Consider the following 52,631-nt stretch of genomic DNA (forward strand, 5'->3'; position numbering starts at 1 on the left):
CCCCGCCGCACCCACCACCCCGCCGGACACCGCCGGCGCGGCACCGACCGAGCGGATCGCCCCTGCGCCGGCGCGACGGTCCGGCCCGCCCCCGCGCCCGCCGCTGTCGGCCGAGACCCCCGCCCCGGTGCGCCGGGAGGTCCCGCCCCCGCGCGCAATCCTCACCAGCCGGACCCTGTGGCTGCTCAGCTTCGTCGCCGGCCTGGTGGCCGCCGGCTTCGCCTGGCTGGACCGCACCGCCGGCCAGCAGCGGCTGACCGAGATGGTGACCGAGCTCGACCCCACCCGGGACCCAGCGTCCCTGGCGTCCCTCGGGCGGCTGATCTTCTGGGGCTCCTTCGCCGCCGTGCTGCTGGTCATCGTGGTCGAGGCGCTGCTGCTGCGCACGATGATGGGCCGGCGCGCCTGGGCGCGCATCGCCCTGCTGGTCATGCTGATCGTCCACGCCGCGGTCATGGTCCTCGCCGACGCCTACCTCGCCGCGGCGGGGGCGGAGGGTGCCGGGGTCCGCTGGCCGCTGGTCGCCCAGCTGCTGCTGGCCGCGGCGGCCTGGATCGTCAGCCTCGCGCCGTCGGCGACGCGCTGGTTCCGCGCGGAGCCGTCGTCCCCGGCGTGACCGGCTCGCGGCCCGCGCCCGCGATACGCGGGGCGGCGGGATCCTCGGAGGACGGCGCCCGCAGCACCAGCCGCTGACGCCCGCCCCCGCCGGCCGCGGCCACCAGCGCCTCGCAGCTGCGCACCACCACCTCGCAGACGGCGGCCGTGGCCCGGTCCGTCAGCGGGTTCGCGGCCAGCGCCCGCCAGCGGCGCAGCGCGGCGAGCGCCTGCTCGCGCACCTCTCCCGGCGCGGCGTCGTCCCCCAGCCCCAGCCGGCGGGCCGCGCCGACCCCGGCCCCGCCCACGAGCCGCTCGGCCTCGGCGGCCAGCGCGGCGGGCACCGGCAGCCCGGAGGTGCGGGCCGTGGCGAGCAGCCGCAGCTCGCGGAACTCGTGCGCCCCGGCCTGCACCCGCTCGACCTCGGCGGCCAGCCGCTCGGTGCCGGGCCGGGGCCGCTCGCGGAGCAGGGCCTCCAGGCCCACGAGCGTCGTGCGTGCCTTGAGCTGGCCGGCGCGGGCCTGGAACTGCCCGTCGAGCAGGCGCTGGAGCTCCCCGAGACCGCTGCGGCGGGCCATGTCGTGGGCGAGCTCGGTGGGGTCGTCGATGCCGCTGCGGATGAGCACCATGGCCAGGCGCAGCCCGAACATCCCGAACCGCTCGAGCAGGGCCGCGCGCACCTCGGGGTCCACCGGGGTGCCGGCGGCGTGGGCGAACCGGTCGGCCGACAGGAGCAGCCGCTCGCGCTCCTCCCGCTCCAGCCCGGCCAGCGCGCGCAGCGCGGCGAACTCGGCCTGGCGCAGCGTCCGCGCGCTCTGGGCGAGCAGCCCGGCGACCGGCACCACCGCGAGCGCCAGCTGACGCAGCACCGGGTCCTCCCGGTAGCGGGCGGCGACGTCCCGGGCGGAGACCATCGTGTCGAGCCGCCCGGCGCCCACCTCGTCGGCCCGGGAGAGCACCGCCAGGGCGTTGACCGTGCCGGAGCGGCCCGCCGCCGCGTCGCGGAAGGACTCGAGGAAGTGGATGTCCGAGCCGTGCAGGTGCCGCAGGAGGTAGACGACGGCGTCGGCCTCCGACGGGGCGTCGTCGGGGGTGAGGAAGGCCGTCGCCCGGGCCGACACGTCGGTGGACAGCGAGGCGATGCCCGGGGTGTCGATGAGGGTCAGCTCGCGCAGGCTCGCCGTCGGCCAGTCCACGACCAACCGGGCCACCGCCTCCGCCGGCAGGCCCGCGAGGTCCAGCCGGAGGCGCCCGTCCACCCGGCGCACCGGCAGCTGGCGCGGCTCGCCGTCGACCGGGTGGAGGGTGACGCGCGGGACGGGCCCGTAGCGGTACCAGGTCACCACCCGGGTGCACTCGCCGGTGTCGGTGGGGGCCAGCTCCTCGCCGAGGATGGCGTTGAGGAGGGTGGACTTGCCCGCCTTGACCATGCCGGCGACGGCGACGCGCAGCGGCCCGTCGAGCCGGGCGGCGTAGCCGCGCAGCAGCGCGGCGGCCTGCGGGTCGTCGCCGTAGACCTCGAGGGCGTCGCGCAGCAGGCGGCGGACGGCGCCGTCGGTGCTCACGGCACCACCGCGCCGGCCCCGGCGGCCGGTGCCGCGCCCGCGCTCGCACCGGAAGCCGGCGCCCCGCCCGACCGCGGCGCCGTGGCCTCCTTGCCCAGGGCCTCGGCGCGCCGGCGCAGCGCCTCGACTCTGGCCAGCTCCGCCTGCAGCGTCTTGATCCGCTGCTCGCGCTCGGCGGTGAACACGGTGGCGGCGCGCTGGGCGACGAGGACGGAGTCGGTCAGGGAGCGGTGGTGCTCCTCGGCGATCTCGGTGAAGTGGTCGCGGATGGCCCGCTGGACCACCCGCAGCCGGTCCCGCAGCTGCTTGCCGACCTGGAACGTCACGTCGTCGACCTGGCGGCGCACGATGCTCTTGGCCTCGGCCTGGCGCCGCTTGAGCCGGTTCTCCTTGTCGTCGCGGTAGACCTTCCCGCCCAGCAGCACCCCGGCCCCCACCGAGATGGGGTTGATGAGGGACAGCCCGGCGATCCCGGTGAGCAGGCCGAACATCAGCACCCCGCCGTAGGAGCCGCGCATGCCGATGAGGACCTTCTGCACCGCCGAGACGTGGCCCGGGTCGAGGTCGGGCACGGGGGCGACGGGGTCGAGGACGTCGTCGGTGTCCTCCACGTGCAGCAGCGGCAGGCTGACGTCGTCCTCCGCGAACAGGTCGCCGACCTGCTCGGCGAGCCACTGCGACCGCTCGGCGGTCCACACGAACGTCTCGGAGACCGCCGAGGCCACCCGCTGCTCGAGCCAGTCCGCGAACTGGTCCCACACCGGGCCGGGGTCGCCGGCGTCGATGGCCTGCTCGGCCTCGCGCTGGACGGCGCGCAGCCGGTCGCGCAGGTCGTAGTCCATGTCGGCGATGAGGTCGGCCATGCCGTCGTTGAGCGTCACCTGCCAGCGGGCCGAGCGCTTGCGCTGCTCGTCGGCGCGGTCCTTGGCCACCTCGAGCTCGGCGAGCAGCTGCGGGGTGCGCTCGGGGTCCTGCAGGGCGGAGAGCTCGGAGCTCAGGGCCAGGCGCAGGTGCTCGGCCGTGGAGAGCAGGTCGTGCGCCACCGAGCGGCGCTGGAGCCGCTCGGCCTGCCCGACGATCTCCCGGCGCAGGTAGGCCACCAGCGCGGGGAAGCCCGACTCGGCGTTGAGCTCCTGGTCGCCCACCTGGCCGGCGTGCAGGCGCAGCACCGAGGAGACCGGGAACAGGGGGATGTCGGCCGCGACCCGGGCGAGGTGGCCGCGGTCGAGGTCGGCCACGCGCCGCCACTGCGGGTACAGGTCGGTCTTCGACAGCACCGCGGCGACGTTCGGGCACACCCGCATCGCCTGGCGCAGGAAGTGCATCTCCGGCTCGGTGTACTCCTGGGAGGCGTCGGAGACGACCAGCACGGCGTCCGCGGCGGGCAGCGCGGTCAGGGTGGCCAGGGCGTGGGCGGAGTCCAGGCCGCCCACGCCCGGGGAGTCGACGACGGCGAGCCCGCCGGCGAGGACCGCGCGCGGCAGCGTGACCTCGGCCCCGACCAGGCGCTTGGTGTTGCCGGGGTTGCCGGCCTCGGTGACGAAGCGGGGAAGGTCCTCCAGCGGGACCGGGCGGCGCTCGGGGGCGGCGTCCTCTCCCCCGCCGGCGAGCAGGACGGCGGCGGTGGGCTGCTCGCCGTGGCGGACCACCGTGGGCACCGCCGTCGCGACGTCGTCGTCCACCGGGCACACCGGCGCCCCGACGAGGGCGTTGATGAGCATGCTCTTGCCCTGCTTGAACTCCCCGACGACGAAGACGCGGATGGCGGGGTCGAGCAGCCGGCGCCGGGTCTGCTCCAGGCGGCGGCGCAGGTCCGCGCGCTCGCCGTCGCGCACCAGCGTGATGGACTGATCGACCAGCGTGACCAGATCTGCCACGGTCCCTCCCTCGGGCGTGAGGATCTATCGCACCACAGGGCCGGCCCGCCGGGGGACGGAATCCCCGAGGGCCGGCCCGGCGGTCGGTGCGGCTCAGCTCGGCACGTCGCCCAGGCCGTCCGGGCCGACGTCGGTGCCGGTGAAGCTGTCGGAGAAGGTCTCGTCGAAGGAGTCGTGCACGACGAGGGCGTCCTCGGTGCTCCCGGCCTCGTCGGCCGCGACGACGGCGCTGCCCGGGACGTCGGCGGTGCCGATCTCGTCGTCGGTAATCGCCGCCGGGGCGTCGTGGGTGGAGCCATCCGAGGCGTCAACCTCGAGGTCGGCGTCCGTGAGGCCGGCGCCGGCCACGTCGTCCAGGTCGGCGTCGTCGACGTCCGTGCCGACGTCGTCCGGCGTGAAGGAGTCCTCGAGGTCGACGTCGACGTCGGGCGACGGGCCGTCGAAGGCGTCCGTCAGGTCGAGGTCGACGTCGGTGGGGCGGTCGGAGCCGTCGTCGAACGCGTCCTCCGTGAGGTGCCCCGAGTGCTCGGAGCCGTCGGTGACGTGGTCGTCGTCGAAGGAGTCCTCGACGTCGAGGTCGGTGGTGCCGATCTCGACGGCGGCGTCGTGAGCCTCGAGGTTCGTCGAGCCGTCGGTGGCGGCGTCGACGTGCACGTCGCCGCCGGCTGCGATCGCGCCGTCGCCCGTGGCGACGATCGCGTCGTTGTCGAACCACTGCAGGACGTCGCCGTCGGCCCACACGTTCTGGTGCACCGCCTGGTCCGTGACGGTGTCCCGGTCGTCCACGCTGGAGGTGTATGCGTAGCTGTTGACGATGTGGGTCAGCTGCGTCACGGCGTGACCGTGGTCGTCGTCGCCGTGGCCGCCCCAGCCGTCGTCGTCACCGCGTTCGGTGTGCTCCGGGCCCCGTCCGCCGTCCTGGTGCCGGTCCCCGCGGCCGGGCCCGCCCCAGGAGGTGCCGCCGCCCGCGTGCCCGGCGCCTTGGAAGGACGTGTCGACCCGCATCGGCGCGTAGTCGAGGACCACCGGCAGCACGGCGTCGACGTCGTCGGTGTGGACGTCGTCCAGGCCGGCCCGGTGCAGCTCCCCGTGGGGATCCTCGCGGAACCGCTCCGCCGCGTCGGGGTCCCTGAGCATCTGCATCAAGAACTCCAGCAACGCGTTGGCGATGGTGGTCATCGAGTCTCCTCGTCGTCATCGCCCGGGGGCGAGCGGCGTGCGCTGCGTCGAACGTAAGCGCCGCCGACCCGGACGGCATCGGGGTCCTGCCCGTACCTGCGCCCGTCCGCGTTAGGGGGTGCCGGCCCCTGAGGCTAGGGGCCTGCCGGCCCCGCCCGGCCAGGGCAGGGCGAGGCCGGTGGCCGGCCCGAGGGGGGGTCGGGCCGGCCACCGGGGCGGGGTCACGCGACGCCGTCGACCTCGAGCTCGTTGTCGGAGAAGTTGTCCGAGAAGTTGTCGTCGAAGGAGTCCTCCACGACGACGTTGTCCTCGATCTCGGTGTTCCCGACCTCGTTGTCGGCGATGACGACGTTGTCCGACACGTTGGTGTTGCCCACCTCGTTGTCGGAGATCGTCGTGGAGTGGTCGTGGGTGGAGTTGTCCGAGGCGTCGACGTCGATGTCCGCGTCCTTGGCGTCGATCCCGTCGTTGTCGGTGTTGCCGACGTTGTCCAGGTCGACGTTCTCGACGTCGATCCCATCGTTGTCGGAGTTGCCCACGTTGTCCCAGTCGACGTTCTCGACGTCGATCCCGTCGTTGTCCTGGGTGAAGGAGTCGTCGATGTCGACGTCGACGTTGGTGGACTCGTCGTTGAACGAGTCGGTGGCGTCGAAGTCGACGTTGGTGGAGTTGTCGGAGTGGTCCGAGTTGTCCTCGGAGTGGTCGTCGTTGAAGGAGTCGTCGATGTCGACGTCGGTGTTGCCGACCTCGACGGTGGAGTCGTGCGCCTCGACGTTGGTGGAGTTGTCGGTGGAGTTGTCGACGTGCGCGTCGTCGCCGGCGGCGACGGAGTCGTCGCCCGAGGCGATGATCGCGTCGTTGTCGAACCACTGCTTGACGTCGCCGCCGTCGGTCCAGATGTTCTGGTTCACGGACTGGTCGACGTTGGTGTCCCGGTCGTCGATGTTCTTGGTGTACTCGAAGTTGTTGACGATGTGGGTCAGCTGGGTCACCGCGTGGTCGTGGTCGTGGTCCCGGCCGTGGTCGTGGTCGCGGTCGTGGTCCCGGCCGTGGTCGTGGTCACGGTCGTGGTCCCGCCCGTGGTCACGGTCGCTGCGCGAGACGGCCTCCGCCCGGGCGTAGGCCTCCGCCCGCGCCGACGCCTCGGCGCGGGCCTCGCCGCCGACCTCCCGCCTGACGGCGTGCTCGAGCACGACCGGTGCGACGGCCTCGACGTCGGCGCTGCAGATGTTGGCGAGCCCGGAGCTGGCGAGGTAGCCCTCGGGGTCGGCGTTGAACTCGGCAGCGGCCTGCGGGTCGCGCATGAGGTTCATCAGGAACTCGAGCAACTGGCTGGCGATGGTGGCCATCGGTGATCTCCTCGTCCTTGAAGCGTCAGGGCCGGGCGGGTTCCGCCCGACTGAGGCGAACGTAGGACCGGACAGGTGTCGACCACATCGGGGGTGCCGCCGATGCTTGCGGGCTCGGGATGGGGTCTCGGCCCGGGCACCCGCGTTCCGGGGTCTGGGCTCTGGTAGGGGGTGGGGCTCAGGGGTGAGGGGGACGGGTGATCGGTGGATGAAAGCCGGCAGGCTGCGGCCTGGCGTGCCCGGGCACACGACGCGTCGGGGGGCGTCGCGCGACGTCCTCAGCGCTCAGTCCCGGACGTCCGAGGTGCTGGACCGGACGGGGCCGGAGCGCTCCGGCTACGCGCTCCACTCCTCGCCGAGGGCGATGCGCAGCCGGGCGAGCAGCTCCGAGCGCGAGGCCGCGCCGAGCCGGCGCCGGATCCGTGCGACGTGGTGCTCCACGGTGCGCGGTGAGATGTAGATCGTGTCGCCGATCTCGCGGTAGGTCTTGCCCGCCAGCACCAGCCCGGCGATCTCCCGCTCGCGGGGGCTGAGCCCGCTGTCGTCGACGAGGGGGCGGCTCGCCGCGGGTGCGGGCTCCTGCGGCAGGCCGGGCTTGGTGCCGGGATGCAGGTCGCGGGCCCGGGCGAGCAGGCGCGCCATGTCCTTGCGCTCCTCCGTGCGGGCGGCGGCGTGCCCGGCCAGGCGGGAACCGTCCCAGGTCAGCCCGACGGACGCCAGCCCGCGGGCGGCGTTCTCCACCGTCGCCACGTCGACGTTCCCGGCGAGCACCGACACCCAGGCCCGGCCGGCGGAGGCGAGGACGGCGGCGTAGTGGCTCTTCCCGGCCGCGCGGACGAGCGCCGCGGCGTGCGGGCCGAGGTCGGCGGGCCGCTCGGCCAGGATGGCGGCGTGCACGTGGGCCCAGTGAAGCGGCACCGCCCACAGCGGCGGGTCGCCCAGCCGGCTCAGCAGCGCCCACGCCTCCGCGACGTGTCCCTCGACCCGGGCGGTGTCCCGCAGCCGGGCCGCGGCGATGAGCAGCTCGCCGAGCGGGAGCAGGGTGAACAGGTCGACCGGGAAGTGCAGGATCGTCTCCCGGGCCCGGCCCCACGCCTGCACGAGCGCCGGGGCGTCGTCGGTCCGCCGGGCCAGCCCCACCTCGAGCGCGCGCAGGAAGAGCTCCTCCCGCGGGGAGGCGGGGTGCCCGCCGGCGGCCGCCTCGGCGAGGGCGCTCTGGGCGAGGTCGGGGCGGTCGCGGAGCATCGCCGTCCACGCCCGGAACAGCAGCAGGCCCGGGCGGGCGGCGGCACTGCCCTGCCCGCCGGCCAGGGCGCCCTCGACGACCGACTCGGCCACGGAGAGCTCTCCGACGTGCAGGGCAACCAGCGCCCCGAGCGCCGCCGGGGAGATCGGCAGGGGGATGGCGCAGCCGCTGGCGGTGAGCATGTCCGAGGCGCGCACGAGCGAGGCCATGGCGGCGGTGGCGGAGCCGTCGAGGGTCGCCCGCAGCCCCTCGGACATCAGGCCGGGCACCGCCGCGAGCACGGTGGGCGGCGCGGCCGCCGGCGCGGCGTCGAGCATCTCCTCGGCGCCCTCGCGGTCCCCCGCCCCGAGCAGGGCCACGACGGCGAGCGGCGCGGACGCGCCCACACGCCCCGCCCCGAGCCAGCGGTACACCTGGGCGCTGCGCGCCAGCATCCCGCGCCGGGACCAGACCTCGGCGGCGACGTCGACGGCGCGGCCCAGGTCGGGCGGGCCGGGCTGGGTGAGCAGGTCGTCGACGATGCGGCCGGCCTCGTCGAGGTCGCCGGACAGCGCGGCGGCCTGGGCGCGCCGGGCGGCGAGCGCGCCGGCGTCGGCCCCGGCGGCGACGGCCTGGGCGTACAGCGCCCGGGCGGCGACGGGGTCCCGCGCCAGGGCGGCGTCGGCCTGACCGGTGAGCGCGGCGGCCACGCGCGGGTCGGCCAGGCCCGTCCGGGCGAGCTGGCGGGCGACGTCGTCCAGGGGGCGGCCGAGGGTGTCGACCGCCGCGAGCAGGGCGCGTTGGCGCGCCCGGACCCGGTGGGCCGGCGTCGCCGCGAGCAGGGCCTCGCCGACGAGGGGGACGATCGCGCCGGCGGACGTGAGCAGCCCGGCGGCCTCGCCGTGGGCGACGAGGTCCTCCACGCCGTCCAAGTCCCGCTCGAGGGCCGGCGGCGGGGTGTCGCCGGAGAGGTCGAAGCCGACCGCGAGGTCGAGCAGCAGCTCGCGCAGCCGGTCGTCGAGGTGCTCGAGCTCGCGGCCGAGCTGGGCGAGCACGGCGGGCGGGGCCACCTGGACGCCGTCGCGCGGCCAGGTGGTCACGACCCGCTGGACGAGCCACGGCATCCCCGCGGTCACCCGGGCCAGCGCGTCCACGACCGCGCCGGGGACCGGCTGCCCGCGCCGGTGCGCTGCGACGACGGCGATGTCGTCCCGGGCCATCGGACCGAGCGCGACGGGCGGGCGGTGCAGGTCGAGCGTGGCGAGCAGGGCGCGCAGGGCGCTGCTGCGGGGCCAGGGTCGGTGGGCGACGACGAGATGGCTCTCCCCCGTCTGGGCCAGCTCGCGCAGCCGCCCGAGAGTGACGTCGTCGAGGTCGTGGGCGTCGTCGACGAGGACGGCGGTGTACGCCGTCGCGTCCCGGCTCGCCAGGTCCGGGGTGGGGCCGTGCCGGGTCTCGAAACCGGCCGCCCGGTAGACGCTGGCCAGCTCGCCGAGGAGGGCCGACTTGCCGGTGCCGGCGGGGCCGGTGACGCCCACGAGCAGGCGGCGCTGCGGGTCGGCGGCGACCTCGTCGAGCAGCGCGGCCGCGGGACCGCGCAGGCTGCGCACGGGGAAGGCGGTGGTTGCGCGGGTGTCCACGGTCACCCTCCCGTCCCTCCGGTGCCGGCCGGGGCCTCGACGAGCTGGGTGTCCCCCTGGACGGTCGACGGGCTCTCCGCCGGGCTCGTCGGCTCGGTCGGGGCCGGCGGCGTTGTGGTCGGGTCCTCCTGCCCGGTGGTGCCGCCGCTGGGCGGCTCGGTCGCCGGGGCCGGGGTCGTCGGTGCCGGCGTCGGCGAGGGTGACGGGGCCGGGCTGGTGGACGGCGGCGGCGCCTGGGTCGCCGGGGTGGAGGGGGTGCCGGTCGCGCCCGGCGTGCTGGTACCGGTGGTGCTCGGGGTGCCCGTCCCGGCCGGGCGCGGTGCCGACGGGCCGGCCGCCGGGGTGCTCGGCTGGGCGGCGGTCGACGACGGCGCCCCGGGGGTCGGGGTGGCCTCCGGGGTGGGACCGGCCGTCGTGCGCCGGGCCGCCGGCCTGGCCGTGCCGGAGGTCGGGCCGGCCGCGCCCTTCCCGGGCGTCGTGGCGTCGCCGGTGCCGGTCGCGGAGGCCCCGGGCGTCGTGCCGGTCGCGGCACCATTCGGCGTGCCCGCCTGGGCCTCGTTCAGGGTCGGGGGGAGCAGGCTGTGCACGACCTCGGGGGTCTGGCCCGCGACGGCGGTGAGCATCGTGATGCCGACGACCCCGGCGAGCACGGCCGCCACCTTGGCCCCGCGGCGGGTGCCGACCAGCCACGGTCCGCCACCGGCCGCGCCGACCGGGGCGGGGAGCCGGGCGTCGAGCGGCAGGGTCGGAGCGTCGTAGGCGGCCCCGCCCGTGCCGGGTGCGGCCGCGCCGACGGCCCGGTCCTCGTCCGGCACCGGGGCGCCGGCCGCCGCGTCGGAGGACGGGGCGGCGTCGTCGACCGTCACCGTGGCGCCCTCCGCCGCGCCGGGAAAGGCGGCCGCCAGGGCGGCACCGAGGCAGATGCTGGCCTTGGGGTCGGCGTCGACGGCGACGGGCCGCCCCAGCTCGGCCGAGACGAGCTCGGCGACCAGCGGCACCCGGGAGGAGCCGCCCACGAGCAGGACGGCCGACAGCTCGCCCGGGTCGACCTCGGCGACGCTGAGCGCGTGCCGGAGGGTCTCGACGCTCTCGCGCACTGGGCCCTCGATGAGCCCCTCGAACTCGGCGCGGACGAGCCGGACCTGGGTGTGCACCCCGGGCAGCAGGACCGGCACGGTGGTCTCGGAGTCGCCCGAGAGCGCCTCCTTGGCCTCGGTGCACTCGCGGCGCAGGCGGGAGCAGGCCAGCAGGACGGCCGGGTCGGCGGTGTCCAGCGCCGCGAGGGCGCCGTCGAGGCTGGTGGTGACGTGACGGAAGACGGCCTCGTCGAAGTCGGCCCCGCCGAGGCGCTCGAGGCCCTCGGGGGTGCCGAGGACGTCGAAGGTGTCGGCGGCGGCCTTGCGCAGGACGGCGACGTCGAACGTCCCGCCGCCGAGGTCGTAGACCGCGATGGTGCTGCCGACGTCGACCCGTTCGAAGCCGGCGTAGTGCAGCGCGGCGGCCTCGGGCTCGCTGATGAGCGCGGCGTCGCCGAGCCCGACGCCCGCGAGCGCCTCGCGGAGCAGGCCGGTCTTGTAGCCGCCCCACCCGGCGGGGTGCGCGACGACGACCCGCTCGGGGGCCTCCCCCTCCTGCTCGGTCGCGCGGTCCACCACCCAGCGCGCGAGGGCGGCGAAGACGTCCTGCGGCGCCACGAGCTGGTCCCCGACGACCAGCGGGACGGGATCGCCGACCCGGCGCTTGGACTCGCGCACGACCCGGTGCGGGTCGGTGAGCCCGCGGCGCTCGGCCGCCTCGCCGACCAGCAGCTGGCCGTCCTCGCCGAGATAGATCACCGACGGCGCGGCGGTGGAGCGCGTGCCCAGGTGCAGCAGCTGCGGCGCCTCGTGACCGGCGCCGCCGAGCCGGGTGATGGCGGCTGCGACAAAGCTCGTGCCGATGTCGATGCCGACCACGTACGCCATGAACCCCCCTAGCCGCTTCATGCGGAGCCTCCGACGGCCCCGGCGATCGACGATGAGGGCCGAGGTCGACGGTGACTCGCACCACAGGCTAACCCGACAGGTGTCGTCCTTCCAGGGGGTGGGAGCCGACGGGATGACCTCACCCTCCCGGACAGCATTAAGAGGAAATTGCTTCTTTTATTTCTCCGCAGGTGGCGGCGATCACAGCGGTGTAACAGGCCGGTCACGGGGCGATCACGGCGGGCGAATTTTTCAGGTGATGATCACCCCCGTGCACGTCCCCTACCCTGACCGGCGTGACGTCACTCCTCCTCGCCTCCGCCTCCCCCGCCCGCCTGAGCACCCTGCGCGCCGCGGGCATCGACCCGCTGGTGGAGGTGTCGGGCGTGGACGAGGACGCCGTGCTGGCCGGTGCCGCCGCCGCGGCCGCCCGCGCCGGCACCGCGCCGGTCCCGGCCGCCGACCAGGTGCTCCTGCTGGCCCGGGCCAAGGCGCGCGACGTCCACGGCCGCTCCCCCGCCGTTGACCTCGTGCTCGGGTGCGACTCCATGCTCGAGCTCGACGGTGAGGTCCTGGGCAAGCCGGCCGACGCACCCGACGCCGTCGCCCGCTGGCGGCGCATGCGCGGGCGCAGCGGGGTGCTGCACACCGGGCACTGGCTCATCGCCGGGCCGGCCGAGGTGGGAGCGACCTCCTCCACCGTGGTGCGGTTCGCCGAGCTCACCGACGCCGAGATCGACGCCTACGTCGCCACCGGCGAGCCGCTGGTGGTGGCCGGGGCGTTCACCGTCGACGGCCTCGGCGGCCCCTTCGTCACCGCGATCGAGGGCGACTACCACGGCGTCGTCGGGCTCAGCCTGCCGCTGCTGCGCGACCTGCTGGGCGAGGTCGGCGTGGCGATCACCGACCTGTGGGCCAGGTCCACGGGCGCGACGGCGGCCGGCTAAAGCGTGTCGCCCAACTCCCTGAGTTGTGAGGCACCGCCCTTCTCGGGCGTCCGAGTCTCAGGCCGGGTGGCCGGTCTGAGTTTCGGTTCCCACGTCGTCCGGGCTGGTTTCGTCCGCGCTGGTGCGCGGGCCAGAGCCGTCCCGTCGGTGGGCGTTGGTGACGGGGCCGTCTGCTTGACGGTCCCCGGCCTCCTGGGCGGTGTGGCGGGTGGCCCAGGTGGCGAGGTTGGCGGCGGCGTTGAGGTCGCGGTCGATGATCAGCCCGCACGCCGCGCACCGGTAGGTCCGCTCCTTGAGGCTCAGCGTCTCCTTGCGGTGTCCGCATCCGGAGCAGGTCTTGGAGGAGGCGAACCACCGGTCCGCCAGGAGCACCTGTCCGCCGCGCCAGGTCTGCTTGTAGCCGATCTGGCGGGCGAGCTCAACCCAGGCCGCGTCCGAGATCGCGGCGGCCAAGCGGTGGTTGGCGAGCATGCCGGCCACGTGCAGGTTCTCCAGGACGAGCCGGTCGTGGGTCTTGACCAGCCGTGCGGAGACCTGGTGCAGCAGGTGCCGCCGGCGCCCGCGCAGGTGGGCGTGGTGGCGGGCCAGCCGGGCGGCGGCCCTCCTGCGGTTGCGGGATCCTTTCTGCTTACGGGCCAGCGACCTCGCCAGCCGCCGGGTGCGGGCCGCTGCCGACCGCTTTGACCGCGGGGCGCGTTCGACACGGAGGGCCTCTTCGCCGTCGGCTGTGGCCGCCACGACCAGGGCCGCCAGGCCCCGGTCGACCCCGACCCAGCCCGCGGCGTCGCCGGCCAGGCGGGGCGGGTGCCTGGCCTTGCGGGTGCAGGTCCGCCGCCTCCACGGTCAGGGCGATCGACCAGCGGCCCGCCGCGTTGCGGGAGACGGTGGCGAACAGGACGCGGGCGCGGCCCGTGGCGATCATCCGGCGCAGGCGCCGGGTGTCCTCCCGCACCCGCAGGGTGCCGATCTTGGGCAGGGTGACCGACCGGGGACGGGTGCCTTCCGCGCCGACCCGGATCGTCGGATGCCCGCCACGGAGCCTGTTCCGGACGCGGAACGACCCGTCGGTGGACTTCTTCTTGAACCGGGGATGGCCCACCCGCCGTCGCCCCGCTGCCCGCGCCATCGTCCACGCGCTCAACGCCCGGCCCAGGTCGACGGCGGCCTCCTCGAACACCTGGGCCAGCACCTCCCCGCGCCATGACAGCCCCGTGACCTCCACTTCGGCCACGCCGCCGGGATCGACCAGATACCGGCGCCCCGCGGCTTCGGAGCGCTTCCAGGCGTTGAACGCGTTGATCAGATCGAACCCGGACCACGGCACCCACCCCGTATCATCGCCTCCGGCGTCGTGGCCGCGCCCGTGACGCTCCCGCGCCCGCAGGTGCAGGCGCAGGCACTGGTTGAACGCGAACCGCGCCGCCCCCACGTGCCGGGCCAGCACCCGCTCCTGCTCGACCGTGGGGTCGAGACAGAAACGAAACGTCGTGTGCCGGCTCACACCCCGAACGCTGCCAGCCCCCACCCACATTGAGAGACGCACCCTTTGGGAGACGCGCCCTAGGAGAGTGCTGAACAAGGGGCGTGTTCTGGCTCGGCGCTCGTGAGGCGTGGGCGGGCAGGTCGCCTCAAGGCCGTCTGGCGGCGGTCACAGCACCTGGCTGGACACGAGGTCGGGCCTGCCCGCGGTCCCATTGTGTGCCCGGCGACCGGTGTTGGACCAGGCACCGCGGGCCCTTTCACGCAGTGGCCATCACCCAGGTCCCGCCGGTGCGGTGCAGGCCCAGGGCGAGGAGTCGCTTGAGGTTGATGGCGGCGGCGCGGCGGTGGAGCCAGTGATCGTTCTTGGTGATCCCGCGGTAGCGGACCTTGCGGTTGCCGCGGGTGAGCCAGGCGATGGAGCGTTCGACCATCGGCCGCAGGCTGCGGTAGGTCTGCTGGAACCCGGGCTGCTGGGCCCGGGCGCGGTGGGCGCGCTGGAGCCCGTCGTGAGGATGGAGATCGAGCTTGCGGCCGCGGGCCGAGGTCGTGCAGCGATCCCACAGCGGGCAACCGCGGCAGCCCGCCCCGAAGGTGACCTTGCGCTTGGGACTGATGGTGCGGGTCAGCCCGTTCGGGCAGGTCACCGTGCCGGCGGTCTCATCGACGGTGAAGTCTTCGACGGTGAACCCGCCCGGCACGGCCGGGCGCAGGGGCCAGGGCTTGATGATCGCGGTGTGCCCAGCCGCCTGAAGTGCGGCGAGGGCCTCGCCGGTGCCGTAAGCGGAGTCGGCGAGGACCTCGACCGGGACCTGCCGGGTCGGGACCTTCTCCCCAGTTGCGGCCGTCGGGGCATCCTCCGCCTCTGCGGCGCCCGCCGCGCCGCCCGCGTGCTCGGGGTGCTCGGTGGGCGCTGGCATCAGCGTGGTGTCGGTGGCCAGCAGGTCCGTCCCGACGGTCCCGTCGGCGGACTCCGGCCCGGCGGCCTTGGTCAGCTTCGTGGCGGTGACCAGCCCCGTGGTCGGCTCGACCACGACGTGAGCCTTGAACCCGTTGCGCCGCTGGGCCACGGTCTTGTGGGCGTGACGGGTCTCCGGGCCGACGGTGGAGATGACCCGGTCGTAGGCGACTTGCCGCGCGATGCGCCAGCGCCCGTCGGTGCCGTCCGAGCCCTCGGCAGGCTCGACGTCCTGCCCGGCGACCACCGCCAGCAGGGCCACGACCTGGGCCTCGTCCCCCTCCAGAGCGTCGGCGTTCAGGTGATCCAGCAGCGCCAGGGCGTCGGTGACCAGCGCCGAGACGAGCTCGTCGCGGGCCGCCGGGTCATCCCAGGCGATCCGCGGCTTGCCCGGCGAGCTGTAGTCATGCCGGGTGCAGTGCTCGGCGACGGCCTCCTTGCCGCCGGTGACCTCGCGGGCGACCCGGCGGATCGCCGCGATCAGCTGGGTGACGGTGTCCTGGGTGGCGACCGCGTCCTCCAGGACCGTGGAGTCCAGCGCCCGCCGGTTCTTCCCACGCAGCACCCCGGTCTCCATCACGACCGCGGTGATCGCCTCGAAGATCCGGTTCGGCCGCTCGCTCTTGGCCAGGCGGCGGCGCCAGTACGTCAATGTCGTCGGGTGGAACGCCGGCGCCTGGACACCCAGCCCGCAGGCCGCCTTCCACCGCAGGTCGAACGTGACCGCCTCGGTGGCCTCCCGGTCGGAGAACCCGTGCAGGGCCTGGAGCACCAGCACCGCGGCGATCACGTCCGCCGGCACCGACGGGCGGCCCCTCACCGAGCGGAACAGGTCCGCGAACACCCCCTCCGGGAACAGAGCCAGCCGGTGCTCGGCCAGGAACGCGAACACGCTGCCCGGTTCGAGCAACTCCCCGGCCATCGACTCCGCGTCGAACAGATCCCGCTGATCCCGCGACCGCCCCTGCATGACCCCAGGGTTACTGACCCCGACCCACCCGCCGGCCAGGGACACGCATTGTTAAGCGGTCTCCTAGGTCGGCACCCGCCGGCGGCGGCAGGCGGGTCGCGCATTCGTCCGGTTCGCCGCCTCACGGACGGAATCGCCAGGCGCCCCCGGCCGCGGTTACCGTCGCCGGAGAAGGGCCGCGCGCCCCCTCGGCCCGGTGCCGCGGGAGCCCGGCGCGCACGAGCCGCCGCCTCGCCGAGTCGGCGCCCCAGGGAAACGGAGACGTGGACGACATGGCAGCACGGCTGAGGATCGGGATCGCCGGGTACGGGAACCTCGGGCGCGGCGTGGCGGCCGCCGTCGAGCGCTGCCCGGACATGGAGCTGGTGGGCATCTTCACCCGCCGCGACCCCGGCTCGATCGCCCCGCCCCGTCCCGACGTGCCGGTGCTGCCCTGGGACGAGCTCCTCGCCCACCGCGAGGCCGTGGACGTGCTGATCCTGTGCGGCGGGTCGAAGGCGGACCTTCCCGAGCACGGCCCCGCCCTGGCCGCCCACTTCACCACCGTGGACAGCTTCGACACCCACGCCAAGATCCCCGAGTACTACGCCGCGGTCGACGACGCCGCCCGCGCGGGCGGCCACACCGCCATCGTCTCGGTCGGCTGGGACCCGGGGATGTTCTCCCTCAACCGGCTCCTGGGCGAGGCCCTGCTGCCCGACGGGGAGACGTACACCTTCTGGGGCAAGGGCCTGAGCCAGGGGCACTCCGACGCCGTGCGCCGGGTGCCCGGCGTGGCCGGCGGGGTGCAGTACACCGTGCCCTCGGAGGAGGCCATCGAGGCGGTGCGCAGCGGCCGGCGCCCGGAGCTGACGACCCGGCAGAAGCACCGCCGCGAGTGCTACGTGGTCCTCGCGGAGGGGGCCGACGCCGCCGAGGTGGAGCGGGCGATCGTCACGATGCCGCACTACTTCGCCGACTACGACACCACCGTGCGCTTCATCAGCGCCGAGGAGCTGGCCCGCGACCACGCCGCGATGCCTCACGGCGGGTTCGTCATCCGCAGCGGCAGCACCGGGGCGGGCAGCGCGCAGGTGGTGGAGTACCGGCTCGAGCTGGGCAGCAACCCCGAGTTCACGGCCAGCGTGCTGGTGGCCTACGCCCGTGCGGCCGCCCGCCTCCACGCCGCCGGGCAGGTCGGCGCCAAGACGGTCTTCGACGTCCCGCCGGGGTTGCTCTCACCCAAGTCCGCCGAGCAGCTGCGGGCCGAGCTGCTCTAAGCGCGCCCCGGAAGCAGCGGCCCACCTGTCGCGCGGTCAGAGCCGGGCGAGCACGGCGTCGAGCATCTCCTCGGTGAGCTTGCCGGTGAAGGTGTTCTGCTGGCTCACGTGGTAGCTGCCGACCAGCCGGACCTCGTGCCCGGCCGGGGTGACAAGCACCGTCTCGGCGCCGTGGCCGAACCGCGGCTTGGGCCGGGGCACCGCCCAGCCCAGCCGCCGGGCGCTGGCCAGGGCGGCGTCCCAGCCGATCGCGCCCAGGGCGAGCATGGAGCGCAGCCCGGGCGCGACGAGCTCGAGGTCGCGGTCCAGCCAGTGCCCGCACGTGGCGCGTTCCTCCGGGGTGGGCTTGTTGCCCGGCGGGGCGCAGCGCACGGCGGCCACGATGCGCGCCCCGCGCAGCTCGAGGCCGTCGGCCGCGGAGGTGCTGGTGGGCTGGGTGGCGTAGCCGGCGCGGTAGAGGGCGGCGTAGATCCAGTCGCCGCTGCGGTCGCCGGTGAACATCCGGCCGGTGCGGTTCGTGCCGTTCGCCGCGGGCGCCAGGCCCACGACGAGCACCCGGGGCCGCGGGTCGCCGAAGCCGGGCCCGGGGCGCCCCCAGTAGGGCTGGTCGGCGAAGGAGGCCCGGCGTCCGGTCGTGGCGACCGCCTCGCGCCAGGCCACCAGGCGCGGGCAGGCCCGGCAGACGGAGACTCGCGCGTCGAGCTCGGCGACGTCGTCCGCCCCGCGGGCGAGGCGCTCGGCCTCGGCGGCGGAGCGGGCCACCGGGGTGGCGGGGCCCGCCGGGTCGCCGGGCCAGCCGGTGCCCGGGGGCACCGGGGAGGGGAAGAGCTGGCCGGTGAAGGGATGGGGACGCAGGTCGTCGGGCACGCTCGCCATCCTGCCGCCGTCGCCGGCTTTTGTGCACCTGCTACCAAGACGCCCGGGTCCGGCCGCCGCCTGGCCCCCACGAGTTGTAGACACGCGACAACCCCGGCCGCCACGGCTTGGCCACATGGACAATCTTGACGGCCAGGCCCATGCCGAAATAGGAGGGCCGCGCCGCCCCCGGCTAACGTAGCCCGAGCACGGTCCCACCGGGGCGCACCCCGCCCCGCTGCCACCGCTGCCCGGCGGCCCCCGGCCGCCCCCCTAACGATCATCACCGGCGCCCGGATCCGGGCCAGAACAGGAGTTGTCCATGACGAGCACCTCGAGCCAGCCGAGCCAGCGCCGCCGGCTCACGAAGGTGCTCATCGCCAACCGCGGCGAGATCGCCGTGCGGGTGGCCCGGGCCTGCGCCGACGCCGGCATCGCCACCGTGGCGGTGTACGCCGACTCCGACCGCAACGCCCTGCACGTCAAGCTCAGCGACGAGGCCTACGCCCTGCACGGCCAGCGGGCGGCCGAGACCTACCTCGACGCCGGCAAGCTGCTCGACGTCGCCCGCCGCTCCGGCGCCGACGCGGTCCACCCCGGCTACGGCTTCCTGTCCGAGAACGCCGAGTTCGCCCAGGCCGTCCTCGACGCCGGGCTCGTGTGGATCGGGCCGCCGCCGGCCGCCATCGCCGCCCTGGGCGACAAGGTCACCGCCCGGCACATCGCCCAGAAGGTCGGCGCGCCCCTGGTGCCCGGCACCGCCGACCCGGTCTCCGGGGCCGAGGAGGTGCTCGCCTTCGCCGACGCGCATGGCCTGCCGGTGGCCATCAAGGCCGCGTTCGGCGGCGGCGGGCGCGGCCTCAAGGTCGCCCGCACCCGCGAGGAGATCCCCCAGCTGTACGAGTCGGCCGTGCGCGAGGCGCTGGCCGCGTTCGGGCGCGGCGAGTGCTTCGTCGAGCGCTTCCTCGACCGCCCCCGCCACGTGGAGACCCAGTGCCTGGCCGACGCCGCCGGCAACGTCGTCGTCGTCTCCACCCGCGACTGCTCGCTGCAGCGGCGCCACCAGAAGCTCGTCGAGGAGGCGCCCGCGCCCTTCCTCAGCGCCGAGCAGGAGGCCACGCTCGTGCGTGCCTCGCAGGCGATCCTGCGCGAGGCCGGGTACGTGGGCGCCGGCACCTGCGAGTTCCTCGTGGGCCAGGACGGCACCATCTCCTTCCTCGAGGTCAACACCCGCCTGCAGGTGGAGCACCCGGTCAGCGAAGAGGTCGCCGGGCTGGACCTGGTGCGCGAGCAGCTGCGCGTGGCCGCCGGCGAGGAGCTCGGCTACACCGAGGTCGCCACCCGCGGGCACTCCATCGAGCTGCGCATCAACGGCGAAGACCCCGCCTCGAACTTCATGCCCGCCCCCGGTGCCATCGCCTCCCTGACCTGGCCGTCAGGACCGGGCGTGCGGGTCGACGCCGGCGTGGTGGCCGGGGACGTCGTCTCCGGCGCCTTCGACTCCCTGCTCGCCAAGCTGATCTTCACCGGCGCCACCCGCGCCGAGGCGCTCGAGCGGGCCCGTCGGGCGCTGCGCGAGACCGAGATCGTCGGCCTGCCCACCGTGCTGCCGTTCCACCGCAGCGTGCTGACCGAGCCGGACTTCACCGCCGAGCGGGCGGAGGACTTCCGGGTGCACACCACCTGGATCGAGACCGACTACGCCGAGAAGCTGCGCGAGCTGCCCAAGGCCGCCCCGGCGACGCCGGCCCCGGCCGAGGAGGAGGGCGCGGCGGAGGCCACCGAGCGCGTCGTCGTCGAGGTGGGCGGCAAGCGGCTCGAGGTGGTCATCCCCGCCGGCCTGGGGATCTCCGCCGGGCCGCGCGGCGCCGCCCGCCGGCCGGCCCGCCGCGCCGCGCGCTCGGGCGGGTCCGCCGCCAACGGCGGCAACGGCGCCTCGCTGACCTCGCCCATGCAGGGCACGATCGTCAAGGTCGCGGTGGCCGACGGCGAGCTGGTCGCCGAGGGCGACCTCGTCGTCGTCCTCGAGGCGATGAAGATGGAGCAGCCCCTGGTGGCCCACCGCGCCGGGCGCGTGCACGGCATGGCGGCCGCCGTCGGGCAGAACGTCGCCACCGGCGCCGTGATCTGCCAGATCGACCCGCTGGACGACGCCTCCTCGGCGAACTGACGCCGTACCGGCACTCGGCACGCCACCGACGACGAACCGCCCGGAGCCCCAGCGGGGCGTCCGGGCGGTTCGCGTCGCGGCCGGCGATCAGGCGGTCGCGGCGACCTCGACCGGCCCGGCCGCGCGGGCGGCCTTGACCATCTCGGCGCACTTCTCGCCGATCATCATCACGGTGATGTTGGGGTTGACCGTGGTGTGCTCGGGCATGATCGAGGCGTCGGCGACGCGCAGGCCGCTGACGCCCTTGACCCGCAGCTCGGGGTCGAGCGGGGACATCGGGTCCTCTGGCGCCCCCATGCGCACCGTGCCGACCGGGTGGTAGACGGTGTTGTGGGTGCGGCGGATGTAGTCCGCGAGCTGCTCGTCGGTCTGGACGTCTGTGCCGGGGTAGAGCTCCTCCCCCGCCCACTCGGCCATCGCCGGCTGGGCGACGATCTCGCGGGCCTTGCGGATGCCGGCGATCATCACCCGCATGTCGTGCGGGTCGGTGAAGTACCGAGGGTCGACCATCGGCTTGTCGCGGAAGTCCTTGCTGCGCAGACGCACCGTGCCGCGCGAACGGGCGTGGGTGACGTTGGGGGTCAGGCAGAAGCCGTTCTCCGTCGTCGGGTAGCCCTGGCGCAGGGTGTGCATGTCGAACGGCACGGACCCGTAGTGCATCATCAGGTCCGGACGGTCCAGGCCCTCCTCGGTGGGCGTGAAGATGCCGATCTCCCACCACTGGGTCGAGGAGGTCGGCATGGGCTTCTTGGCCGCCCACTGGATGACGCCCTCGGGGTGGTCCTGCAGGTTCGCCCCGACGCCGGGAGCGTCCACGACGACGTCGATCCCGACCTCGCGCAGGTGCTCGGCGGGGCCGATGCCCGAGAGCATGAGCAGCTTGGGGGTGTCGATGGCGCCGGTGGAGACGATCACCTCGCGGCGGGCGTTGATGACCTTGGTGCGGCCGAAGGCATTGTCGGTCACCTCTACGCCGGTGCAGCGGTTGTCCGCGTCGAGCACGAGCTTCTTGGCCCAGGTGCCGGTGAGGACGTGCAGGTTCTCCCGGTCCAGGATCGGGTGGAGGTAGGACACCGAGGAGGAGGACCGGGTGCCGTCCGGGCGGCGGTTGATCTGGAAGAAGTTCGCGCCGTTGACCACGGTCTCGCCGGTGTTGAACGTCGCCCGCGGGATGCCCGCCTGCTCGCAGGCGTCCAGCAACGCCACGCCGCACGGGTCCGTGGGCGGGACGTTCATCAGGCGCACCGGGCCGTCCTTGCCGTGGAGCGGGCCGTCGTCCTCGTTCGTCTCGAGCTTGGTGACCAGCGGGAGGGTGTGCTCGGCGCCCCAGCCGGCGGCGCCGTGCTTGGCCTCCCACTCGTCCAGGTCCTCCCGCGGGGGCCAGAAGGCGATGCAGGAGTTGTGCGAGGAGCACCCGCCCAGCACCTTGGCGCGGGCGTGGCGCATGAAGGAGTTGCCGTTCTCCTGCGGCTCGATCGGGTAGTCCCAGTCGTACCCGGACTCGAGCAGCTCCATCCACCGGTCGAGCTGGAGGACGACATCGAGTCCGACGTCGGTGGGGCCGGCCTCGAGGAGGGCCACCTGGACGTCGGGGTCCTCGCTCAGCCGGGCGGCGACGACGGCGCCGGCCGACCCGCCGCCGACCACCACGTAGTCGTAGGTGCTCTCGTTCACGCTCTGCTCCTTCACTTGCGGTCCTCGAACCACCCGGTGACCTGCGGCCGGGTGTTGTGGTAGACGTGCTTGGCCTCCTGGTACTCCGCCAGGCCGGTGGGGCCGAGCTCGCGACCCACCCCCGACTGGCCGAAGCCGCCCCACTCGGCCTGGGGCAGGTACGGGTGGAAGTCGTTGATCCACACCGTCCCGTGGCGCAGCCGCCCGGCGACGCGCTGGGCGCGGCCGGCGTCCTGGGTCCACACCGCGCCCGCCAGCCCGTAGTGCGTGTCGTTGGCCGTGGCGACGGCCTCGTCCTCGTCGGAGAAGGTCTCCACGGTCACCACCGGGCCGAAGGCCTCGTCGCGCACGGCGGACATGCCCCGGCGGACGTTGTCGAGCACGGTGGGCAGGTAGTAGTAGCCCTTGGCCAGCTCGCCCTCGCCCCAGGCGCCGCCGCAGCGCACCCGGGCGCCCTCGGCGACGGCCTGCTCGACGTAGGCGGTGACCTTGTCGCGGTGGGCGGCGGAGATGAGCGGGCCGGTCTCGGCGGCCTCGTCGAACGGCCCGCCGAGCCGGATGCCCTGGGCGCGGCGGACGAGCTCGTCGACGAAGCGCTCGGCGATGGTGTCCTGGACGATGATCCGGGCGCCGGCGGAGCAGACCTGGCCGGAGTGGACGAAGGCGCCGTTGAGGGCGTTGTCCACGGCGGCGTCGAAGTCGGCGTCGGCGAAGATGACATTGGGGTTCTTCCCGCCGAGCTCGAGGGCCACCTTCTTCACGGTGCCGGCCGCGGCCGCGGCGATCACCTTGCCCGTCTCCAGGCCGCCCGTGAAGGAGACCATGTCGACGTCGGGGTGGGACGACAGGGGCGCCCCGGCGGTGGCACCGGCGCCCAGGACGAGGTTGGCCACGCCGGCGGGCAGCCCGAGCTCGTCGAGCACCTGCATCATGAGGATCGCGGTGTGCGGGGTGAGCTCGGAGGGCTTGAGGACGAAGGCGTTGCCCGCGGCCAGGGCCGGGGCGATCTTCCACGCCGCCTGCAGCAGCGGGTAGTTCCACGGCGTGATGAGGCCGCAGACGCCGATCGGCTCGTAGACGATGCGGGAGACGACGTCGGCGTCCCCGGCGTCGACCAGGCGGCCGGCCTCGAGCCCGGCGAGCTTGCCGAAGTAGGCGAAGCAGGCGGCGATGTCGTCCATGTCGATCTCGCTCTCGACCAGCCGCTTGCCGGTGTCGAGGGACTCGGCGCGGGCGAACTCCGCCTTGCGCTCGCGCAGCCGGTCGGCGACCTTGAGCAGGAAGTCGCCGCGCTCGGGGGCCGGGACGGCGCGCCAGGCGCCGCCGTCGAAGGCGGCGCGGGCGGCGGCGATCGCCGCCTCGGTGTCCTCGGCGCCGGCCTCGGCCACGACCCCGACGAGCTCGCCGTCGGCGGGGTTGCGGATCTCGCGGGTCTCGCCGCTTGCGGCCGGGACCCACCGTCCGTCGATGAACAGGGTGTTCGTCATCAGTTCTTGCTCTCCTCCATCGCGAAGTCGGCGTTCCAGTCCTCCGGCGCGTCGGCCTGGTCGGCCATGGCCGACCCGGTGAAGTCGCGCTGGAGGTGGAGGAACTCGAGGTGTCGCTCGTACTGGTCCAGGACGTCGGTGATGACCTGGTCCTTGGTGTAACCCATGAGGTCGTAGCCGTGGCTGCCGGTCATCGAGAAGACCTCGAGCCGGTAGTACGTCTGGTTCCGGCCCTGGGCCCGTGGGGCGTAGGTCGGCGTGACGTGCTCGACGGGGTAGATCTGGTAGCGGAAGTCGGGGTCGTCGGCCAGGACGACCGTGAGGGTGACCTGGCTGCAGCCCGCGCCCTCGACCGTGCCGTTGGTGAGCTCGACGACGGCGCCCTGGGTGCGCAGCTCGGCGGCGACCTCCTGCACGGCGGGCAGCGCGACGAGGTTCATGTAGCGCTGGGCCTGGGCGGGTCCGGGGTAGCTCATCGACCGCGCCAGGCGCTGCCGCCAGCTGCGCTGCGGCCCGGCGACGGCCCGTCCCGAGAGCGCGCCGGGCAGGGACGTGTGGAGGCTCTCGGCCAGCGCCGCCTCGATCCGCAACGACTTGTACAGGCCGGCCATGATCAGGTACATCACCACCGAGAACGGCAGCCCCATGATGATGGTCGCCGACTGCAGGGTGGCGACGCCGCCGACCATGAGCATCCCCAGGGTCAGGACGCCGGTCGCGACGGACCAGAAGATCCGCAGCCAGTTCGGCCCGTCCTTGCCCGGGTCCTTGATCCGCGACGTGAAGGTCGACATCACGAGCGAGCCGGAGTCGGCGCTGGTGACGTAGAAGAGCAGGCCGGTGAAGGTGGCGACCCCGATGAGCAGCGGGGCGCCCGGGTACTGCTCGAGCAGGGAGTAGAAGGCCCGCTCCGGCTGGTTCATCGCCACCTGCCCGAACGCGTCGTTGCCGGCCAGCACCACGTCCAGGGCGCTGTTCCCGAACACGGACAGCCACACGAGGATGAACAGGAACGGCACGGTCAGGGTGGCGACGACGAACTGCCGGATGGTGCGGCCGCGCGAGATGCGGGCCAGGAACAGCCCGACGAAGGGCGCCCAGGCGATCCACCAGGCCCAGAAGAACAGCGTCCAGCCGTTCATCCACTCGTCCGGGCGGTCGAAGGCGAAGGTGTTCAGCGTCATGTCGGCGAAGCCGCCGAGGTAGTCGCCGATGTTCAGCACCAGCGCGTCGAGCAGGAACGCGGTCTTGCCGGTGACGGTGATGTAGAGCATCAGGCCGATGGCGAGGAAGACGTTGAGCTCCGACAGCCGCCGGATGCCCTTGTCGATGCCCACCACGGCGGAGATGGTGGCCATGATGACGGCCAGCGTGATGAGCGCGATCTGGGCGGCGAGCCCCTCCTCGACGCCGAAGAGGATCTTCAGGCCGAAGTTGAGCTGGACGACGCCGATGCCCAGCGACGTCGCGATGCCGAAGATCGTGCCCAGCATGGCGGCGGTGTCGACGGCGTCGCCGGCCACGCCGTGCACCCGCTTGCCGATGATCGGGTACAGCGCCGAGCGGATGCTCAGCGGCATGTTGAACCGGTAGGCGAAGTAGCCGAAGGCCATGCCCATGAGGGCGTACATCGCCCAGCCGGTGATGCCGTAGTGGAACAGCGTCCAGACCACGGCCTGCCGCGCCGCCTCGAGGGTCTCCCCCTGGCCGGCCGGGGGCCCGTAGTACTGGGTGACGGGCTCGGCGACGGAGAAGAACATGAGGTCGATGCCGATGCCCGCCGCGAAGAGCATCGCGGTCCAGGAGAACAGCGAGTACTGGGGCTTGGAGTGGTCCGGGCCCAGCTTGGTGCGGCCCACGCGCGAGGCCGCGACGAAGACGACGAAGACGACGGCGATCGTGGCGGTGAGGATGTAGTACCAGCCGAGGTTCTTCGACACCCACGACACCATCGAGCCGATGACCGTCGCGGCGTGGTCCGGGGCGACGATCGCCCACAGCGCGATGGCGAGGATCCCGACGGCGGAGGGGACGAAGACCCGCATGTTCGTCGTCACCGGCTCCGTTGCCGTCTCCGCGGTGGTCTGCGGCGGGGCCTCGCTGCGTGCGGGCCGCGGCGCCGTCTTGTCGGCCGCTGTCGCGCGGGCCGACGGCGGGCCTTGCGCCGGCCGGGTGGGCTTCAGCGCAGGCGTGGGGGGCGGGGTGTGCGCGGTGCTCGGTGGCATCGGCGCCGTCGTCGAACCCGCCGGTGCCGCGCCGGTGAGGGGTTCCGGCGGCACCGCCCTCGCGGCGGGCGGCCCTGTCTCGGCATCGCTGGAGGGCTTGGCCCGTTCGGGCACGGGAGGTCTGGTCTGGCTCATCGTCCTTGGTTCCGTGTGCTCTCGGTTGCGTGCGTCTTCTCGGTCTGATGCGCTGGGTGTCGCGCGGGGCGCGTCGACATCGCGCTCGGTGGTCGCGCCGCTCCAGGGCCCCGCGCGGGGTGCGCGGGCAGGCCCCGGCTGGCTGGGCGCGGCGGGCCCTCGGCAGTGCTGTCCTGCCCCGGGGCCCGCTCAACGGCCCACGACTTTACCCATACCGGACTCTTTTCCCTAAAGTTCGTGACGGAAGCGCCGCGCGCCTATGGGGCCGGTCGCGGTGGAACCACGGGCCGTCATGGGCACCCGGCTGGCGCATCCCGACTGCTCAGCGGGGGCGTCCGGATTGCCGCTCGCCTCGGCCCCGCGGTTTCGGACGCCACCTGGGTTCGTGCGTCCGGATGCGACCAGTCTCACGATCCGTGCGCATGCCCCGTCCCTCGCGCCCCGCCCGGTGCGCGCCTGCCCCGCGCCGCCCCGACGCCCGCCTGCCCCGAAACCCGTCCCGCACGGCCGCGTGTCCCGGCACCGTCCCGACCTCACCTCCTCCACGGGCTGTGCCAGGCTGGGCCGGTGACGATCCACCGCCCGCCCGACTCCCGGGTGCACCGCCAGCCCGGCGACGGCTGGGTGGACTGCGCCTGCGGGCACCAGCACTGGGGCCTCAACGGCGCCGCCGGGCTGCTGCTCTGGCGCGCCGGCGCCGACGGCCCCCAGCTGGTGCTGCAGCACCGCGCGCTGTGGTCGCACCACGGCGGCACTTGGGGCCTGCCCGGCGGGGCGATCCGCGACGGCGAGAGCGCCCTGCACGGCGCGGTGCGCGAGGCCGGCGAGGAGGCCGGGGTCGACCCGGGGCAGCTGCGCGTGCGCGCCACCCGCGCCCTGCTCCACCCCGACTGGGCGTACACGACCGTGCTCGCCGAGGCGACGGGCCCCTTCGAGCCCCGGGTCGGTGACCCGGAGAGCCTGGAGATGCGCTGGGTGGACCTCGCCGCGCTCGAGGACCACCCGCTGCTGCCCGCCTTCGCCGACGCCGTGCCCGAGCTGCGCACCATGCTGCGCCGCCTGGTCCTGGTCGTCGACGCCGCCAACGTCGTCGGCTCCCGGCCCGACGGCTGGTGGGCCGACCGGCACAGCGCCACCGTCCGCCTGCGCGACCACCTCGCCGACCTCGCCCGCCACGGCGTGGACGCCGACGACGTCGAGCTGCCCGGGGACCGGTGGTACCCCGAGGTCGTGCTCGTCACCGAGGGCGCGGCACGCGGCGTCACGGCGGTCGACGGCGTGCGGGTGGTGACCGCCGACGGCAGCGGGGACGACGCCGTCGTCGCCGCGGTGGCCGAGGCGCGGCGCGCCCACGCCGACCCCGCCACGGACGTCGCCGTGACCACCGCGGACCGCGAGCTGGGCGCGCGGGTGCGGGAGCTGGGCGCCCGGACGCTCGGGCCGCGGGTCGTGCGGAACTGACCCGTCGGCCGTCGTGGTGATGACGGACCTTGCCGCCGGCCCGGTTGTGCCGAGCCGACCGGCCGGCCCTCCCTCATGGTGAGGGGCGGGACGCGAGTGCGAGCCCGCTCACAGCGGCGAGACGCGCCGCGGGCACGTCGGCGCTCCCACGTAATCTGGGGCCCATGACCGAGCGCACCGCCTGGGCCTTTGGACTGGCCACCATCACCGACTCCGGCGACACCCTCGACGTGTGGTACCCCAGCCCGGCGCTCGGCACCCCACAGGACGCGACGGCCCCGGCGGAGTTGACCGCCGCCGCGGGCCCCGACGAGGCCCGCACGGTGCGCACGGAGGTGGTGCGCACCGAGATCGACCTCGACGCCGCCCCCGCCTCCGTGGCCGACGCCTACCTGCGGCTGCACCTGCTCTCGCACACGCTCGTCCGGCCGAACAGCCTGAACCTCGACGGCATCTTCGGCGTGCTGCCCACCGTGGTGTGGACCTCCCGGGGGCCGTGCGCCGTCGACGGCTTCGAGGCCACCCGCGCCCGGCTGCGCGCCCGGGGCGGCGTGACGGTCTACGGCGTGGACAAGTTCCCCCGCATGGTCGACTACGTCGTCCCCGCCGGGGTCCGCATCGCCGACGGCGACCGGGTGCGCCTGGGCGCGCACCTCGCCCCCGGCACCACTGTCATGCACGAGGGCTTCGTCAACTTCAACGCCGGCACGCTGGGCCGGTCCATGGTCGAGGGCCGGATCTCCCAGGGCGTCGTCGTCGCCGACGGCGCCGACATCGGCGGCGGCGCCTCGATCATGGGCACCCTCTCCGGCGGCGGGAAGCAGATCATCTCCGTCGGCGAGCGGTCCCTGCTCGGCGCCAACGCCGGCCTGGGCATCTCCCTCGGCGCCGACTGCGTCGTCGAGGCCGGGCTCTACCTCACCGCCGGCACCAAGGTCTCCGTGATCACCGGCGGCGGCACCCGCCCCGACCGGGGCCAGCTCAGCGAGCCGCCCGTGGTCGCCGCCCGCGAGCTGTCCGGCCAGGACAACCTGCTCTTCCGCCGCAACTCCCTCTCCGGGGCCGTGGAGGCCATCCCGCGTCAGGGCACCGGGGTGGAGCTCAACGCCGCCCTGCATGCCTAGAGGTCGCGGGGCCGGTGCGCGCGGCCGGGTGCGCACGTCCCGGCGCGCCCGCGGCTGCGCCGGCGGGGCCGTGCTCGTCCTGGCGGCGCTGGCGGTGGCGATCACCGGCGTCGTTCTCGCCCTCAACGCCCTCGTGCCCCGCTCGGCGTCGGGCACCTGCCTGGTCGCCCTGCCCGACGGCGGCAGCGCCCGCCTCGACGCCGACCAGGCGGACAACGCCGCACTGTTCGCCGCCCTGGCCGCGCACCGCGAGCTGCCCGCGCGGGCGGTGACGATCGCGATCGCCACCGCGCTGCAGGAGTCGAAGATGCGCAACATCGACTACGGCGACCGCGACTCGGTCGGCCTCTTCCAGCAGCGCCCCTCCCAGGGGTGGGGCACGGTCGCCGAGATCATGGACCCGGTGTACTCCACCAACGCGTTCTACGACGTGCTCGTCACCGTCCAGGACTGGGAGGGCCAGGAGATCACCGACGCCGCCCAGCGGGTGCAGCGCTCGGCCTTCCCCAACGCCTACGCTCAGCACGAGAGCCGCAGCCGGCCGTTCGCCTCGGCGCTGACCGGCTACTCCCCCGGCGCGCTGACGTGCCACCTGGACCCGGTGTCCGACGACGCCTCCGCGGCGGACGGCTCCGCGGCCGGCGCGGTCCCGGCCGGGGCCGCCGCGCCGTCGAGCGCCGGCCCGATCGCCGGCGCCACCCCGCCGGCCCGGCTCGCCGTCATCCAGCAGCGCCTCGACCGCGACTTCGTCCAGATCGGCGCCTCGGTGGTCGCCCCCGGGGTGCTCCAGGTGGACGCCACGTCGCTGCCGGCCGGGCGGGACCCGGAGCCCGAGCGGCGCGCCTGGGCGGTGGCGCAGTGGGCGGTCGCGACCGCGAGCGCCACCGGGGCGCGGGTGGTCGGCGTCGACGGGCACGTGTGGGTGCGCGACGACGGCGACGACGCCGCCTGGCTGCCGGTGGAGCGCGCGGGCCTGCCCACCGGGCTGCACGACGCCGTCACCGGCGCGCCACCGGGGATCGTCATCATCGGCTGACGATCGCGGGCGCCGCGCCGGGGCGGTGATCATCGGCTGACTCCGGGGTCATGACCAGCACCGGCGCGCGCGGCGGACATCCGAAGCTGCCCTCCAGCGGCGGCCCTCCTGCCGCCCGGTTTAGGGTGCCACTGGCGCGCACGCGCCCCTCCCGTGCGCGCCTCGCCGATCGGGGGTGTGGACGTGAGCACCGAGGCACCGGGCCGGCCGCGGGACCTGACCACCCGGGACTACCTCGGCTACGCCGGCGGCGACGCGGCGAACAACCTGACGTTCATGATGGCGTCGTTGTTCCTGCTGCTGTACTACACCGACGTCGTCGGCCTCAGCGCCGCGGTCGCGGGCGCGATCCTCCTCGTGGTCCGGGTGTGGCAGGCGGTCACCGACCTCGTCGCCGGCCGGTTCGTCGACCTCACCACCACCCGCTGGGGACGCTTCCGCCCGTACTTCCTCTTCTGCGGGGCGCCGCTGATGCTGCTCGGCGTCGCCCTGTTCTCGGTGCCCGGCGGGCTCTCCGCCAGCGGGGCGGCGCTGTACGCGCTGGTGAGCTACGCCGTCTTCGGCCTCGCCTACAGCTTCGTGAACATCCCGTACGGGTCGGTGGCCTCCGCGATGACGGAGCTGCCCCAGGAGCGGGCACGGTTGAGCAGCTACCGGGCCGTGGGCCAGGCGCTGGCCACCGTGGTGCTCGCGTTCGTCGTCGCCCCGCAGATCCAGACCTCGCCGAACCTGCAGCGCTCCTTCACCACGGTGATGATCGCCTTCGGCGTGGTCGGCCTGGCCCTGTACGTCACGCTGTTCCGCACGGTACGCGAAACCGTGCCGCGCGACGCCGCGCCCGTGACGCTGCGCCAGACCCTTGCGGCGATCGGCCGTAACCGCCCGCTGGTGATCCTGTGCCTCAGCGCGATCCTCGTGCTCACCGGGATGTTCGTGCTCCAGACCACCCAGGTCTACTACGCCCGTGACGTGCTGGGGAACGCCAACTTCACCATCGCCCTGACGGTGATGACCGTGCTCGGCCAGTTCGCCATGGTGCCGGTGGTGCCCCGGCTGGTGGGCCGCTTCGGCAAGAAGCAGGCGTACATCGCCGCGGGGCTGCTCACCGCCGTCGGCGGCATCGGCATCGCGCTCAGCCCGCCGGCCGCGCCCGTCGCCGCGATCGTCTCCTTCGGCGTCTACGGCCTGGGCATCGCCGCGATCCAGGCGCTCATGTGGGCGCTGGAGGCGGACACCGTCGAGTACGGGGAGTGGGACGCCGGGGTGCGCACCGAGGGCAGCAACTACGCCGCGCTCTCCTTCACCCGCAAGGTCGGCCAAGGCATCGGCGGCGGCCTGGCCGCGTGGGGGCTGGGCGTCAGCGGCTACGTGGCCGGCGCCGCGACGCAGCGGCAGGAGTCGCTCACCGCCATCCGGTACCTCACCGGCTTCGCCCCGACGATCTTCGTCGGGCTCGGCGCGGTGGTGATGCTCACGTACCCGCTCTCGGAGGCACGGTTCCGGCAGATGCTCGGCGAGGTCGTCGCGCGGCGGGCCACGCGCACCCGCAGCGCCGGGTCCGGCGAGGCGCCGGCGGACTGACGGCCCGGCTCGCCGTCGCCCACCGGCACCTGAACCGCGACGTCGCCAGCACGGTGCCGCGGTGGTGCCGACCGAGTGCTGCAGGCGAACGCCATGCCGCCACGCGGCCGCGCGCCCTCGCTCAGGGACGCACCATTGCGGCTCCGACCGGTGCCGGGATCTCGTCGGCCGCGGCGGACCACTCCCGAACGTCGCTCCGGGTCACGACGGCCGCCAGCGTCAGGAAGCCGAGGAGGAACAGGACGCCCGAGGCGACGGTGGCCCAGTCGCTGAAGTTGGTGCCCACGAACTCCACCAGGACGAACCCGATCAGCACCCACGGCAGCCACGCCGGACCCACCTTGGCCCGCAGCAGCCCGACGGCGATCAGGATGGTGCCGAGAACGGTTCCGGCCAGGCCCAACAGCAGGAACGGGACCTGGACCCCGCCCTCCCCGGCGGCGAGCACCGCGGCGTGCGCCTCGTAGTTCGCCGGGTCTGCGGCCATGACCAGGATGACGGTGCTGACCCCGCCGTACACGGCGTGCCCGAAGCCGCCGAGCACTGCCAGGGCGCCACCGAGCCCGGCCAGCACCGGCGCGCCGCGCCGCGCGAGGTGCGCCACGCCGACCAGACCGATGATGAAGGGGAGCTGGGACAGGGTGAAGGCCAGCGCCGAGACGGTGGCGCTCGCGCCGGCGTCGGCGACCGCCTGCAGGTGCTGCACGTAGCCGCCCTCGAAGGGCGGCATGAGCAGCACGCTGACGGTGGTCAGGATCGCGCAGAGCGCCAGGCTCACGGCGACGACGCTGCGGTAGAAGCGGGCGTAGGTCTTCATGTTCGGTCTCCGTCTCACGGGGGGTCCAGCACGTCCTGCTGGTCGGGACCGACGCTAGGGAGCGACCGGGTGGCGCCGGATCGGCCCCGGGTCTCGCGCCGTTGCCGCCGCAGTGGTCCGTATCGATGCCTCCGCACATCCCCGGTTGACCGGGCAGTCAACCCCGGAATGACGCCGGGCACGCCCCTCGCCTCCTACGCTGAGCGGCGTGGAGCGCCGGCAGCCGTGGAACTCGGTCACCGACCTGGTGGTCGCGGGTCTGGTCGCGACCGTCGGGCTGGTCGAGGTGTGGGTGCCCCTCGTCTCCGCCTCGGGCTCCGGATCTCGCGTCGTCAGCTCGGCGGGGATCGTGGCCTTCGCGGCCTTCCTCACCCAGCGGCGCACCCGACCCGCCGTCTCGCTGCTGGCGCTGCTGGTGTGGCCGGTCATCGGCGTCCTGACCGGCGGTTCGGTGCAGATCCTGTTCTTCGGTCAGCTGGTGCCGCTGACCTTCCTCGTCTACTCCGTCGCCCGGCACGGGCGAGGCCGGGTGGTCTGGGTCGGGCTGCTGGCGGCAGCGGCCTTCATGGCGCTCGCCGACCTGACGATCGAGTGGCTCCAGGAACCCGGCGAGATCATCTTCCACTGGGGCTTCCTGGTCCTGGCCAGCCTCATCGGCCGCGGGCTCCGGCTGTCCGAGGACCGCGCCGTCGCCGCCGCGCTGCGCGCCGCGGAGGTCGAGACCACCAGCCGCGAGCGAACCCTCGCCGCCCTGGCGGACGAGCAGGCCCGCATCGCCCGCGAGCTGCACGACGTCGTCGCCCACTCGGTCAGCGTGATGGTGGTCCAGGCCGGCGCCGCCGAGCAGGTCGTCGCCGACGACCCGCGGCACGTCCGCGAGGCGCTCGCCACCATCCGGACGACCGGCACCGGCGCCCTGGCCGAGATGCGCCGCGTGGTCGCCATGCTGCGTCAGCCGGACGCGGCCGGTGAGCTCGCACCGCAGCCGGACGTCGCCGGCCTGCCGTCCCTCGTGGAGCAGGCGCGCGCCCCGGGCCTCGCCGTCGACCTCGAGGTCCACGGCACGCCGGTGGCGCTCCCGGCGGGCCTGGGACTGGCGGTGTACCGGATCGCCCAGGAGGCCCTGACCAACGTGCGCCGCCATGCCGCCGCCAGCCACGCGCGCGTCCTGCTGAGGTACGGCCCGGGGGCGCTCGAGCTCGAGGTGACGGACAACGGTCACGGCGGGCCGGCCACGGCGCCGCACGGGTCCGCGGGGCACGGCCTGATCGGCATGCGTGAACGCGCCTCGATGTACGGCGGGCGGCTCGAGACCACCGCAACCCCCGGCGGCTACACCGTCCGCGCCGTCCTCCCCGTGGCGGGTCCGTGAGCGCCCCGCCCACGACGGTCCTCGTCGTCGACGACCAGGAGCTGGTCCGCGCCGGCTTCCGGCTGATCCTCGAGCGCGCCGGGTACGCCGTCGTCGGCGAGGCGGGTGACGGGCTCGAGGCGGTCGCGATGACGGCGGAGCACCGTCCCGACGTCGTCCTCATGGACGTGCGGATGCCGCGCCTGGACGGCATCGAGGCGACCCGGCGCATCCTGTCCGGTGCTGACCCGGCGCCGCGGATCCTGGCGCTGACGACGTTCGACCTGGACGAGTACGTCTATGCCGCCGTCCGGGCCGGGGCGGCGGGCTTCCTGCTCAAGGACGTCTCCCCAGAGGACCTCGCGCACGCCGTGCACGTGGTCGCCCGCGGCGAGCAGATGCTCGCGCCCGCCCTGATCACGCGCCTGCTGAACCAGTTCACGCGGCGGCCACCGGCCGGGACGCTGCCGCCCGCGCTTGCCGACCTCACCGAGCGCGAGCGGGACGTGGCGCGCCTGGTGGCACGCGGACTGTCCAACGCCGAGATCGGCGCCGAGCTGTTCCTCAGCGAAGCGACCGTGAAGACCTACCTGTCGCGGCTGCTGGCCAAGCTCCACCTGCGCGACCGCGTCCAGATCGCCGTCCTGGCCTACGAGTCCGGCCTGGTCCAGGTCGGCGAGGCCACCTGACGCCCCAGGCTCCGCGGGCCCCTCACGCCGCGCGTCAGGCACCGACCTCACCGGTGTCGCCCTACCACCTCGGGCGAGCCAGGGGCCGGCGGGCGCCTCAGCGCACGAACGCGCTCAGCCCGGTGATCGCCCGGCCCACGACGAGCTGGTTGATCTCGTTGGTGCCCTCGAAGGTGTAGATCGCCTCGGCGTCGGCGAAGAACCGGGCCACGTCGGTGTCCAGGGTGATGCCGTTGCCGCCGCACACCTCCCGCGCCAGCGCGACCGTCTCGCGGGTGCGCCTGGCGATCCAGCCCTTGGCCAGCGCGGCGTCGGCGTCGCTGTAGCCGCCGCCGTCCTCGAGCTGGCTCAGCCGCACCGCCATCCCCAGGGAGGCGGTGAGGTTGCCGAGCATGGTGGCGAGCTTGTCCTGGACGAGCTGGTAGCCGGCGATGGGCCGGCCGAACTGCTCGCGCGCCAGGGTGTAGCGCACCGCGGCCTCGTAGGCGCCGGCCTGGGCGCCGGTGGCCAGCCAGGACACGTCGGCCCGCATGGACCGCAGCAGCCGGTTGACGTCGCGGAAGGAGTTCACCCGCTGCAGCCGCCGGGCCTCGGGGACCCGCACGCGGTCGAGGGTGATGTGCCCGTTGTTGACGATCCGCAGGGCCATCTTCCGCGGGATCTGCTCCACGGTGACCCCCGGCGCGTGGCGGTCGACGAGGAAGGCCTTGACCTCGCCGTCGGCCTCGTCGCGGGCGACGACGGTGATGAGGTCGGCGTACTCCGCTCCCCCGATCCACCGCTTGGCGCCGCTGATCACCCACCCGTCGCCGTCGCGGCGGGCGGTGGTGGCCAGCCCGCGGGCGACGTCGCTGCCGTGGTCGGGCTCGGTGAGGGCGAAGACGCCCTTGATCGCCCAGCTGCGCACGCCCTCGTCGAGCTCGGCCGCCTGCGCGGGCGACCCGCCGAGCAGCACGCTGTTGCGGAACAGCGTGGCCTGGGCGCCGTAGAACACCGCCACGGACACGTCGGTGCGGGCCAGCTCGAGCATGCGGAAGCCGCGGTAGAGCGCGCTGGTCTCCACGCCCAGCTCCGGCGGGGCCATGAGGTCCAGCGCCTCGAGCGGCCCGCGGATCGCGTGGGGGAACTCCGCCCGGTCCCAGTGGTCGTTGACCAGCGGCCTCACGTCGCGCTCGAGCACCTCGCGCAGCCGCCCCAGCACCGCCCGCTCGGGGTCGCTGAGCAGCGACTCGTAGCCGTAGGGGTCGATCGCCTCGTACAGCCGCCTCGTCGTCTCCAGCACCGTCACGGCGCCGGCGCTCACGCGTAGAACCGGAACAGGGTGGTCGCCGCGACCGCCGGCTTGGTACCGCCCTCGACCTCGATGACGTTGTCCAGGGTGAGCTGGTACCCGCCGGGCACCTCGGTGACCTCGCGGACCGTGGAGCCCATCCGCACCCGCGAGCCGACCTTGACCGGGGAGGGGAAGCGCACCTTGTCCAGGCCGTAGTTGACCTTGGTGGTCACGCCCTCGACGTCGAGCAGCTCCTCGGAGAAGGGGATGATCAGCGACAGGCTGAGGTAGCCGTGGGCGATGGGGGCGCCGAACGGGCCGTCCTTGGCGCGCTCGGGGTCGACGTGGATCCACTGGTGGTCGTCGGTGGCGTCGGCGAAGAGGTTGACCTGCTCCTGGGTGATCTCGCGGTAGCCGGAGAAGCCGAGGTCGGTGCCGGCGAGGCCGGGCAGGTCCTGGAACGTCACGGTGGTGGTCATGCGGTCTCCTCGAGTCGGGTGCGGATGAGGTGCTTCTGGAGCTTGCCCGTCGCGGTGCGCGGGAGCTGGTCGACGAAGACGACGTCCTTGGGGATCTTGTAGCGCGCCAGGCGCCCGTCGAGGGCGGCGACGACGTCGTCGGGGGTGAGGGTGGCGCCCTCGGCGAGGACGACGTAGGCGTGGCCGACCTCGCCCCACTTGGGGTGGGCCACCCCGATGACGGCGGCCTCGGCGACGCCGGGGATGTCGAGCAGGGCGTTCTCCACCTCGGCCGGGTACACGTTCTCCCCGCCGGAGATGAACATGTCCTTGAGCCGGTCCTTGATGTAGACGTAGCCGTCCTCGTCGACGGTGGCCAGGTCGCCGGTGTGGTACCAGCCGTCGCGGATCGCCTCGGCGGTGGCCTCGGGCTTGTTCCAGTACCCGCGCATGACGTTGGGGCCCTGGGCGATGACCTCGCCGATCTCCCCCGGCGCGACGTCGCGCCCGTCGGGGGTGACCACGCGGCCCTCCACCCAGAAGTGCGGGCGGCCGGCCGAGCCGGACTTGCGGAACGCGTCCTCGTTGAGCAGCAGGTAGATCCCCGGCGCGGTCTCGGTCATGCCGAAGCCCTGCTGGACGGCGACTCCGCGGTCGGCCCAGGTGCGCAGCATCCGGTCGGGCAGCGGCGAGCCGCCGACGAGGACGTTGCGCAGGCTGGACAGGTCCGTCCCGGGGAAGGTCGGCTCGAGGGCGAGGGCGTCCATCATCGCCGGGACGGCGAACATCGACGTCACGCCCTCAGCGGCGATGGTCTCGAGCACCGTGGTGGGCTTGAAGCCGTGCTGAATGATGATCTTCCCGCCCTTGAGGAAGGTCGGCATGGTCATCGTGTTCAGCCCGGCCACGTGGAACAGCGGGGCGACGGCGAGCATGACCTCGTCGCGGAGGAAGTCGGTGTCCACCAGGGCGGTGAAGTACTGGAAGCTCAGTGACCCGTGGGTGTGTGTGGCGCCCTTGGGCCGGCCGGTGGTGCCCGAGGTGTACATGATCATCGCCGGGTCGTCCCAGCCGACCTGCTCGTCGATGACGTCGGTGCCGCCGGCGGCGAGGAACTCCTCGAAGCCGTCCTCGACGCCGATCCACCGCACGCCCTCGAGGTGGGCGAGGCGCGCGGCGTGCTCCGCGTGCTCGGCGCCGTGGACCACCACCGACGCGCCGGAGTCGGTGAGGATGTACTCGACCTCGGCGGGGGCGAGCCGGGCGTTGATGATCACCCAGATCGCGCCGAGCTGGGCGGTGGCGAAGAACGTCTCCAGCAGCGAGGGGTGGTTGAACCCCACGTAGGCCACCCGGTCGCCGCGCCGCACGCCGGCGGCGCGCAGGGCGTTGGCCAGCTGGCGGGTGCGCCGCTCGACGTCGGCGTAGGTGTCCACGCGGTCGCCGTAGACCAGCGCGGCCCGGTCCGCGCCGTTCTTGACCCGTCGCGCCGGCCAGGAGCCGATGCCGAGGTCACGCACCGCTCTCACCCCGGGCCGAGGCGGGCGCGGCCGGGTCCGCGGCGGAGGCGAGGCCGAGCAGCCGCACGGCGTTGTCCTTGAGGATCTTCGGGCGCACCTCGTCCTTGAGGTCGAGGGCGGCGAAGTCCTTGAGCCAGCGCTCGGGGGTCAGCAGCGGGAAGTCCGAGGCGAAGAGGACCTTGTCCTGCAGCAGGGAGTTCGCCTGCTTGACCAGGGCGGGCGGGAAGTACTTCGGCGACCAGCCCGACAGGTCGATGTAGACGTTGCCCTTGTGCCCGGCCACCGCGATCGCCTCGTCCTGCCAGGGCACCGAGGGGTGGGCCATGATGATGTCCATCTGCGGGAAGGTGGCCGCGACGACGTCGAGCAGCATGGGGTTCGACAGCCCCAGCTTGATCCCGAACCCGCCCGGCATGCGCGCGCCGATGCCGGTCTGGCCGGTGTGGAAGATCGTCGGGAGGCGGTACTCCTCGATGACGGCGTAGAGCGGGAACCAGCGCTCGTCGGAGGGGTCGAAGTCCTGGAGCGAGGGGTGGAACTTGAACCCGCGCACCCCGAGCTCCTCCGCCTGGCGCCGGGCCCGGTCGACGGCGTCGGCCGCGTGCGGGTCGACGGAGCCGAACGGGATGAGGACGTCGTTGTTGCGGGCGGCGCCCTCGGCGATCTCCTCGGTGCTGTTCGGGGCGTGGCCGAGCTTGGTGGTGGCGTCGACGGTGAACACGACGGCGGCCATCTGCCGCTCGCGGTAGTACTGCGCCGTCTCGTCGATGGTCATCCGGTCGGTGGGCGCCTTGAAGTACTTCGCGGCCGCGTCGAGCACCTCCCCCGGCAGGGAGAGGTGGCCGTGGTGGTCCTTCTCCACGTGCACGTGGGTGTCGACGGCGACGACGGCGGCCGGGTCGACCGCGCACTCGTATCGGGTCATCGCTGCTCGGCCTTCTCCGTCGGGGCCTGCCCCGCCTTCTGCTCGGCCGGGGGCTGCGGCATGGGCTGGCCGACGCTCTGGAGCACCTGGCCGAACAGGGAGTCGAAGTCCTCGGTGAGCTGGTCGTAGGACCAGCCGCCGTCCTGGAACGCGGTGGCCACCTCCTGCGGGTGGGACCACAGGGCGAGGCGGTCCCCGCCCACGCCGACCGCCTGGCCGCTGATGCCGGCCGCGGCGTCGGAGGCGAGGAAGGCGATGACCCCGGCGACGTCGTCGGGGGTGCCGAAGCCCAGGACGCGGCGGGCGAAGGGCGGCATCTGCTCCCCGCGGGCGGCGGCGTCGACGAACTGCTTGAAGAACGGCACCGTCTCGGTCATGGCGGTGGCGGCGACCGGGATGACCGCGTTGGCGGTGATGTTGGCGCGGGCCAGCTCCATCGCCCAGGTGCGGACCATGCCGACGATGCCGGCCTTGGCGGCGGCGTAGTTGGTCTGGCCGAAGTTGCCGCGCTGGCCGGTCGGGGAGCCGATGCAGATGATGCGGCCGCCCTCGCCCTGCTCGCGCAGGTAGGTCGCGGCCTCGCGCACGCAGGTGAAGGTGCCGCGCAGGTGGACGTTGACGACGGTGTCGAAGTCCTCGTCGGACATCTTCCACAGCACGGTGTCGCGCAGCACCCCGGCGTTGGTGACGAGGATGTCCAGGCGGCCGAAGCTCTCCGCGGCGGCGGCCACCAGCGCCTTGGCGGTCTCGGTGGACCCGACGGGGGCGACCACCGCGACGGCCTCCCCGCCGCCGGCGGTGATGGCCGCGACGGCGTCGTCGGCGACCTGCTGGTCGACGTCGTTGACGACGACGCGCGCGCCCTGGCGGGCCAGCTCCTTGGCGTAGGCCAGGCCCAGGCCCCGGCCGCTGCCGGTGACGATGGCGACTTTTCCGGTCAGGCTCATGTCCGCTCCTTGGTGTCCTCGTTGACCGCTGGTGCTCCTGCGGGCGGCGCCCGCGACGGCATCTGCGACGTCCCTCACAGTGTGACCACAGATTGTGGAAGTCGTCAATCATTGACGTCCTTAATCATTGCCCCTAGGCTCCGGGACATGCAACGACGCCAGGAGACGACCGCGCCCGAGAACATCGGCCTGCTGCTGTCCCTGGCGAGCGCCCAAGGCGTCGCCGCCGCCAACACGGCACTGGCGCCGCTGGACCTCAACAGCCGGTCCTACTCCCTGCTCGAGCTGCTCGCCACCACCGACGGCGTGAGCCAGCGCGAGCTCGCCGACGCCCTGCGGCTCGACCCCAGCCAGATCGTCGCCCTCGTCGACGGGCTCGAGCGGCGCACCCTCGCCGAACGGCGCCCGCACGTCTCGGACCGCCGGCAGAAGTCCGTCGTCATCACCGGGCCGGGGCGCGAGCTCTACGCCCAGGCCCGCGAGCGCATCGACGGCTCGATCGACGAGCTGCTCGCCGGCCTCGACGACGACGAGCGGCAGACCCTGCGCCTGCTGCTGCAGCGCGTCGTCACCCCTGGGAGTGCCCGCACCGCCGGGGCCGACCGGCTCGGGCAGGCCAGCTGACCGACACCGGCCACCCGATACCGACACCGCGACCGATACCGACACCGACGCCGATACCGACAGCACGACCGCAGCACCCGACGCACCGACAAGCACCACCACCTCCCTCCACAGATGAAGGAAAGGAACAGCATGCGCACAAGGATGTGTGTCCTGACGGCGGGGGTTCTCCTCGCCCTGACGGCCTGCTCCGGCGGCGGCAACGACGACGCCACCACCCCCGCGGCCGGCACCGAGAGCAGCTCGGCCGGCGGGTCGGAGACCACCGAGATCAAGATGGGCGTCCTGCCCATCGTTCCCAGCGCGGCCCTCCAGCTCGGCGTGGACAAGGGCATCTTCAAGGAGCACGGCTTCGACGTGTCCCTGGAGACCGGCCAGGGCGGCGCGGCGCTGCTGCCCGCCGTCGTCTCCGGCCAGATGCAGTTCGCCATCTCCAACCCGCTCAGCCTCATGCTCGCCCAGGACCAGGGGCTCGATGTCCAGGTCGTCACCGGCTACTCGCACGCCCTCAAGGAGGGCGACGACATCACCTCCGTGTGGACCAAGCCGGACTCGGGCATCGAGTCCCCGGCGGACCTGTCCGGCAAGACCGTCGCCGTCAACAACCTCAAGACCCAGGGCGAGGTGAGCATCCGCGAGGTCGTCAAGAAGGCCGGCGGCGACCCCGACAGCATCGACTTCGTCGAGCTCGGCTTCCCCGACATGCCCGCCGCCCTCGACGCCGGCAACATCGACGCCGCCTGGGTGCCCGAGCCGTTCCAGACGATCTTCAAGGACGCCGGCGACAAGCTCGTGGCGTACAACTACCAGGAGACGATGCCGGGCGTGCCCACCATGGCCGTCTTCACCTCCGGCAAGCTCGCGAAGCAGGACCCCGAGCTGGTCGACAACTTCGCCGCGGCGGTCGACGACGTCACCGCGTACGCCCAGGAGCACCCCGACGAGGTCCGGGAGACCCTGACGACGTTCCTGGACATGAAGCCGGAGCTCGCGCAGAAGGTGCTCATCGAGGACTTCCGCGGGCAGATGGACCGCGACGCGCTGCAGACCCTCGCCGACCTCGCGCTGCAGGACGGCATCCTCAAGAACAAGGTCGACATGGACACGTTCATGCCGAAGTCCTGACCACCGCCTCGGCATGCCTCGGTGCCGCCGCAGCCCACGTGGCGCGGCGGCACCGGTGTTTCCGGCCGAGCCTCCTCGGGTGCCGCACGAGCGACCGCGCGCGGGAGCCCGGAGACCGACGGCGAAGGCCCCGACCACTGGTCGGGGCCTTCGCCGTCGTCGGGGCGCCTAGGCGTCAGCGCTGGTCGATCGCGACGTACTGCCGCTCGGGCGAGCCGGTGTAGACCTGGCGCGGCCGGCCGATCTTCGTCGTCGGGTCCTCGATCATCTCGCGGTACTGGGCGATCCAGCCGGGCAGGCGGCCCAGGGCGAACAGCGGGGTGAACATCTGGGTCGGGAAGCCCATGGCCTTGTAGATCAGGCCGGTGTAGAAGTCCACGTTCGGGTAGAGCTTGCGCTCGATGAAGTACTCGTCGTGGAGGGCGATCTCCTCCAGGCCCATGGCGATGTCGAGCAGCTCGTCGTTCTTGCCCAGGCGCTGCAGGACGTCGTGGGCGGCCTCCTTGACGATGGCGGCGCGCGGGTCGTAGTTCTTGTAGACCCGGTGGCCGAAGCCCATGAGGCGGACGCCGTCCTCCTTGTTCTTGACCTTGGTCATGAACTGCTCGACGGTGTCGCCGCCGGACTGGATGCGGCTGAGCATCTCCAGCACGGCCTCGTTGGCGCCGCCGTGCAGCGGTCCGGACAGCGCGCCGACGCCGGCGGCCACGGAGGCGTAGATGTTCGCGTGCGCCGAGCCCACCATGCGCACGGTCGACGTGGAGCAGTTCTGCTCGTGGTCGGCGTGGAGGATGAGCAGCATGTCGAGGGCCTTGACGATGGCCGGGTCGATGTCGTGGCGCTGGTAGGGCAGGCCGAACGTCATGCGGATGAAGTCCTCGATGTAGGACTTCGACGCGTCGGGGTAGAGCAGCGGCAGGCCGGTGGCGCGCTTGGCGATCGACGCGATCATCGTCGGCACCTTCGCCATGAGGAGCACCGTGGCCAGCTCGACCTGGTAGTGGTCCTTGGGGTCGAGCGTGTGCTGGTAGTACGTCGCCAGCGCGGAGATGCCCGACTGCAGGATGGCCATCGGGTGGCCGTTGGCGGGGAAGGCGGTGAAGAAGGCCTTGAAGTCCTCGTGCAGGATGGTGTGCCGCTTGATGCGGCGGGTGACCGCCTCGAGGGTCTCGGTGTCCGGCAGCTCGCCGTAGATGAGCAGGTAGGCCACCTCCAGGAAGGTGGAGTCCTTGGCCAGCTGGTCGATCGGGTAGCCGCGGTAGCGCAGGATGCCCTTGTCGCCGTCGATGTAGGTGATCGCCGACGTCGTCGACGCCGTGTTCATGAAGCCCGGGTCCAGCGTGACCAGCCCGGTCTGCTTGAGCAGGGAGGAGATGTTGACCCCGTCGTTGCCCTCGACCGCGTGGACGCGTTCGAACTGGAGCGCCTTGCCGTCTACCTCGAATGTTGCTGCCGCGCTCTGCTCGGCAATCGACATGTGTCCCCTCCTCGGGATGTGGCCCTCTGACGAGCGCCTCGTTGCGAACCCCCGGGCTCCGGTGGTGCCCGAGGGGGGCGTGATCCGACACACAACGATAGGCCATCGCGAGGGCGCCGCTCGAATTCGCCCGGTTTGTGACCCCCGGCACAAAGGGCCTCAGAACAGGCGTCCGCCCCCGCCCAGCCGGTCCGCGGCCGCCGCCACCCGCTCGTCCGTGGCCGTCAGCGCCACCCGCACGTAGCCCTCGCCGTGGGGGCCGTAGAAGCTGCCCGGCGCCACGAGGATGCCGCGGTGGGCCAGGGCGTCGACGAGCTCCCAGGAGCCGACGTCGTCGCGCCCGGCGGCGCGCACCCACAGGTACAGGCCGGCGGCCGTGGCGGGGTCCAGCGCCAGCCCGGCCGCCTCGACGGCGCCGAGCAGCACCTCGCGCCGGGCGCGGTAGCGCTCGCGCTGGGCTGCCACGTGGGCGTCGTCGGCGAGGACGGCGGTCATGGCGGCCTGGACGGGGAACGGCACGATCATCCCCGCGTGCTTGCGCACCTCGGTCAGCGGGCCGACCAGGGCGGGGTCCCCGGCCACGAACGCGGCCCGGTACCCGGCGAGGTTGGACTGCTTGCTCAGGGAGTACAGCGCCAGCAGGCCGGCGTGGTCCCCGCCGGTCACCCGCGGGTCGAGCAGCGAGGGCACCCCCTCTTCGGTCCACGGCGCGCGCCAGGGCAGCTCGGCGTAGCACTCGTCGGAGGCGACGACGGCGCCGCGCTCGCGCGCCCAGGCCACCACCGCGGCGAGCTGGTCCACGCCGAGCACGTGCCCGTCGGGGTTGCCCGGGGAGTTCAGCCAGACCAACCGCGTGCGCTCGGGCCAGGTGGTGGGGTCCTCGCCCACCGGGACCGGGGTGGCCCCGGCCAGCCGGGCGCCGACGTCGTAGGTGGGGTAGGCCGCCCGCGGGTGGACGACGACGTCGCCCTCCCCCAGCCCGAGCAGGGCCGGCAGCAGGGCCACCATCTCCTTCGAGCCCAGGGTGGGCAGGACGCCGTCGACGCCGAGGTCCGGCACGCCCCGGCGCCGGGCGAACCAGGCGACGACGGCCTCGCGCAGGGCGAGCGTGCCGACGGTCTGGGGGTAGCCCGGGGCGTTGGCGGCCTCCCGCAGCGCCTCCTGGGCGACGGCGGGGGTCGGGTCGACGGGCGTGCCGACGGAGAGGTCGACGATGCCGCCCGGGTGCGCCGCGGCGCGGGTCTTCGCCGGCGCGAGCGAGTCCCAGGGGAAGTCGGGCAGCGCGCGGCCGTGGAGCGGCACGCTCAGGCCTGCGGGGGCAGGGCGGCGATCATCGGGTCGTCCTTGTCGATGACGCCCATCTTCGCCGCGCCGCCCGGGGAGCCGAGGTCGTTGAAGAACTCGACGTTGGCGCGGTAGTAGTCCGACCAGATCTGGGGCGTGTCGTCCTCGTAGAAGATCGCCTCGACCGGGCACACCGGCTCGCAGGCGCCGCAGTCCACGCACTCGTCGGGGTGGATGTACAGCATCCGCTTGCCCTCGTAGATGCAGTCGACCGGACACTCGTCCACGCAGGCCCGGTCCTTGACGTCCACACACGGCTGGGCGATCACGTAGGTCACGGAAGCTTCCTTTCCTCGCTGGCCACGGCGCGGTGGCGCCCATGGCGACGTCGGCCCCCAGTATCCCGCAAGTCCGTGGCGGTGCACGAACCTGCGCCTGTCCTCGGGCGCGCTGCGCGCGGCGCCCGGCCGCGCGAGGGCCGCCGTCGCGTCGCACTCGTCCCCGGGCCCGTCCCGCTTTCCGGCTCCGGCCCCGGCCCCGGCCCGCGCCCCGGGCGGATCGAGCCCGAGTGCGACGAAACTGCTGCCACGACACCCCGATCATCGCAATATCGTCACAATCGCCGTGCCCCCTGGCCCTGACGCACCTCGGGGCCATGGCACGCGCGGGGCGGGCGCCGATTTTCCTGGGCGCGGCGCCGAGGGGCAGGCTGGGCGCATGACGCCCGCCGCTGACGCCCCTCGCCCGCTGCCCTGGCTGGAATGGAGCGTGGGCGAGCGGGTCGTGGTGCGCTACCGCGTCGAGGGCGGGTACTCCGACGCGCTGGGCGACCTGCTCGAGGTGCGGCCCGACGGCGTCCTCGTGCGTACCCGGCGCGGGGACGTGGAGGTGCCCGCCGAGCTGATGGTCACGGGCAAGCGGGTGCCGCCCCCGCCGCGGGTGGCCCCGCCTGCGCGCTGAGCACGTGCTCGCTCGACGCCGCGCTGAGCCGGCGTCCGGACCGCGTCCGGCACGCCGGCCGTGGCCCGGTACGCCCGACGCGGCGCGGCACGCCGGCGCGCGCGGTCAGGCTCTCAGGCGCGGACCCCGGCGTTCTCGGCGCCGAACTCCGCCAGCGCCTCGCCGGTGAGACGGAAGGTGGTCCACTCGTCCTGCGGGCGCGCGCCCAGGCTCCGGTAGAACCCGATGGACGGCTCGTTCCAGTCCAGCACCGCCCACTCCACCCGGGCGTAACCGCGCTCGACCGCGATCTGCGCCAGGGTCCGCAGGAGCGCCCGGCCGTGCCCGCGACCGCGCGCCTCGGGGCGCACGTAGAGGTCCTCGAGGTAGATCCCGTGCACGCCCTCCCATGTGGAGAAGTTCCGGAACCACAGCGCGAAGCCCTGGACCTCGCCGTCGTCCTCCGCCACGTGGGCGAAGACCGCGGGCGCGGGCCCGAACAGCGCCGCGTGCAGGCCCTCCTCGGTGGCCTTGACGGCGTCGGGCTCGCGCTCGTAGGTCGCCAGGTCGCGGACGAGCTGGAGGATGACCGGCACGTCCTCCGGCCGGACGGGACGGATGTGGCTCATCGGTCAGCCCTCCGAGGACGCCGGACTCGGGGACGGGCTGTGGCTCGGCTCCGGTTTGGGTGAGGGCTTCTCCCCGCAGACGATCTTGTTCCACGGCTGGTAGGTCCACGACCACTTCTGGCTCTCGGGCGCCTGGCCGGCGCGCGAGCGCTCCCGGGTGACGGTGACGGTGAAGCCGTACTGCCCGCCGGACTCGGCGATGCACTTCTCCGCCGGGTTGTAGACGGTGGTCGGCTTGGTGATGTTGTAGTGGTCCGACGTCGTGACGTTCACGTCCCAGACCTTGGTGCTCCACAGCCGGGTGTGCACGCGGCCGTTACCCACCCAGGCGTGGACCAGGATCCCGTAGTCGGTGTTGTTGCGCCAGACCATGTCGATCTGGCCCTCCCACAGCGTCGCCTCGCGGCCGGCCGGGTAGCGGTCGAACCAGCGCGAGTGCGGCTGGTGGGTGACGTCGTCCATGCCGGAGATGAGGCCGACGTTGTACATGTTGGTGGACAGCTGGGAGAGGCCGCCGCCGAGCGCGGTGGTGGAGAAGCCGTCCTCGACGACGCCGGAGGAGACGTACCCGTTGGCCGCGGTGATCGGGCCGAGCGCCTTGAGCAGGGAGAACTCCTCCCCCGGTTTGACGATCACGCCGGTCACCTTGGCCGTGCCGACCTCGAGGTTCTTGGTGCGCACCGGGTCGTACGGCATCGGCGTGGAGAAGTCGGCGATGATCTCCTTGATGCCGAGGGCCTGGGCGTCCTCGGTGCTGAACTCCGGCTCGGCGTCGACGAGCTGCACCGTGGCGGTGCGGTCGCTGGAGGTGCCGGCGGTTGCCACCGCCTGGGCGAGCTCCTTCGGGTCCAGGCCCCGGCCCGAGGTCGAGGGCACGATCTCCGGCTGCGCGCTGGCGTTGAGGATGATCTTCGCGTCCTCGCCGGCCACGCCGATCTCCGGGTTCGCCTCCTGGACGGCCTCGGCGAGGCCGTCGCCGTCCATCTCCAGCTCGAGGGCGCCGTCGTGATCGACGAAGCTCGCGTGCGCCGCGAGCGTCTCGGGGCTGAGCTGCGCGAGCTTGTCCTCCACGCTCACTGCCACCGGCCCGGAGACGAGCGGGTGGGCAAGCTCGGTCATGGCCTTCTCGACCGCCGCCGCGTTGACGGCGGGCTGGACCTCCTTGGTGGGCAGCTCGATCGGGCGCTCGGCCGAGAGCCACTCGCTCAGCACGAGCTGCTGGGCGGCCTCGACGTCGACCGACCGGCCCGCCACGGGCTCGGTGGGCTCCGGCGTGGCTCCCGTGAAGGCGATCGCACCCTCGACCGGGGCGACGTCGAGCTCGCTGGCCGCTGTCTCCAGGGCCTTGTGCAGGGCGCCCTCGTCGACGGTGGACACGGCCTGCGCCTCGCCGCGGCCGAAGATGTGGCCCCACAGCACGCGCGGGTCGAGGGAGAAGCCGACGAGCCGGTCGAGCGTGGCGTCGGCGTCGAGCGCGAGGCCGACGGCGGCGGGGTCGATGCTGGAGACGTTCTCCCCTCCGATCGACACCGGCACGACCTCGCCCTGGACGTCCGCGAGGCCGCTCTCGAGCCGCTGGCGCGCCTCGTCCGCGGGCAGCCCGCCGATCGAGACGCCGGCGACGACGGTGCCGTTGGGCACCTTGTCGCCGACGAACCAGGCGCCGATCCCGTAGGCGACGGCGGCGACGGCCACGACGATCGCGGCGACGACCAGGCCGCGCTTGTGGCTCTTGCGGGGTGCGTCGGCCTGGGCCGGGAACTGCGCGAGCGGGGAGGCAGGGGCCATGGGCTCGTCCTTCACGGGGTTGAGCCGCTCCGTCGGCGCCGCGGCGGCGGGGGCCGGGGGCTCCGCGGGCGGGCTCACCTCGGTCTGGTCCGCGGCGGGCGCGGGCGGCATCGCTGTGGTCTCGTCCGCGGCGGCGGGCGGCATCGCTGTGGTCTCGTCCGCGGCGGCGGGCGGCATCGCCGCGGTCTCGTCCACGGCGGGCGCGGGCGGCATCGCCGCGGTCTGGTCCGCGGCGGGCGCGGGCGGCATCGCCGCGGTCTCTTCCGCGGCGGGCGCGGGCGTCGCCTCGGTCTCGGGGTGCGCCTCGGCGGGCGGGGTCTCCGCCGCCGGGCGGTCGGCGACGGGCAGGACCTGGGTCTCGTCCTCCGCCGGGGCGGGGTGCTGGGGAGCCACCGGCTCGACCGACTCGGGAGCAGCCGGCTCGGCCCGCTCGGGAGCCCGCGGCTCGGCCGACTCGGCAGACGCCGGCTCCGGCTCCGCGGGAGCCGCCGTCGCGGCGACGGCATCGGCCTCATCGGCGCGCTGGGGGGCCTTGGTGGCCTCGGCCTCGGCCTCGGCCTCGGCGTCAGCCTCCGGGCGCTCAGGAGCGGCCGGCCCGTCCTCGAGTGCGGCGCCGCGGTCCTCGGAAGGGTCCGCAGCCCCTTCGGCGGTGTCGGTCAGATCGCTGTCGGTCTCGGCGAGCGCGCCGCCGTCGCCGTTCCCCGGACGGTCCACGTCCGCTGTATCGTGTGGTCGTCGGGCCGAGAGCACCGCGTCCAGATCGTTCAGTCCAGAACCGCCGGGCTGGTCGGGGGTGGTGCGGGTGCCGTCGTCTCCGGCGAACGGTTCCCCGGAGGGCCCACCGTGTCGGCCGGGCATAGAGTCCTGTGCCACGTGCTGTTGTTCCTCTTCCCCGTCGCGCCGGGCGCACGACCTCAGCATGGTAAGCAACGGTTCCCGGGCCCGTCCCATGCGGACGGGCCACTTCATCAATCTGTGACCAATTGATCGCTGTGCGCGGAACCGGGCGTGTCCATTCCGATCGACGGCGCCTGTCACGTCAACGAGATCCCGGTCACGTCCCCGGACACCGGGCACGTCGCCCGGCCGTCACGACAAGGGGCGGATCCGTCCCAGGTAGTGCACCAGCGCCCCGGTGCCGGTGGCGCCGAGCGTGGCGTCGAGGACCTCCCCGACGACGACGTCGTGGTCGCCGGCGGTCTTGATCCAGGCGGTGCGGCACTCCAGCCACCCCTGCGCGTGGTCGACCAGGGCGGCGCCGGACAGCGGCCCGCGGTGGTGCGGCACCCCGATGAGCTGGCCCATGGCGGGCCGTCCGGGCATCGCCAGCCGCTCCGCGGCCACCTGCGCGCCGGCGTCGACGAGGCTGATGGCCCAGGTGTCGACGTCGTCGAGCGCCTCGCGCAGCCGGGCGTCGGAGTACACGCAGAACAGCACCATCGGCGGGCGCAGCGACACCGAGGCGACCGCCGTCGCCGTCATGGCGAGGTCCGTCTGCCCGGCGCGCACGGACACCACGGTCACTCCCCCGGCGAGCCGGCCCATCGTCGCCCGGTAGCGCTCGACGAGCTCCTCGGGGTCGGGGACCGCCGCCCCCTCACTCATGGCGGCCGTGGCGTCGGGCGGGGTGCCGCACGCCCGCCGGGAGGTCGGCGTACCAGGACTTCGGGGTCGCGGCCGCGAGGGCCGCCGCGACGGGCAGCCCTAGGAGCCACACGCTGCTGGGCGCCCCCGAGGGCACGAGGACGTCGCCGCCGGGCCCGAGGAACGTCATCACCTGGCTTGTGAGGACGGCCGCCAGCCCGTACAGGACCACTCCGGCCATGTCCATCAGCGCCCGCGCGACGACGCCGCCCACCAGGACCATGAGCAGCGCCAGCCCCACCCCGAGCGGCACGGCGCCGAGCTGCCAGCGGTGCAGCATGGTCCCGCAGCCGGCGACGACGACGCCGAGCAGCACCACCGCCGCGACGCCGACCGCGGCGCCCGAGCGGTCCCGAGTCCTCATGGAACGATCTTCACCCCGAGGAACGCGGCGAGGCGCTCGATGCCCCGCGTGTCGGCGAGGCGGTCCCGCACGTCGAGACGGGCCAGGCCGAAGGTGCCCGCCAGGCTGTAGCGCTCGAGCACGGGGAGCTTCTCGGTGACGCTGTGGTGCACGGGCGCGACGTAGAGGTCGTCGACGCGGTCGAACCCGGGCACCAGGTGCAGGCCGGTGGAGGCGAGGAGCGGCAGCAGCAGCCCGTTGGCGACGGCGAACCAGCCGCGGGCGGGCTGGCTGGGCAGCGCCACCTCCTCGTGCTGGACATCCTGGAGCTGGCTGCGGTGCGCGCGCAGCGCGGAGATCACGGCCGGCAGCACGGCGGCGTAGTCCACCACCGCGTCGACCTTCTCCGGGGGGAAGACGAACGGGGGCATCTCCGTCGTCGGCGGCAGCGTGGCCAGGACGTCGCCGCGGGTGCCGAACTGCGGGGCGTGGGTGAGCTTGTCCGTCAGCCACTGCAGCGACTCCCGGTACCGGTCCTCGCGGGCGACGACCCAGACCACCACGGGCACCCGCCAGGGCTCCAGCCCGGCGAGCGGGTCGTCGGGGTCGTCGACCTCGCTGGCCTCGTGGGCGAGCTCGACGGCGCGCATGGTCACCTGGTGCACGTGGACGTGGTCCGGGTGGCCGTACCCGCCCCGCGGGTCCTCGGTGATGACCACCTGGGGCCGCTCCACCCGCAGCCGGGCGGCGAGCAGGCGGGCGACGACCTCGACCGGGACGGTGCTCAGGGCGTCCGGGCCGGCGTCGGGCAGCGGGCCGGCGACGCCGGGGCGCACCCAGACCATGCCGGAGTCGGTGAACCGGGCGGGCCGGCGGGCGGCGAGCCCGCGCACCTCGTCGAGGAAGTAGTGGCTGCGGACCCCCAGGGCCGCGCAGGCGCGGGCGAGCTCGCGGGTGCGCTGGTGGGCCAGGCCGACGGGGTCGCCGTCGAGATGGACGAGGTCCAGCGGGATGACCTGGCCCCGCTCCCCCCGGGTGCCGACGACGACCGTGGTCGGCAGGCCGACCCGGGCGGCCGCCGCGAGCAGGCCGCCGGCGGTGATCGTCTCGTCGTCGGGGTGCGCGAAGACCCCCAGCACCCCACCTGTCGGCGGCTCCGCCTCTTTGGTGCTCAGTGTCGACGCCATGGTTCCATCATGACCGCTTACCCCGACCCCGCCAGCGAAACGGGCGCCGTCGCCCCCTGACGCCGAGAGGCCAGGCCCACGGCGGTGGGACCTGGCCTCTCGGGAGGACGCGCGGACGCCGGCGGAACGGCGTCCTCGAGCGCACCGGCGCGCGCGGAGCGGCGTCAGGCGGCGACGCCGGACCGTCAGACGGCGGCGGCGGCGCGGCGGTTGCGCGAGGCGGCCCTGAAGCGCTCCTGGGAGTCGAGGATGACCTTGCGGATGCGCACGATCTCGGGCGTGACCTCCACGCACTCGTCCTCGGCGGCGAACTCGAGGGACTCCTCGAGGGTCAGCTTGCGCGGCGGCACGAGGTTCTCGAAGTTGTCCGCCGTGGAGGAGCGCATGTTGGTGAGCTTCTTCTCCTTGGTGATGTTGACGTCCATGTCCTCGTTGCGCGAGTTCTCGCCGACGACCTGGCCCTCGTAGACCTCGGAGGTGGGCTCGACGAAGAACGAGCCGCGCTCCTGCAGGTTGATCATCGCGTAGGGGGTGACGGCGCCGGCACGGTCGGCGACCAGCGAGCCGGTGTTGCGCATCTCGATCGTGCCCTGCCACGGCTCGTAGCCCTCGTGGATCGAGGAGGCGATGCCGGTGCCGCGGGTCTCGGTGAGGAAGCGGGTGCGGAAGCCGATGAGGCCACGGGCGGGTACGACGAACTCCATGCGCACCCAGCCGGTGCCGTGGTTGGACATCGTCTCCATGCGGCCCTTGCGCGCGGCCAGGAGCTGGGTGACGGTGCCCAGGTACTCCTCGGGCACGTCGATGGTCATGCGCTCCATCGGCTCGTGCTTCTTGCCGTCGACGGTGCGGGTGACCACCTGCGGCTTGCCGACGGTGAGCTCGAAGCCCTCGCGGCGCATCTGCTCGACGAGGATGGCCAGCGCCAGCTCGCCGCGGCCCTGGACCTCCCAGGCGTCGGGGCGGTCGGTGGGCAGCACCTTGAGCGAGACGTTGCCGATGAGCTCGCGGTCCAGGCGGTCCTTGACCTGCCGGGCGGTGAGCTTGTGGCCCTTGACCCGACCCGCCAGCGGGGAGGTGTTGATCCCGATGGTCATGGAGATCGCCGGGTCGTCCACCGTGATGAGCGGCAGCGGCCGGGGGTCCTCGGGGTCGACGAGCGACTCGCCGATGGTGATGTCCTCGATGCCGGCGACGGCGACGATGTCGCCCGCGGCCGCGCTCTCGGCGGGCACGCGGTCCAGCGCCTCGGTGCGCAGCAGCTCGGAGATGCGCACGTTCTTCAGGGTGCCGTCGTGGCGGGCCCAGGCCACGGTCTGGCCCTTGTGCAGCTCGCCGTTGTGGATGCGCAGCAGGGCCAGGCGGCCGAGGAACGGCGAGGCGTCGAGGTTGGTCACGTGCGCCTGCAGCGGGGCGCCCTCGTCGTAGGACGGCGCCGGGATCTGCTCGATGATCGTCTCGAACAGCGGCTCGAGGTCCTCGCTGTCCGGCAGCGTGCCGTCGGCGGGCTGGGTGAGGCTGGCGCGGCGGGCCTTGGCGGAGGCGTAGACGACCGGGACGTCGAGGATGGCGTCGAGGTCGAGGTCGGGCACCTCGTCGGCGAGGTCGGAGGCCAGGCCGAGGAGCAGGTCCTGGGCCTCGGAGACGACCTCGCTGATGCGCGAGTCGGGCCGGTCGACCTTGTTGACCACGAGCACGACGGGCAGCTTGGCGGCCAGCGCCTTGCGCAGGACGAAGCGGGTCTGGGGCAGCGGGCCCTCGGAGGCGTCCACGAGCAGGACGACGCCGTCGACCATGCTCAGCGCCCGCTCGACCTCGCCGCCGAAGTCGGCGTGGCCGGGGGTGTCGACGACGTTGATGACGAGCCCGTCCTCCAGGCCGGCGCGCTGGGCGGCCGGGCCGCGGTAGTGCACCGCGGTGTTCTTGGCGAGGATCGTGATGCCCTTCTCGCGCTCGAGGTCACCGGAGTCCATCGCGCGCTCGTCGACGTGCTGGTGCTCGCCGAAGGCGCCGGACTGCCACAGCATGGCGTCCACCAGGGTGGTCTTGCCGTGGTCGACGTGGGCGACGATCGCGACGTTGCGCAGATCCGAGCGCACAGGCATACGCAGAGCTCATTTCATCGGAGATGAGGGGCCGACCGCCGACGGCAGGAGAGACGCTGCCCGCGGGCCCGGCACCGGATACTCCGGCGCCAAACCGCAATTCTACCGGTTCACCCCCGCATTGCGTCACCCCCTGGCGGTGTGCGTGGGCTCACGCGCTCCCGGCCGGGCCCCTCGACCGTACCGCCTTTCCTCCATCCCGCGAGTGCGGGGGTTCCCGGCGGTCATACGAGCGCGGCGGCGGCGTCCCGATCGGGGAGGATGGGCCGGTGGGCCCGACCATCGTCTTCCGACCGACCTCCGCGCGCGTGTACGCGGTCATCACCTGGGTGGTGGCCGCCATCGTGCTGGCCGCCTTCGGGGCCAACGGCGGGATCGGGGAGGTGGTGCGCTACGGCGCCATCCCCCTGGCGATGGCGGTCTTCGGCTGGGCGGTGTTCTGGCGGCCTTGCGTCGAGGTGGGCGGCGACGGCGTCATCCTCGCCAACGTCCTGCGCACCGTGGAGGTGCCGTGGGGCGCGATCGAACGGGTGGACACCCGCTGGGGGCTGCGGCTGGTCACCGCCCACGGCGCGGTGACCGCATGGGCGGCGCCGGCGCGCGCGGGCATGGGGCGCGCCCGCAGCGCGCGGCGGGCCGAGCAGCTGCCCGACCACCTCTTTGAGGGCGCCGGCCGGGTGCGGCATGCCGGGGACGCGGCGACGGTCGGCGCCGTCGTCGAGGACCGGCTGGCCCGCCGGGCGGGCGCCGCC

At 73.9% G+C, this 52,631-nt stretch carries 41 protein-coding genes and 1 pseudogene; 14 read left to right on the forward strand and 28 right to left on the reverse strand.

Annotated elements, in window-relative coordinates:
- On the forward strand, positions 1 to 616 hold a 616-nt coding region (locus tag GD970_RS21740), incomplete at its 5' end, for a hypothetical protein (protein WP_193314961.1).
- On the opposite strand, the gene GD970_RS15020 is transcribed toward GD970_RS21740, so the two are convergent.
- From GD970_RS15020 to GD970_RS22515, 6 genes are all read right to left on the reverse strand, one after another.
- Complete coding sequence (locus GD970_RS15020) at positions 558 to 2,159, reverse strand: dynamin family protein (protein WP_152203714.1); 1,602 nt, start codon at positions 2,157 to 2,159, stop codon at positions 558 to 560. The genes GD970_RS21740 and GD970_RS15020 overlap by 59 nt on opposite strands.
- Positions 2,156 to 4,036: a dynamin family protein gene (locus GD970_RS15025; protein ID WP_152203715.1), complete on the reverse strand. Its 1,881-nt coding sequence runs from the start codon at positions 4,034 to 4,036 to the stop codon at positions 2,156 to 2,158. The genes GD970_RS15020 and GD970_RS15025 overlap by 4 nt, the downstream gene beginning before the upstream one ends.
- 93 nt (positions 4,037 to 4,129) lie before the next feature.
- Positions 4,130 to 5,215 carry an IniB N-terminal domain-containing protein gene (locus GD970_RS15030; RefSeq protein ID WP_152203716.1) on the reverse strand — a complete coding sequence of 362 codons (1,086 nt, stop codon included), beginning with the start codon at positions 5,213 to 5,215 and terminating at the stop codon, positions 4,130 to 4,132.
- A gap of 221 nt (positions 5,216 to 5,436) precedes the next feature.
- A complete protein-coding gene (locus GD970_RS21745) occupies positions 5,437 to 6,564 on the reverse strand; it encodes an IniB N-terminal domain-containing protein (RefSeq protein ID WP_170297323.1) in 1,128 nt (375 codons plus the stop codon).
- 336 nt (positions 6,565 to 6,900) lie between these two features.
- Positions 6,901 to 9,429, reverse strand: a complete 2,529-nt coding sequence (locus GD970_RS15040) for a helix-turn-helix transcriptional regulator (protein WP_226925372.1) — start codon at positions 9,427 to 9,429, stop codon at positions 6,901 to 6,903.
- A gap of 2 nt (positions 9,430 to 9,431) precedes the next feature.
- On the reverse strand, positions 9,432 to 11,393 hold the full coding sequence (locus GD970_RS22515; protein WP_170297345.1) for an Hsp70 family protein: 1,962 nt from the start codon (positions 11,391 to 11,393) through the stop codon (positions 9,432 to 9,434).
- A gap of 296 nt (positions 11,394 to 11,689) precedes the next feature.
- Between GD970_RS22515 and GD970_RS15050 the strand changes: the two genes are divergently transcribed.
- Positions 11,690 to 12,340 (forward strand): Maf family protein, encoded by a 651-nt coding sequence (locus tag GD970_RS15050; protein WP_152203718.1) that lies wholly within the window; start codon positions 11,690 to 11,692, stop codon positions 12,338 to 12,340.
- Between the two features lie 57 nt (positions 12,341 to 12,397).
- On the opposite strand, the gene GD970_RS15055 is transcribed toward GD970_RS15050, so the two are convergent.
- From GD970_RS15055 to GD970_RS15065, 3 genes and pseudogenes are all read right to left on the reverse strand, one after another.
- A complete protein-coding gene (locus GD970_RS15055) occupies positions 12,398 to 13,135 on the reverse strand; it encodes an RNA-guided endonuclease InsQ/TnpB family protein (RefSeq protein WP_282958513.1) in 738 nt (245 codons plus the stop codon).
- A 577-nt stretch (positions 13,136 to 13,712) separates the two neighbouring features.
- A pseudogene (locus tag GD970_RS22520) lies at positions 13,713 to 13,871 on the reverse strand (helix-turn-helix domain-containing protein); the annotation flags it as partial.
- 208 nt (positions 13,872 to 14,079) lie between these two features.
- Positions 14,080 to 15,747 (reverse strand): transposase, encoded by a 1,668-nt coding sequence (locus GD970_RS15065; protein ID WP_152203721.1) that lies wholly within the window; start codon positions 15,745 to 15,747, stop codon positions 14,080 to 14,082.
- Positions 15,748 to 16,019: 272 nt separating this feature from the next.
- Here GD970_RS15065 and GD970_RS15070 point away from each other — a divergent pair, with 272 nt between their 5' ends.
- Positions 16,020 to 17,006, forward strand: a complete 987-nt coding sequence (locus tag GD970_RS15070; protein WP_152203722.1) for a diaminopimelate dehydrogenase — start codon at positions 16,020 to 16,022, stop codon at positions 17,004 to 17,006.
- A 36-nt stretch (positions 17,007 to 17,042) separates the two neighbouring features.
- On the opposite strand, the gene GD970_RS15075 is transcribed toward GD970_RS15070, so the two are convergent.
- The gene (locus GD970_RS15075; protein ID WP_319593467.1) at positions 17,043 to 17,873 is read right to left on the reverse strand and encodes a uracil-DNA glycosylase; all 831 of its coding nucleotides are present in this window, start codon (positions 17,871 to 17,873) and stop codon (positions 17,043 to 17,045) included.
- Positions 17,874 to 18,183: 310 nt separating this feature from the next.
- Between GD970_RS15075 and GD970_RS15080 the strand changes: the two genes are divergently transcribed.
- Complete coding sequence (locus tag GD970_RS15080; RefSeq protein ID WP_152203724.1) at positions 18,184 to 20,031, forward strand: acetyl/propionyl/methylcrotonyl-CoA carboxylase subunit alpha; 1,848 nt, start codon at positions 18,184 to 18,186, stop codon at positions 20,029 to 20,031.
- An 87-nt stretch (positions 20,032 to 20,118) separates the two neighbouring features.
- On the opposite strand, the gene GD970_RS15085 is transcribed toward GD970_RS15080, so the two are convergent.
- From GD970_RS15085 to betT, 3 genes are read right to left on the reverse strand one after another with little or no spacing between them, the layout of a single operon-like run.
- The gene (locus tag GD970_RS15085) at positions 20,119 to 21,705 is read right to left on the reverse strand and encodes a GMC family oxidoreductase (protein WP_152203725.1); all 1,587 of its coding nucleotides are present in this window, start codon (positions 21,703 to 21,705) and stop codon (positions 20,119 to 20,121) included.
- A gap of 11 nt (positions 21,706 to 21,716) precedes the next feature.
- A complete protein-coding gene (locus GD970_RS15090; protein ID WP_152203726.1) occupies positions 21,717 to 23,192 on the reverse strand; it encodes an aldehyde dehydrogenase family protein in 1,476 nt (491 codons plus the stop codon).
- On the reverse strand, positions 23,192 to 25,237 hold the full coding sequence (gene betT, locus GD970_RS15095; protein WP_226925377.1) for a choline BCCT transporter BetT: 2,046 nt from the start codon (positions 25,235 to 25,237) through the stop codon (positions 23,192 to 23,194). The genes GD970_RS15090 and betT overlap by 1 nt, the downstream gene beginning before the upstream one ends.
- An 882-nt stretch (positions 25,238 to 26,119) precedes the next feature.
- On the opposite strand from betT, the gene GD970_RS15100 reads away from it, so the two are divergent.
- The 4 genes from GD970_RS15100 (at position 26,120) to GD970_RS15115 (ending at position 30,754) form a co-directional block, all read left to right on the forward strand.
- The gene (locus tag GD970_RS15100) at positions 26,120 to 27,013 is read left to right on the forward strand and encodes an NUDIX hydrolase (RefSeq protein ID WP_211489802.1); all 894 of its coding nucleotides are present in this window, start codon (positions 26,120 to 26,122) and stop codon (positions 27,011 to 27,013) included.
- 164 nt (positions 27,014 to 27,177) lie between these two features.
- The gene (gene dapD, locus GD970_RS15105) at positions 27,178 to 28,137 is read left to right on the forward strand and encodes a 2,3,4,5-tetrahydropyridine-2,6-dicarboxylate N-succinyltransferase (protein WP_152203728.1); all 960 of its coding nucleotides are present in this window, start codon (positions 27,178 to 27,180) and stop codon (positions 28,135 to 28,137) included.
- Entirely contained in the window at positions 28,130 to 29,173 is a 1,044-nt protein-coding gene (locus tag GD970_RS15110; RefSeq protein WP_226925373.1) for a hypothetical protein, read from the forward strand. Before dapD ends, GD970_RS15110 begins: the two co-directional genes overlap by 8 nt.
- A 183-nt stretch (positions 29,174 to 29,356) precedes the next feature.
- Positions 29,357 to 30,754, forward strand: coding sequence for a glycoside-pentoside-hexuronide (GPH):cation symporter (locus tag GD970_RS15115; protein WP_152203729.1), 1,398 nt, complete (start codon positions 29,357 to 29,359; stop codon positions 30,752 to 30,754).
- Between the two features lie 121 nt (positions 30,755 to 30,875).
- Here GD970_RS15115 and GD970_RS15120 read toward each other — a convergent pair whose 3' ends face one another.
- Positions 30,876 to 31,571 (reverse strand): hypothetical protein, encoded by a 696-nt coding sequence (locus GD970_RS15120; protein ID WP_152203730.1) that lies wholly within the window; start codon positions 31,569 to 31,571, stop codon positions 30,876 to 30,878.
- Between the two features lie 208 nt (positions 31,572 to 31,779).
- Here GD970_RS15120 and GD970_RS15125 point away from each other — a divergent pair, with 208 nt between their 5' ends.
- On the forward strand, positions 31,780 to 32,943 hold the full coding sequence (locus GD970_RS15125) for a sensor histidine kinase (RefSeq protein WP_152203731.1): 1,164 nt from the start codon (positions 31,780 to 31,782) through the stop codon (positions 32,941 to 32,943).
- Complete coding sequence (locus tag GD970_RS15130) at positions 32,940 to 33,611, forward strand: response regulator (protein ID WP_152203732.1); 672 nt, start codon at positions 32,940 to 32,942, stop codon at positions 33,609 to 33,611. The genes GD970_RS15125 and GD970_RS15130 overlap by 4 nt, the downstream gene beginning before the upstream one ends.
- 97 nt (positions 33,612 to 33,708) lie before the next feature.
- Here GD970_RS15130 and GD970_RS15135 read toward each other — a convergent pair whose 3' ends face one another.
- The 5 genes from GD970_RS15135 to GD970_RS15155 are packed head-to-tail and all read right to left on the reverse strand — an operon-like array spanning position 33,709 to position 38,734.
- Entirely contained in the window at positions 33,709 to 34,914 is a 1,206-nt protein-coding gene (locus GD970_RS15135; RefSeq protein WP_226925374.1) for an acyl-CoA dehydrogenase family protein, read from the reverse strand.
- Positions 34,911 to 35,363, reverse strand: coding sequence for a MaoC family dehydratase (locus GD970_RS15140; protein ID WP_152203733.1), 453 nt, complete (start codon positions 35,361 to 35,363; stop codon positions 34,911 to 34,913). Before GD970_RS15140 ends, GD970_RS15135 begins: the two co-directional genes overlap by 4 nt.
- A complete protein-coding gene (locus tag GD970_RS15145) occupies positions 35,360 to 36,862 on the reverse strand; it encodes an acyl-CoA synthetase (protein ID WP_152203734.1) in 1,503 nt (500 codons plus the stop codon). The genes GD970_RS15140 and GD970_RS15145 overlap by 4 nt, the downstream gene beginning before the upstream one ends.
- Positions 36,855 to 37,787: an amidohydrolase family protein gene (locus GD970_RS15150; protein ID WP_152203735.1), complete on the reverse strand. Its 933-nt coding sequence runs from the start codon at positions 37,785 to 37,787 to the stop codon at positions 36,855 to 36,857. The genes GD970_RS15145 and GD970_RS15150 overlap by 8 nt, the downstream gene beginning before the upstream one ends.
- On the reverse strand, positions 37,784 to 38,734 hold the full coding sequence (locus GD970_RS15155; RefSeq protein WP_152203736.1) for an SDR family oxidoreductase: 951 nt from the start codon (positions 38,732 to 38,734) through the stop codon (positions 37,784 to 37,786). Before GD970_RS15155 ends, GD970_RS15150 begins: the two co-directional genes overlap by 4 nt.
- A gap of 147 nt (positions 38,735 to 38,881) precedes the next feature.
- On the opposite strand from GD970_RS15155, the gene GD970_RS15160 reads away from it, so the two are divergent.
- Together GD970_RS15160 and GD970_RS15165 are read left to right on the forward strand one after the other, a co-directional pair.
- Positions 38,882 to 39,358 carry a MarR family winged helix-turn-helix transcriptional regulator gene (locus GD970_RS15160; protein ID WP_152203737.1) on the forward strand — a complete coding sequence of 159 codons (477 nt, stop codon included), beginning with the start codon at positions 38,882 to 38,884 and terminating at the stop codon, positions 39,356 to 39,358.
- 132 nt (positions 39,359 to 39,490) lie between these two features.
- Positions 39,491 to 40,483: an ABC transporter substrate-binding protein gene (locus GD970_RS15165; RefSeq protein ID WP_170297251.1), complete on the forward strand. Its 993-nt coding sequence runs from the start codon at positions 39,491 to 39,493 to the stop codon at positions 40,481 to 40,483.
- Positions 40,484 to 40,658: 175 nt separating this feature from the next.
- On the opposite strand, the gene GD970_RS15170 is transcribed toward GD970_RS15165, so the two are convergent.
- The 3 genes from GD970_RS15170 to fdxA all read right to left on the reverse strand — a co-directional run bounded on the left by GD970_RS15170 (position 40,659) and on the right by fdxA (position 43,582).
- Positions 40,659 to 41,960: a citrate synthase gene (locus tag GD970_RS15170; RefSeq protein WP_152203739.1), complete on the reverse strand. Its 1,302-nt coding sequence runs from the start codon at positions 41,958 to 41,960 to the stop codon at positions 40,659 to 40,661.
- A 159-nt stretch (positions 41,961 to 42,119) separates the two neighbouring features.
- Positions 42,120 to 43,262 (reverse strand): succinyldiaminopimelate transaminase, encoded by a 1,143-nt coding sequence (gene dapC / locus GD970_RS15175; protein WP_211489803.1) that lies wholly within the window; start codon positions 43,260 to 43,262, stop codon positions 42,120 to 42,122.
- A gap of 2 nt (positions 43,263 to 43,264) precedes the next feature.
- Complete coding sequence (fdxA, locus tag GD970_RS22300; protein ID WP_211489804.1) at positions 43,265 to 43,582, reverse strand: ferredoxin; 318 nt, start codon at positions 43,580 to 43,582, stop codon at positions 43,265 to 43,267.
- Positions 43,583 to 43,961: 379 nt separating this feature from the next.
- Here fdxA and GD970_RS15180 point away from each other — a divergent pair, with 379 nt between their 5' ends.
- Positions 43,962 to 44,204, forward strand: coding sequence for a putative acetyltransferase (locus GD970_RS15180; RefSeq protein WP_152203741.1), 243 nt, complete (start codon positions 43,962 to 43,964; stop codon positions 44,202 to 44,204).
- A 113-nt stretch (positions 44,205 to 44,317) separates the two neighbouring features.
- On the opposite strand, the gene GD970_RS15185 is transcribed toward GD970_RS15180, so the two are convergent.
- The 6 genes from GD970_RS15185 to typA all read right to left on the reverse strand — a co-directional run bounded on the left by GD970_RS15185 (position 44,318) and on the right by typA (position 51,879).
- Entirely contained in the window at positions 44,318 to 44,812 is a 495-nt protein-coding gene (locus GD970_RS15185; RefSeq protein ID WP_152203742.1) for a GNAT family N-acetyltransferase, read from the reverse strand.
- Positions 44,813 to 44,815: 3 nt separating this feature from the next.
- On the reverse strand, positions 44,816 to 47,314 hold the full coding sequence (locus GD970_RS15190; RefSeq protein ID WP_152203743.1) for a VanW family protein: 2,499 nt from the start codon (positions 47,312 to 47,314) through the stop codon (positions 44,816 to 44,818).
- Positions 47,315 to 47,689: 375 nt separating this feature from the next.
- Positions 47,690 to 48,205: a flavin reductase family protein gene (locus GD970_RS15195; protein WP_152203744.1), complete on the reverse strand. Its 516-nt coding sequence runs from the start codon at positions 48,203 to 48,205 to the stop codon at positions 47,690 to 47,692.
- Positions 48,198 to 48,608, reverse strand: a complete 411-nt coding sequence (locus GD970_RS15200; RefSeq protein WP_152203745.1) for a hypothetical protein — start codon at positions 48,606 to 48,608, stop codon at positions 48,198 to 48,200. The genes GD970_RS15195 and GD970_RS15200 overlap by 8 nt, the downstream gene beginning before the upstream one ends.
- A complete protein-coding gene (locus GD970_RS15205; RefSeq protein WP_152203746.1) occupies positions 48,605 to 49,774 on the reverse strand; it encodes a PIG-L family deacetylase in 1,170 nt (389 codons plus the stop codon). The genes GD970_RS15200 and GD970_RS15205 overlap by 4 nt, the downstream gene beginning before the upstream one ends.
- Before the next feature lie 185 nt (positions 49,775 to 49,959).
- Positions 49,960 to 51,879, reverse strand: coding sequence for a translational GTPase TypA (gene typA, locus GD970_RS15210; protein WP_152203747.1), 1,920 nt, complete (start codon positions 51,877 to 51,879; stop codon positions 49,960 to 49,962).
- 269 nt (positions 51,880 to 52,148) lie between these two features.
- On the opposite strand from typA, the gene GD970_RS15215 reads away from it, so the two are divergent.
- Positions 52,149 to 52,631, forward strand: a 483-nt coding sequence (locus GD970_RS15215) for a PH domain-containing protein (protein ID WP_193314963.1), incomplete at its 3' end; no start/stop codon positions are given.

It is taken from the genome of Georgenia thermotolerans (genome assembly GCF_009193185.1).
GTDB lineage: Bacteria > Actinomycetota > Actinomycetes > Actinomycetales > Actinomycetaceae > Georgenia > Georgenia thermotolerans.

Coding starts and splice junctions, on each gene's coding strand:
- GD970_RS15030 (WP_152203716.1), bottom strand. CDS start 5,215: ATGACCACCATCGCCAACGCGTTGCTGGAGTTCTTGATGCAGATGCTC.
- GD970_RS21745 (WP_170297323.1), bottom strand. CDS start 6,564: ATGGCCACCATCGCCAGCCAGTTGCTCGAGTTCCTGATGAACCTCATG.
- GD970_RS22515 (WP_170297345.1), bottom strand. CDS start 11,393: ATGGCGTACGTGGTCGGCATCGACATCGGCACGAGCTTTGTCGCAGCC.
- GD970_RS15065 (WP_152203721.1), bottom strand. CDS start 15,747: ATGCAGGGGCGGTCGCGGGATCAGCGGGATCTGTTCGACGCGGAGTCG.
- GD970_RS15070 (WP_152203722.1), top strand. CDS start 16,020: ATGGCAGCACGGCTGAGGATCGGGATCGCCGGGTACGGGAACCTCGGG.
- GD970_RS15080 (WP_152203724.1), top strand. CDS start 18,184: ATGACGAGCACCTCGAGCCAGCCGAGCCAGCGCCGCCGGCTCACGAAG.
- GD970_RS15090 (WP_152203726.1), bottom strand. CDS start 23,192: ATGACGAACACCCTGTTCATCGACGGACGGTGGGTCCCGGCCGCAAGC.
- betT (WP_226925377.1), bottom strand. CDS start 25,237: ATGCGGGTCTTCGTCCCCTCCGCCGTCGGGATCCTCGCCATCGCGCTG.
- dapD (WP_152203728.1), top strand. CDS start 27,178: ATGACCGAGCGCACCGCCTGGGCCTTTGGACTGGCCACCATCACCGAC.
- GD970_RS15110 (WP_226925373.1), top strand. CDS start 28,130: ATGCCTAGAGGTCGCGGGGCCGGTGCGCGCGGCCGGGTGCGCACGTCC.
- GD970_RS15120 (WP_152203730.1), bottom strand. CDS start 31,571: ATGAAGACCTACGCCCGCTTCTACCGCAGCGTCGTCGCCGTGAGCCTG.
- GD970_RS15140 (WP_152203733.1), bottom strand. CDS start 35,363: ATGACCACCACCGTGACGTTCCAGGACCTGCCCGGCCTCGCCGGCACC.
- GD970_RS15150 (WP_152203735.1), bottom strand. CDS start 37,787: ATGACCCGATACGAGTGCGCGGTCGACCCGGCCGCCGTCGTCGCCGTC.
- GD970_RS15155 (WP_152203736.1), bottom strand. CDS start 38,734: ATGAGCCTGACCGGAAAAGTCGCCATCGTCACCGGCAGCGGCCGGGGC.
- GD970_RS15160 (WP_152203737.1), top strand. CDS start 38,882: ATGCAACGACGCCAGGAGACGACCGCGCCCGAGAACATCGGCCTGCTG.
- GD970_RS15165 (WP_170297251.1), top strand. CDS start 39,491: ATGCGCACAAGGATGTGTGTCCTGACGGCGGGGGTTCTCCTCGCCCTG.
- GD970_RS15170 (WP_152203739.1), bottom strand. CDS start 41,960: ATGTCGATTGCCGAGCAGAGCGCGGCAGCAACATTCGAGGTAGACGGC.
- GD970_RS15180 (WP_152203741.1), top strand. CDS start 43,962: ATGACGCCCGCCGCTGACGCCCCTCGCCCGCTGCCCTGGCTGGAATGG.
- GD970_RS15185 (WP_152203742.1), bottom strand. CDS start 44,812: ATGAGCCACATCCGTCCCGTCCGGCCGGAGGACGTGCCGGTCATCCTC.
- GD970_RS15195 (WP_152203744.1), bottom strand. CDS start 48,205: ATGAGTGAGGGGGCGGCGGTCCCCGACCCCGAGGAGCTCGTCGAGCGC.
- GD970_RS15200 (WP_152203745.1), bottom strand. CDS start 48,608: ATGAGGACTCGGGACCGCTCGGGCGCCGCGGTCGGCGTCGCGGCGGTG.
- GD970_RS15205 (WP_152203746.1), bottom strand. CDS start 49,774: ATGGCGTCGACACTGAGCACCAAAGAGGCGGAGCCGCCGACAGGTGGG.
- typA (WP_152203747.1), bottom strand. CDS start 51,879: ATGCCTGTGCGCTCGGATCTGCGCAACGTCGCGATCGTCGCCCACGTC.